General features: G+C 70.9%; 42 protein-coding genes (2 of these 42 cut by a window edge). 20 read left to right on the forward strand and 22 right to left on the reverse strand.

The features are described from left to right. A protein-coding gene (locus tag C8E97_RS06660; RefSeq protein ID WP_170211662.1) for an IS5 family transposase crosses the window boundary here: on the forward strand, positions 1 to 688 show its 3' portion. The gene continues 113 nt to the left of window position 1, outside the view; only the last 688 of its 801 coding nucleotides appear in the window; its start codon lies beyond the left edge, outside the window; its stop codon occupies positions 686 to 688. Positions 689 to 1218: 530 nt separating this feature from the next. Here C8E97_RS06660 and C8E97_RS06665 read toward each other — a convergent pair. The 4 genes from C8E97_RS06665 to C8E97_RS34325 form a co-directional block, all read right to left on the reverse strand. Further along, positions 1219 to 5907: an ATP-binding protein gene (locus C8E97_RS06665; protein WP_121002626.1), complete on the reverse strand. Its 4689-nt coding sequence runs from the start codon at positions 5905 to 5907 to the stop codon at positions 1219 to 1221. Then, entirely contained in the window at positions 5904 to 7409 is a 1506-nt protein-coding gene (locus C8E97_RS33985) for a hypothetical protein (RefSeq protein ID WP_147455011.1), read from the reverse strand. The genes C8E97_RS06665 and C8E97_RS33985 overlap by 4 nt, the downstream gene beginning before the upstream one ends. Then, on the reverse strand, positions 7406 to 9073 hold the full coding sequence (locus tag C8E97_RS33990; RefSeq protein ID WP_147455012.1) for a hypothetical protein: 1668 nt from the start codon (positions 9071 to 9073) through the stop codon (positions 7406 to 7408). The genes C8E97_RS33985 and C8E97_RS33990 overlap by 4 nt, the downstream gene beginning before the upstream one ends. Before the next feature lie 1304 nt (positions 9074 to 10377). Continuing rightward, positions 10378 to 10551 (reverse strand): hypothetical protein, encoded by a 174-nt coding sequence (locus C8E97_RS34325; RefSeq protein WP_170211664.1) that lies wholly within the window; start codon positions 10549 to 10551, stop codon positions 10378 to 10380. A 560-nt stretch (positions 10552 to 11111) separates the two neighbouring features. Here C8E97_RS34325 and C8E97_RS06675 point away from each other — a divergent pair. Genes C8E97_RS06675 through C8E97_RS06685 form a run of 3 tightly spaced genes read left to right on the forward strand, consistent with a single transcriptional unit; the run spans position 11112 to position 13014 of the window. Further along, complete coding sequence (locus C8E97_RS06675; protein WP_425470659.1) at positions 11112 to 11405, forward strand: type VII secretion target; 294 nt, start codon at positions 11112 to 11114, stop codon at positions 11403 to 11405. Next, positions 11402 to 12679 carry a WXG100 family type VII secretion target gene (locus tag C8E97_RS35175; protein WP_121002632.1) on the forward strand — a complete coding sequence of 426 codons (1278 nt, stop codon included), beginning with the start codon at positions 11402 to 11404 and terminating at the stop codon, positions 12677 to 12679. Before C8E97_RS06675 ends, C8E97_RS35175 begins: the two co-directional genes overlap by 4 nt. Further along, positions 12676 to 13014, forward strand: a complete 339-nt coding sequence (locus tag C8E97_RS06685) for a hypothetical protein (RefSeq protein ID WP_121002634.1) — start codon at positions 12676 to 12678, stop codon at positions 13012 to 13014. Before C8E97_RS35175 ends, C8E97_RS06685 begins: the two co-directional genes overlap by 4 nt. A gap of 21 nt (positions 13015 to 13035) precedes the next feature. On the opposite strand, the gene C8E97_RS06690 is transcribed toward C8E97_RS06685, so the two are convergent. Further along, positions 13036 to 14412 carry a serine hydrolase domain-containing protein gene (locus tag C8E97_RS06690; protein WP_121002636.1) on the reverse strand — a complete coding sequence of 459 codons (1377 nt, stop codon included), beginning with the start codon at positions 14410 to 14412 and terminating at the stop codon, positions 13036 to 13038. Continuing rightward, the gene (locus tag C8E97_RS06695; protein ID WP_121002638.1) at positions 14409 to 14666 is read right to left on the reverse strand and encodes a hypothetical protein; all 258 of its coding nucleotides are present in this window, start codon (positions 14664 to 14666) and stop codon (positions 14409 to 14411) included. The genes C8E97_RS06690 and C8E97_RS06695 overlap by 4 nt, the downstream gene beginning before the upstream one ends. A gap of 185 nt (positions 14667 to 14851) precedes the next feature. On the opposite strand from C8E97_RS06695, the gene C8E97_RS06700 reads away from it, so the two are divergent. Next, entirely contained in the window at positions 14852 to 15772 is a 921-nt protein-coding gene (locus C8E97_RS06700) for a GbsR/MarR family transcriptional regulator (protein WP_121002640.1), read from the forward strand. A 78-nt stretch (positions 15773 to 15850) separates the two neighbouring features. On the opposite strand, the gene C8E97_RS06705 is transcribed toward C8E97_RS06700, so the two are convergent. After that, positions 15851 to 16447, reverse strand: coding sequence for a TetR/AcrR family transcriptional regulator (locus tag C8E97_RS06705; RefSeq protein WP_121002642.1), 597 nt, complete (start codon positions 16445 to 16447; stop codon positions 15851 to 15853). A gap of 80 nt (positions 16448 to 16527) precedes the next feature. On the opposite strand from C8E97_RS06705, the gene C8E97_RS06710 reads away from it, so the two are divergent. Both C8E97_RS06710 and C8E97_RS06715 read left to right on the forward strand, forming a co-directional pair. Continuing rightward, positions 16528 to 16752, forward strand: coding sequence for a hypothetical protein (locus C8E97_RS06710; protein WP_121002644.1), 225 nt, complete (start codon positions 16528 to 16530; stop codon positions 16750 to 16752). Further along, a complete protein-coding gene (locus tag C8E97_RS06715; RefSeq protein ID WP_121002646.1) occupies positions 16745 to 17671 on the forward strand; it encodes an alpha/beta hydrolase in 927 nt (308 codons plus the stop codon). Before C8E97_RS06710 ends, C8E97_RS06715 begins: the two co-directional genes overlap by 8 nt. Positions 17672 to 17745: 74 nt before the next feature. Here the strand turns inward: C8E97_RS06715 and C8E97_RS06720 are convergent, their stop codons facing one another. The 7 genes from C8E97_RS06720 to C8E97_RS06750 form a co-directional block, all read right to left on the reverse strand. Next, entirely contained in the window at positions 17746 to 18714 is a 969-nt protein-coding gene (locus tag C8E97_RS06720) for a zinc-dependent alcohol dehydrogenase family protein (RefSeq protein ID WP_121002649.1), read from the reverse strand. 4 nt (positions 18715 to 18718) lie between these two features. Next, positions 18719 to 19492, reverse strand: coding sequence for a HisA/HisF-related TIM barrel protein (locus tag C8E97_RS06725; protein ID WP_121002651.1), 774 nt, complete (start codon positions 19490 to 19492; stop codon positions 18719 to 18721). Positions 19493 to 19509: 17 nt separating this feature from the next. After that, the gene (locus C8E97_RS06730) at positions 19510 to 20808 is read right to left on the reverse strand and encodes an FAD-dependent oxidoreductase (RefSeq protein ID WP_121002653.1); all 1299 of its coding nucleotides are present in this window, start codon (positions 20806 to 20808) and stop codon (positions 19510 to 19512) included. Continuing rightward, on the reverse strand, positions 20772 to 21476 hold the full coding sequence (locus C8E97_RS06735) for a hypothetical protein (RefSeq protein WP_121002656.1): 705 nt from the start codon (positions 21474 to 21476) through the stop codon (positions 20772 to 20774). The genes C8E97_RS06730 and C8E97_RS06735 overlap by 37 nt, the downstream gene beginning before the upstream one ends. 6 nt (positions 21477 to 21482) lie before the next feature. Further along, entirely contained in the window at positions 21483 to 25355 is a 3873-nt protein-coding gene (locus C8E97_RS06740; protein ID WP_147455013.1) for an amino acid adenylation domain-containing protein, read from the reverse strand. A gap of 334 nt (positions 25356 to 25689) precedes the next feature. Next, positions 25690 to 26358 carry a response regulator transcription factor gene (locus tag C8E97_RS06745; RefSeq protein WP_121002660.1) on the reverse strand — a complete coding sequence of 223 codons (669 nt, stop codon included), beginning with the start codon at positions 26356 to 26358 and terminating at the stop codon, positions 25690 to 25692. Continuing rightward, positions 26355 to 27602 carry a sensor histidine kinase gene (locus tag C8E97_RS06750; RefSeq protein WP_121002661.1) on the reverse strand — a complete coding sequence of 416 codons (1248 nt, stop codon included), beginning with the start codon at positions 27600 to 27602 and terminating at the stop codon, positions 26355 to 26357. The genes C8E97_RS06745 and C8E97_RS06750 overlap by 4 nt, the downstream gene beginning before the upstream one ends. A 172-nt stretch (positions 27603 to 27774) precedes the next feature. On the opposite strand from C8E97_RS06750, the gene C8E97_RS06755 reads away from it, so the two are divergent. From C8E97_RS06755 to C8E97_RS06775, 5 genes are all read left to right on the forward strand, one after another. Continuing rightward, on the forward strand, positions 27775 to 28911 hold the full coding sequence (locus tag C8E97_RS06755) for a UDP-N-acetylglucosamine 2-epimerase (RefSeq protein WP_121002663.1): 1137 nt from the start codon (positions 27775 to 27777) through the stop codon (positions 28909 to 28911). A gap of 136 nt (positions 28912 to 29047) precedes the next feature. Beyond that, positions 29048 to 29638, forward strand: coding sequence for a toll/interleukin-1 receptor domain-containing protein (locus C8E97_RS06760; RefSeq protein ID WP_121002665.1), 591 nt, complete (start codon positions 29048 to 29050; stop codon positions 29636 to 29638). Continuing rightward, the gene (locus C8E97_RS06765; protein ID WP_170211666.1) at positions 29638 to 31269 is read left to right on the forward strand and encodes a tyrosine-protein kinase family protein; all 1632 of its coding nucleotides are present in this window, start codon (positions 29638 to 29640) and stop codon (positions 31267 to 31269) included. Before C8E97_RS06760 ends, C8E97_RS06765 begins: the two co-directional genes overlap by 1 nt. A gap of 11 nt (positions 31270 to 31280) precedes the next feature. After that, entirely contained in the window at positions 31281 to 31889 is a 609-nt protein-coding gene (locus C8E97_RS06770) for a hypothetical protein (protein ID WP_121002667.1), read from the forward strand. Beyond that, positions 31886 to 34981 (forward strand): ATP-binding protein, encoded by a 3096-nt coding sequence (locus C8E97_RS06775; protein WP_121002669.1) that lies wholly within the window; start codon positions 31886 to 31888, stop codon positions 34979 to 34981. Before C8E97_RS06770 ends, C8E97_RS06775 begins: the two co-directional genes overlap by 4 nt. Before the next feature lie 63 nt (positions 34982 to 35044). On the opposite strand, the gene C8E97_RS06780 is transcribed toward C8E97_RS06775, so the two are convergent. Continuing rightward, on the reverse strand, positions 35045 to 35941 hold the full coding sequence (locus tag C8E97_RS06780) for a TIR domain-containing protein (protein ID WP_121010927.1): 897 nt from the start codon (positions 35939 to 35941) through the stop codon (positions 35045 to 35047). Between the two features lie 246 nt (positions 35942 to 36187). On the opposite strand from C8E97_RS06780, the gene C8E97_RS34335 reads away from it, so the two are divergent. Continuing rightward, positions 36188 to 36361 (forward strand): hypothetical protein, encoded by a 174-nt coding sequence (locus C8E97_RS34335; protein ID WP_170211667.1) that lies wholly within the window; start codon positions 36188 to 36190, stop codon positions 36359 to 36361. Between the two features lie 113 nt (positions 36362 to 36474). Then, complete coding sequence (locus C8E97_RS06785) at positions 36475 to 37686, forward strand: helix-turn-helix domain-containing protein (protein ID WP_121002671.1); 1212 nt, start codon at positions 36475 to 36477, stop codon at positions 37684 to 37686. 55 nt (positions 37687 to 37741) lie between these two features. Here the strand turns inward: C8E97_RS06785 and C8E97_RS06790 are convergent, their stop codons facing one another. Further along, on the reverse strand, positions 37742 to 40672 hold the full coding sequence (locus C8E97_RS06790; RefSeq protein ID WP_121002673.1) for an AfsR/SARP family transcriptional regulator: 2931 nt from the start codon (positions 40670 to 40672) through the stop codon (positions 37742 to 37744). Positions 40673 to 41097: 425 nt separating this feature from the next. Between C8E97_RS06790 and C8E97_RS06795 the strand changes: the two genes are divergently transcribed. After that, a complete protein-coding gene (locus C8E97_RS06795; protein WP_121002675.1) occupies positions 41098 to 42018 on the forward strand; it encodes a hypothetical protein in 921 nt (306 codons plus the stop codon). A gap of 31 nt (positions 42019 to 42049) precedes the next feature. Here the strand turns inward: C8E97_RS06795 and C8E97_RS06800 are convergent, their stop codons facing one another. After that, positions 42050 to 43198 (reverse strand): FAD-dependent oxidoreductase, encoded by a 1149-nt coding sequence (locus C8E97_RS06800; protein ID WP_121002677.1) that lies wholly within the window; start codon positions 43196 to 43198, stop codon positions 42050 to 42052. 169 nt (positions 43199 to 43367) lie between these two features. Here C8E97_RS06800 and C8E97_RS06805 point away from each other — a divergent pair, with 169 nt between their 5' ends. The 3 genes from C8E97_RS06805 to C8E97_RS06815 all read left to right on the forward strand — a co-directional run bounded on the left by C8E97_RS06805 (position 43368) and on the right by C8E97_RS06815 (position 49691). Continuing rightward, positions 43368 to 44009 (forward strand): TetR/AcrR family transcriptional regulator, encoded by a 642-nt coding sequence (locus C8E97_RS06805; protein ID WP_121002679.1) that lies wholly within the window; start codon positions 43368 to 43370, stop codon positions 44007 to 44009. A 589-nt stretch (positions 44010 to 44598) separates the two neighbouring features. Next, positions 44599 to 49191, forward strand: coding sequence for a hypothetical protein (locus tag C8E97_RS06810; RefSeq protein WP_147455014.1), 4593 nt, complete (start codon positions 44599 to 44601; stop codon positions 49189 to 49191). Then, positions 49188 to 49691: a FixH family protein gene (locus C8E97_RS06815; RefSeq protein WP_147455015.1), complete on the forward strand. Its 504-nt coding sequence runs from the start codon at positions 49188 to 49190 to the stop codon at positions 49689 to 49691. Before C8E97_RS06810 ends, C8E97_RS06815 begins: the two co-directional genes overlap by 4 nt. 202 nt (positions 49692 to 49893) lie before the next feature. Here the strand turns inward: C8E97_RS06815 and murJ are convergent, their stop codons facing one another. The 3 genes from murJ to C8E97_RS06830 all read right to left on the reverse strand — a co-directional run bounded on the left by murJ (position 49894) and on the right by C8E97_RS06830 (position 53602). Further along, complete coding sequence (gene murJ / locus C8E97_RS06820; RefSeq protein WP_281275315.1) at positions 49894 to 51525, reverse strand: murein biosynthesis integral membrane protein MurJ; 1632 nt, start codon at positions 51523 to 51525, stop codon at positions 49894 to 49896. A gap of 397 nt (positions 51526 to 51922) precedes the next feature. Beyond that, positions 51923 to 52513 (reverse strand): GNAT family N-acetyltransferase, encoded by a 591-nt coding sequence (locus C8E97_RS06825; protein WP_121010930.1) that lies wholly within the window; start codon positions 52511 to 52513, stop codon positions 51923 to 51925. Between the two features lie 123 nt (positions 52514 to 52636). Beyond that, on the reverse strand, positions 52637 to 53602 hold the full coding sequence (locus tag C8E97_RS06830) for a GlxA family transcriptional regulator (RefSeq protein WP_121010933.1): 966 nt from the start codon (positions 53600 to 53602) through the stop codon (positions 52637 to 52639). Positions 53603 to 53877: 275 nt separating this feature from the next. Between C8E97_RS06830 and C8E97_RS06835 the strand changes: the two genes are divergently transcribed. Together C8E97_RS06835 and C8E97_RS06840 are read left to right on the forward strand one after the other, a co-directional pair. Further along, positions 53878 to 54315 (forward strand): DUF6010 family protein, encoded by a 438-nt coding sequence (locus tag C8E97_RS06835; protein ID WP_121002688.1) that lies wholly within the window; start codon positions 53878 to 53880, stop codon positions 54313 to 54315. Between the two features lie 120 nt (positions 54316 to 54435). Beyond that, positions 54436 to 54921 (forward strand): nucleotide exchange factor GrpE, encoded by a 486-nt coding sequence (locus tag C8E97_RS06840; RefSeq protein ID WP_170211669.1) that lies wholly within the window; start codon positions 54436 to 54438, stop codon positions 54919 to 54921. 147 nt (positions 54922 to 55068) lie between these two features. Here C8E97_RS06840 and C8E97_RS06845 read toward each other — a convergent pair whose 3' ends face one another. Together C8E97_RS06845 and C8E97_RS06850 are read right to left on the reverse strand one after the other, a co-directional pair. Next, a complete protein-coding gene (locus C8E97_RS06845; RefSeq protein ID WP_121002692.1) occupies positions 55069 to 56679 on the reverse strand; it encodes a TRAFAC clade GTPase domain-containing protein in 1611 nt (536 codons plus the stop codon). 1 nt (position 56680) lies between these two features. After that, positions 56681 to 57671, reverse strand: the 3' end of a protein-coding gene (locus tag C8E97_RS06850) for a GTPase-associated protein 1-related protein (protein WP_121002694.1). Its footprint extends 1265 nt past the window's final position; only the last 991 of its 2256 coding nucleotides appear in the window; its start codon lies off the right edge, out of view; it ends in the stop codon at positions 56681 to 56683.

Consider the following 57671-nt stretch of genomic DNA (forward strand, 5'->3'; position numbering starts at 1 on the left):
CGACAACGGGATCAAGTGGCGGGCCCTGCCGGCGGACTTCCCGCCGTGGCTGGCGGTCTACAAGCGTTTCGCCTTGTGGGAGAAGGTCGGCGCGGCGCAGCGACTGCTCGACGCGTTGCGCGACCGTGTCCGCCTGGCGGAGGGGAGGGTGGCGGCGCCGTCGGCGGCGGTGATGGACTCGCAGTCGGTGCGCACCGCGGCCACCGTCGGCCGGGCCACCCGCAGCTGGGACGGCGGGACGAAGGTCGCGGGCCGCAAGCGCCACATCGTGGTGGACACCCCGGACCTGCTGGTGGCGGTGCTGGTGACGCCGGCCTCGACGCAGGACCGGGTCGCCGCTCGCAGCCTGCTGCGGCGTCTGCGCGACACCGCTGGGAAACGGGCGGCCGCGCTGGTGTGGGCCGACGGCGGCCACACCGGCCCGCTCCTGAACCGGGCCCGCACGACCCTTGGCCGGGTGGTGCGGATCGTCCAACGCCCACAGGTGCCGTACTTCACCGTGCTGCCCAGAAGGTGGGTGGTCGAACGAAGCCTTGCCCGGATCACCGGACACCGCCGCTGCGTCCGCGACCACGAACGCCACCACCACGAGGCGATGGTCCGCTGGTCCATGACCCCTGCCAGTGGCCAAGGTGCTCGAACGAGTGCAGGCCGACCGACCATGGCGGATAGGTCGGGCCCTCTGTGACCAGTCGCTCCGGGGCTGGCCGGTGCACCCGCATCACCAGCCGCCGACTCACCCAACCCCAGTAGCTCGGAAACGGCTAGTTACCAAACTGGTACCGCGCCCCATACCCGCTGCTCAGAGTCTTGACGGCACGAGGAGATGTGATGTTCGGCAACGCCGTCTCGCGTCGACATGGGCTCAGGTCTCGATGCGTCGACCGAACCGGCCGAGGTCCAGACCCCATGGCCCGGTACTGAGGGCCTTCGACCGGTCGCGAGTCCCCCGTCATGTTTCTACCACAACAGCGGGTCCAGCTCGGCCCACTGGCCGTCGGTGACCTCGGTCGGATACCGAGCCGTTCGCACGGTGGGCTGGTGAGAGGCGGCCAAGGCGGCAGCAGAGGGCACCCGCGGTGGACCCGCCCATGGGAATCGGGCACGATAACAACGGAACTCCTGGCAGAGCGGCGCTTCGACAACGTCCGATTTACCAGGAGTTCCCTCGTCTGCGCACCAAAGAGCGGTCACCGACCCAGGCTCGGAAACGGCCAATTAGAATAGTCGGCCATGATGTGAAGGATCGGTCTCGGTGGCACGTTCGTAGTAGGGGCGAATCGCGGTTCGAACGTATGGCGTTTGGTGAGCATTCTGCACCATGCAGGTGAGTGGAGGCATTGACCGAACCAGCGCTGCAACTTGCTCAGCATCAGCACCGCTGGTCTTTCCAACAAGCGCCTTTTGAACCGTACGGATCTGATCGGCCTGGGTCTGGCTGAAGAACAGCCTCGTCGCCGTGGCCCCGGATACTGAGTCGGGAAGGTCTTTAGGGTACTGAGTGGCAATTACAACACCGGCGCCGAATGCTCGCCCCTCCCGCATGAGAGGTTCCAGGAAAGGCGACTGGACGAGTCGCCATGCTTCGTCGAGCACGACAAGTCGCTTCAGCACCCGCGGCTGTGGTCGCCGTATGAGATGGTTGTATAGAGCCATCAGCAAAAACTCCGCCACGGCATTCTTGACTTCCTCGCCAGGTAGCTGGCTTAGGCGAACTACCGAGCGCCCGTCGAGCAATTCTTCGATAGTCGCCCCGTTATCGCCTTCGTAGGCGAAAAGGTCAAGATCAAAAATGGGGGAAAGTCGGCCAATCAATGGGCCGTGACTGTCGCGCTCGAGCACTTCGCGGATTGCGTCAAAGGGCAAGTATGTCTGGTCGGACGCTGGAGTGAAAGGCTTGCCGTCGACGCCCGAAATCGCGTAGGTCTCTTTCATTGCCTCGCGCAGGTTGTAGGCCTGCTGGTCACCGAGTCGGTAGATCCGCTTGATGATTCCGACGAGTTGGTGAACATGAGACATTGGGTTCGCACGTCCGGATGTCGGATCAATCGGCGGTACCAGCGGATTGAACGGCAGTCCGCCGATACTCGCGTCAAACATGGACAACTGCTCCCTACGCACGTACTCAGTTCCGGCGTAGTCGTCCTTGAAGTCGAGGATCAGCGCTGGCATTCCTCCTGGTGGTGCCATTAGTTCGTGCAAAATGGACTTGGTAGCTTGGGTCTTCCCGCTGCCAGTCTCGCCGGTGATCGCTATATGACCGTTGGCCAGCGGGCGATCGGGTCGCTGCGGGTCATACCAGATCTCAACCGGTTTGCCGTATTGTCCGGAGGCCTGACCAAGGTAGGCGCGCGGCCGGTCGGCTGGCGTTGGCGGTGGATTGTCAGGTATTGCCGTAGTCGCAATAGTATTAGCGGCTGACGGATGCATCGGCTCGGACGCACTTGCTGCGGCAGATGGAGGATACGTGGCATCGCACTTTTGCTCTGCTACCTCCTCTCTATTCACGGCAAAACTCAGTGGCTTGTCGCTCGCGGGGATGTTCTGCTGGAGCGCCTCGACGCCGGACTCATTCAACTGCGTCACGGTCAAAGGAAATACCTGACCGTCCGAAGCCTGGGCGCTAACCATTCTGGGTGGTCTCAGCGATTCTGAATCCACACCAATTGACACCTCGACCAGATGAAGTTCGATGGTGAAAGGAAGATTGCCTTCGAACAGTCGCTGTGCCGCTCCTGCCCACGTCTTGCGATCATCGGCGTCGTGACCACGCTTGGCGAGTTCGCGGTAGACATGCGCTCGAAGCACTTCCCGACGAGCTGGTGTGGTGATGAGTTCGTCGGCTCGGTCAGGGTTGAACACATCACGAAGCAGCATGCCTGTGGACAGCGTCTGGTCCACGGCAGGCCCCGAGGCCGTGTCTCCATCGATGCGGAACTCCGCAGACGTGTCCTGCATAGTCTTTACTTCGAAGACCGTAATAACGCATCGGTCCTCGCTGTACTCGATGCCAAGCAGATCAGCACGCCGAGCGTCTTCGCGCAGGTGTAGCCACCGACGGGCCATGTCATCATCGAGACTGATCAGCAAACGCTTGTGGTTGACGGGGCAACTCGTTTTGTACCAGCGAGCGGCGATCAGAGTACCGAGCAGACCTTTGGTGCGGCTCTGGTCGGCCTGCCGCTCCAAATCGGGCGTCAACGTTAGCGCCCCCACGTCTAGCAGATCCGTGAGCTCTCGCAGGAGATCGTCCAAATCGGCGTCGCTAACGGCGGTGTTGTACTGACGCACGACGTCGCGAAGAGCGTGTCGGAAAGGGCCTGTGGCATCAGCGAATGCGACGACTTCACGGGTTTCGTCGCGACCGCTAAAAACCTGAAGACTACCTAGAAGCAGGTCACGGTCGACATGCCGGTCGGCAAGCACAAACCATGGTGCGGTTGCCGCCGCAGCTTTGAGGCGTTCTCGGACGTCGCCGTCTTGTCTCACAGAAAGTCGGGATGCTGGCGCTTGCTTGGCGACCAATTGAGCGACATTGAAGTACGCTGCAAAGGGCCCTCCTGGCGCTGGCTCTAGATCTACGGTTTTAGCGAAGACACGGTACTTGAGTCGCTGCGGCATCGCCAAGGGCTGGATTGGTTGCTCAACGACACTGAGTGCATCCTGCCTGCCACCGGATTGGTCGAACGCTACTGTGATGTGGGCAAGCAAGTCACCTGGAAGATTAGAGATATCGGCGGGCAGAGACCGTACCTCGAAGCTAAAACGTCGATCCTCTGCAGTCGCCCGAAACAACTGTGCAACCCGTGCCTCACTATCGTCGTCGAGGCCGAGCGACTGGATTCCTGTGCTACGGCCTTTGTAGAGAACAGTGAGGTGTCCACCTTCGATCTTGCCGCTATAGGCTAGATCGGTGAGCAGCTTTAGATAGGGGCCATGGCCGGGTGGATCCAGCAACGCAAGACGCAGTCCGTATCGAGTTGGAGGGTGGGCCTCAAGAAACGCCTCGACGATACGGGCGACCGCCTTGAAGCCGTCGTGCCCAACACTACGCTCCTGCCTGACCGCGAAGTAAGGAAGGTTATCGACCGCGCTGACTTGAGGCAGAACTTGAGGAGTGTCGGGCGTTAGGTCGGGGAGGCACAGGCTTGTGAGGAAGTTTGGCAGCTGCTGTGCGGAGGAAACCACAAGCTTCACGTCACGTGGGCTGAGGCGGTGGCGCTGGGCCGCGACGATGCGAGCGAATTCCGAATATCGCCATAGGTATAGTGGATGCAGAGGGGTCAGCATTGCGATCGTCGCCATCCCGGAGCCGAACGTGATTGTGTCAAGCATCAAGATGTGCGATACGACTTGATTTACATCCTGGGTGTACTCCGCGAATAGTTCACCGTGGGTACGACTAATGCATTTGAGCAGATCATGGTAGCGCTCAACGTAGTTCCTCACGAGATCTCGCGACCCCGGAGTTGCAGCGACAAGGAGAGGCTCTGCTGCCAGCGAAGCGGTCTGCTCCACGATTCTGTTGCGAGCCTGATCAAACTCTGTGAATCTAGTGTTGAGTTCGCGTCCGCTGTCGCTATCGAGGCTGTCAAGGAACTCGATGATTTGACTACTGGTCCATTCCGCCTTGAGATCCTCTTCGCCGCGGTATCCTCGGATCCTTTCCCATATGTCACCTTCATTGCTGGCAATCCAACCGCCGTAGCGGCCTACAGCAACCAGTCGGGTCACGATGTCCCGAACTTCCCGGGACAACTGTCCGCCAACGATGACGCCTGAAGGCAGGTCTGTATCCCAGCGCTCGATGCCGACCTTGGATCCACCGCCGTCTGTCTCGCCGATCCTTGCGACGGTTTCCGCAGCGATGTTGAGGTCGTCCTGGCGGGACTTATCGTCCGACAGTAGGGCTTCGGCAGTGGTAGCTGAGACTGGAATGAGCGAATCTGGCGACTCGGCGCACTTGTCGTCGTCATAGTCGCCTTTAAACGGAAGTGGCTGGGGAGTGGGCGTGATCGGCCGCAATGAAACATCCCGTGGTTCCGGAACTTCGCTCGTCGTCAACAGGTTTGGCTGAGGCCGCCGAACCGAAAAAAGATCTTCGGCATCTGTAACGGTGAGCTGGCCAGTTGGCTCGCCGCGGCGCAGTAGGCGTAGAAGGCGAAGGCCTTGTCGCAGCGCCACTTGCCGATCGGGGTCAGTTTCCTTAGCAATGGTTTCCGCGATCGTTCGACGATCTTTCTCAGTTAAGGTCTGAAGTCGACTGACAAGATCACGGTTTCGGCGAATGCGGTCGCCGACCGCACGATCCTTGGGGTCATCGAACAGCTTGGGATCAGCGAGCAAGCCGAGGCGCGGGAGTTCTCGGCTCGACAGGGTCTTGAATTCCGTCTCTCGGTCGGGTTCGGTGGGCAATGACGCGTAATAGTCGACGAGTTGGCCCAGCGAGATGTTGCGGTCCGTGCCAAGCTTCTTCCACCAGTTGATGAGTACTTCATTCGTGGCGGCTGGGCCGGTCTGCGCGAGGTGCACGAGTAGGCGCTTGAGTTGTGTCGGCCCTACAGGCGCGAAATCCTGCATTGACGACAGTCTAGCCTGGTCATCGGTGGCAATGACGACAATGGTCGCATCAAGGTTTCGGTCGTTGCGCCACTGCTCGGCTTGCTGAATGCTGCTGGTGAACTTGTCCGCGGGTATACCGGCGGCCGGAGCCAACGTATCGACGTCACTTTTCAGGTACGCGATGCGCAAATCTGTGTGCTCGATAGTTTTAGCGAGTCCCTTCAGTACGACTGCTGTGTCAAGATAAGGCACGTCTTGGATTAGTATTCCTACGGATCCAGACAGCTGGATGATTTGCGTGCAGAGGAGGTCGCTAATCAACTGTTCGCGGAGTACGATCGTCATAGAACTGTCAGGCTTTCAGGATCGGTGGTTATGACGGTCTGGCCGTCGGCGTACGCCTTAGCGTATCCAGCTTCAAGTATCGCGCTCCGCAAGGCCTCCACGTTGAGTCGCAAGTCTTCTTCGTTGACGGATGTTGGCGTCCCGAACGGCTTCCCGGAAAGGTTGTTGTGCCGGACAATCTGATCGTCAGTACGTTGACCTGCAACGATTCCGTAGTTGATGCGTAGTTTATCGAGGAACTCCGGGAAGTCGAGAGGCTGATCTGGCTCGACTGTCGCGGCGACAAGAGTTTCCAAGAACTCGGTGGTGATTCCGTATCTCTTCTGCAGTCGTCCGCCACGCCCGCTGTTCGCCCATGGAGTAAGATAGCCAGCGCGGCGGCCTAGTTCGGTGAGAAAACCAACGGGATGGTTTTTCTCCTCAGTGGCCACCTGCCAAAACGCCTCGCTTATAGCCTCCAATTCAGAAGCTTGATCGTCGTGGCGATACGCGTCAAACCCATTGCGAATACGCTGTTGCGTTCTAGCGGGTAGATTTAGGATCATCTGATCGGCGCCTACTGTCTCAACTTGTTCTGATATCCGGTCTCGAATCCGGCGCAATATCAGTGTTTCTAGCACGTCACCAGCGGCCCGGAGTGACGCGCGGGAGGCGTTGCGCAAGGATGTACGGGAGCCGTCGAACATGTCGATCAAAATCGGTGGATGAGGGGCGCCATCCACAACTTCGGAGTATCGGCTTATGAGGTGTACGTGAATGACGAAACACGAGAACATGACCATGCGTCGAAGCGAGTTTAGTTTTGATCCGCTGTTCTGCTCAAAACGCGCAAGGCGGTCAAGAGATGCACGAAGCCTTCTTAAGGTTGGCGAAACGATGGTGCCAGTGGCGTCAATGGTGAGTGGTGAGTAAGTAGTCTGCCCATGATCAGAAGTAGCTACAGATTCCACCTTGCTCGGTTGAGCGAACTGCATCATGGGCATTGCCAATGTCGACCAGGGGTCGTCATCGATCAATAGGATATCGCGAATGTGTGTGGCAGCGTCCCCTTCCTGGCCTGCGGTCAGTAGCTCGGCAAGGAAGATCCCGCAGCGGTGATCGGAAGGGTCGCGAGTCAAGAGTTTTTCGTTGGACAGTGTGTACGATGACTGTGCCGCGTCGCTGAAAACGGCCTTATCTGCGGCGAGCACACCTTCGGCAAGGCTTCGCAGCGTACTAAGGGCGTCGGAATCTACAGTATCACTATCACGGCCTGTAAAGGCTCTTCCGTAGTCATTAAGGATTATGCCATTAGGGAAACGCTCCTCCTGGACGCGAGATTTCTGATTTAGGATTGACCTGCGCAGGAAGTGGGCGAGTGCGTCGGAATCGTATGTGCGTCCCACGAGCGCGCGTCCCAGTCCGTTTGCCACGTGCACAGGCTTGATGGATGTGCTCGTAGGCAGGAGGTTGAATACGTCGTTGTAGATGTCATTGAATAATGCTTTGAGATCGGTAATCACAGTCGATACCTCGCCGCAGGATGGCGTTGAATCTCGAACCTGTCCTCGATCTCCTTTTCTACGTTACGGATACGAACATCCACCACATCGGTCTTGCCAAGGCTCATACTGTTGTGCACCTTGTCGACAAATCGTGTAACTCGTCGGGTCGCGCTGCGCGACCAACTCGTCCGACCGAGTCCCCAGCGCGCTTCTACCAGCGTAAGGTACAGGGCGCGGTCGACCAGAAGGTGGGCAATCGCGTCGCCATGCTCATCCATGGCGGTAAGGGCAAATGCCCGGATTATCCGCTGCTCCTGGGGTAGCCATTCATCAACCCATGAAGCCAGTTTAGGTGGCCTTATGTCAAACCGCCCGTGGCGAACTTCATGCAACGCCAAAAAGGTGCTTGGTGCTTTGACGTCGAATCGGTGGCTTTGCCATAGGACTAGGCGTTCCCGATCTGTGTCGGGGCAGTCCGGCTGGTAAAAGCGATTAATCGCGAGCAGCAAGTCTCGCACGACGGTGGCGCTTCCCGCGCCCCCATCGTGTACTAGCTTGTCGAAGCTGCGCTCATCGCCTGGCATGAGTGTGACTAGCGACTGACCATCGTGGTGCTCGAAGAAAAATCGCCGCTTAAGCGCCTTGTATTCGACAATGCGATCGTCGAATGGCAGGCGCTGGATGGACGGCGGAGGTCGCCCATCTATCCAGTCCTCAGCAACCGTGGTGCCGCGCCATAGATCTATATCTCGCCGAGGATGTGTGACCGCGGCCGGGTCAAAGGACGCTCTAATGGCGTCGAACAGAGGGCCACTACCACCTTCGAAGGCAAGTTGCGCGTAGTGGTAGGTGTATGATTTCTGCGTTGCCAGCCGTGTATCATTATTAACGCCGCCAGTGATCAAAAAGGCGATGAAGCCCACAAGCTGTCGCATGGTGGCGTGGTGCCCACGGCGGGCGACCTCTTCGAGCAACATTGCGATTCGCTCGCGGACCTGTGGGTGCCTCATTATATTGCGATTCATTACGGCGGGGTCGGCGGGTGAGAGGCCAACGTAGAAACGGTCATTCGTCAGTCGCTCGATGACGTCGAAAACGATCGTCCGAGCTAGTACGTTACGTAGGCTCAGGTCGATGACTCGGACCAGCCCTTCGGGCCCCTGTACGGGCTCGAAGTTGTAAGAAATTGCGTGCTGGACTTGACGAAGAGCTTCCTTTAATGGTCTGAAATCAGTAGCGCGAGGGTGGCGTCGTAGGACGAAAAGTGGCCATTCATTGATTGCCAAAACCATTGCCCGACCGCTGCTGTTGCATTTTTGCCACTCGCTCAGGATGTAATCGTCCGTCAGCTCGTTTGCGTCAGTCAGTACGAGCGCGCCAACCTTTTCCAAAGCCGGTCGGAGTCGCTCGATGAGGTGAGTCTTTCCGTCACCCGGGTTCCCTGTCACAATCATCTGGTGACCGCTCTCCGCCAGGTTTATAACATGGTCGTTAAGGCCGAGATCGACGTCGACCCATCCAAGCTCTTCGGTGGTCAAGCGGTCCGCATAGCTGTTACTGCTGCGATAGAGCCGCTCGATGAACTCGCTCGCGCGAACAGGGCGAGGCTGGTTCTCAGGGCGTTCATCGTCAGCCATAGCGCCCTGAAGGGCGGCAACGACACTCGGCTCCTGCGTGGTCACTCGTTTACCGCCCATCTCCAAAGCGCCACGGGTATGTCCGCCATTGCCTACGAGACTCTGACGGCTCGAACACCCTAATCATCGAGGTCTCCCCATAGGTCTTCTCTGTTGTAGCGGGAGTGTTGACGAACAGGAGACTGCCCTGTCCGTTACACCGGCTAGCCTGCGTAGGGACAGAGTAGTGCTTCATACTGCGGGACGCGGGCGCTGACGTGATCGGCTGCCTGGGCCACTGCGTTGTCTCTGTCGGCCAGACGGTGGAGGACGGGTTCGGTGGCTGCGGTGGCCTGGTACCAGGGGCCCGACAGCCGCCGGTTCAGGGCTGATGGTGGCCGAAGCCTCGGCGGGTCCTGGGCAGGGACGCTGTATCAGGGATGAGCAGCCGCTTGTTCGCGGATCAGGTTTCACGCGCTGGCGTTTCACCCGACGAAGACGGGCAGCTCGTCGACGGACTGGAAGGGGAACGGGTGCTGTTGGCGGGTGCGTTCGCTGCTCGGCGGCGTGGTGGTCGAGTCCGCAGCACTGCGTGATGACGGTCGGTGGTGCGGTGTTGATGTCGACCAGGGCGCCGTCGTTGTACTGCCGTGGCAGGGCTGCTCGGCCGGATGTCCCGTGCGAGTGGCGGGTCGCGTGCGACGAGCATGTGTGGTTCCTCTCGTCCGGTGCGCAGGGCCAGTGCCGTGGCGACAGTGGAGTCCGCGGTCTTGGAGTGTGGTGGCTGCGAGGTCGGCCTGATGGGGTGAGGAACTCCTGGGCGTCGCCGGATGCCGCTGAGCTGGATGTAGGCCGCGATCATGATCGAGATGACGCCGATGTCGCCGATCGTGCTGCGCACGTCTGTGGTTGACGCCGCGGACCCGCCCTGCGGGGAGGGCATGATGAACAGCAACGCTCTACGCCCTGCACTGGACGAACGCGACCAGGCGATCACCGCGTCCTTCGAAAGACCGCTGGACGAAGCCTCCCGTCGGACGTGGGAGGCGCCGCCTGAACACGACTGGGTCCGTTTCCGCGTCAGATTCACTGCGGTCGACGACGTGGAGGTGCGCGGCTGGAGCCACCAACTGCCCACCAGGGTGGAACAGGCGCCGGTGGGGGAGCGGGTGTCGGTCATGGTGACGGGAGAGGGCGCCGACGTCCGGTTCACCTCCGCCCACGCCGTGCGGGTGGGGAGCCGAACGTCCAAAGTGTGCCGTGACCGAGGGTCTCGGATCGAATCAGTGACGCACCGTGTAGCAACTGCTCAGGGGAATGGGGCAAGGCGATGTGGAGTGTTCGACGACGTTGTCTCGTGCCGACCCGGCTCAGGTTTCGATGCGTTGCCCGAAGCGGCTGAGGTCCAGGCCCCACGGCTTGGTGCCGGCGGAGTCTTCCGGGCGGCCGTCGTGGTGGTGGGCGTACCAGTCGTCCTCGATCGGTGTCAGGATCAGGTCCTCGTCGTCCCAGTGGTCGCCGGGGGAGCGTCCGGGGCGCCACACCAGTCCTGCGGTGCGCGTGGTGGCGGGGGCGCGGGTTCCTGTCGTCGTGCATCCCCGCGATCGGCTGAAGGACTCGAACGAGTACGGCCCGGCCGACCACGGTGGGGAGGTCGGGAGGCTTGAGTGGCCAGTCGTTCCAGGGCCTCCCGGTGCAGCGTGAACGTCAGCCGTCCGACCGCGTCCCCCGACGCCACGGCCCAAGTGGCCGCGAAGAGGGTGGGCGCAGGTGAGGACGCTCGACATGCTCAGCGGTTCCTGAGGAATGCCTCTGATCTCGGCTGACGCCCTGGCCTTGGGGCGGATGCAACGATCCGCGCGATGCCCGGGGACGACGGCAAGCCCGAGATGATCGCTCCGGTGGTATGCGGGTGATGCTCTGGTAGCGGATCGGTGTTGTGGTGGTCGGTGTGGGACTTGGCGCAAAGCGCACGTGTTGCACGCGTGAACTCGGCTGATCGGGTTACGGGTGCCTCGATCCGCGGGTTGTCCGTCGAACTGTCGCGTACAAAGGCTGCTGTTCGCACCGCTGACGAGACGGGGAGGCTCGGGTGGCGTTCGAGGTGGTGCCGGCTGAGATTCGGGAGCACGCCGAGCAGGTCCAAGAGCAGGGGGACGTGTTGGCGCAGGCGCTGGATGCCGCGCGTCAGGTGTCGATGCCGTCGGATGCGTACGGGGTGCTGTGTCAGCCGTTCACGTTCTTGCTGGACCCGCTGGAGAAGTGGGGTGTGGATGCGTTGTCCCAAGCCGCCTCGGCACTCGACTCGATGGCGGAGTCGTTGAAGGCGACCGCCGAGGTCTACGAGCAGGTCGAGGGTGACAACGTCGACCGGCTGGACCGGTTGGGGCGCGGGTGAACAACCCGTTCGTCGCGAAACCGGAGGACGACACCACTGCGATCACCGGGATCGGCCTGTTGGAAGCCGGGCAGGCCGCCTTGGACGGGATCGACAAGGGGGACTGGGTCGAGGCGGGCCTGGGGGTCGTCGGCGCTGGGCTTGAGGCGCTCGGTGTCTTCATGGACCCGGTGGGCACCTTGGCCTCGTACGGCGTCGGGTGGTTGATCGAGCACGTCCAGCCGTTGCAGGACATGCTGAACGACCTGGCCGGGACACCTCCGGCCATCCGTGCCTACGCGCGGACCTGGCAGAACGTCAGCGAAGGCGTCGAGAGGGCCGCCGATGGGTTGGAGACCACGTCCCGTGATCGCACGGCCGGGTGGCGTGGTGCCGCGGGTGACGCGTACCGGGCGCGTGCCGGGGAAGTGGTCGACGCCCTGCGGGGTGCGTCGAGGGTGTGCAGCGGTGTGGGGGCCGTGGTCACGATCATGGGTGAGGTCGTGGCGGCGGTGCGGGAGTTCGTGCGGGACCTGATCGCGGACGCGGTGGGCAGGCTCGTGGTCTGGGGTCTGGAGTTGCTGGTGACGGGCGGTGCCGCGGCGCCGGTGGTGGCGATGCAGGCCACCAGCCTGGTCGCCAAGTACGCCGCCAAGATCGCGGACGTGGTGCGCAAGCTGCTCAAGACCATCTCCAACGTCGCCAAACGGCTCGACGGGCTCGCCGAGGTGCTGCGCATGGCCTGGCGCAAGCTCAAGGAACTGGCCGACAGGCTTCGCCGTAAGGACTCTGATCCGCAGCACAAGGACCCGCGGGATGTGGAGCGGCAGCGTCGCGAGAGGGAGAAGCAGGAACTCATCGCTGAGGCTCAGGCCAATGGCGTGAAGATATCTCCGGAGAAGGTCGTTGAGATCGGTAGGGATCCCAACGGGAAGATCGTCTTCCTGGAAGAGGGAGGGGTCAACCCCCGCACCAACAAGGAGTCGGGCCTCGCACACGTGATGAAGCACAAGGACGAGTTCACCGCCGCCGGGATCCCCGAGGGCGAGATCGCCGAGGTGGTGCACCGAGCCGCCACGGATGGCAAGTACACCGGATACTTCCAGGGCAAGCCGCCTGGACGACCGATCTTCGAGGTCGAGTACGGTGGCCGGACGCACTACATCACGGTGTCGGTGGGCGACAACGGGTTCATCGTCGGCGCCAACATCCGGAGTGCGACCGCACCGTTCAAGGACGCGCGTCGCGACCCGCGCGCGGAGGCGGATCCGAATTACCGGGGATGGGGAGAATGAGCCGACTGATCTCGGTCCGTGTGGCGCCGGAGTGGGAGTGCTTCCCGTTCTGGGTCCGTACCGCGGACCAGGTGATCGCCGACAACTGCTCCGCCGAGCGGCTCGTGGCCGAGTTCGGTGCGCCTGCGGACCTGGTCCAGGCGATCGATGTGTGGGACGACGAGTTCCAGGCCGTGTACAACCGCAGCGACCCGGAGAGCTCGGGCTTCCCCGACGAGGCCACGACGGCGGCGTGGCACGAGCGGGGGGAGGGGTTGGCTGAGCGGTTGGCTGTGGCGTTGCGGGTGCGGATCGAGTTTCACACCGCGCGCGGGGATCGGGTGTTCGGCGGTTGAGGTGCGCACGGTGGTCGCGGGTCACTCCACGCGTGGGTGCACTCGGCAGTTGGTGTGGAGGTAGCGGGCGGGGCCGTTGGTGAAGTCGTGGATCGCCACCGTTCGGGTGTCCTCCAGCGCATCCGTCGGCGGCATCAGGAAGTGGGTCTCGCTCACCGGTAGCAGTTGGTACCTGACGCGGTTCGGTCTCCGGAGGAACTCCGCCTGCACCGGGTCGAGGACCAGCGTCAGGTGCAGCTGCCCGCCTTCCGCCGACACCTCGTGGCGTGCGCCGGGGCGCTCGTACACGCCCTCGTACCTGGACAGGTCGAGGTCCAGGGTCGGGTCCGGCGCGGGGAGGTCCGGGATGGTGACCGCGCCGAGGTCGGACAGGATCTCGTTGAACACCTCGCGGTAGAAGGCTTCGCGCGGGCCGCCGTTGGTCAGCATCGTGATGGCGGTGTTCGAGTCGGGCAGCAGTCGCAGCCGGGCGTTCTGGCCGATCGTGCTGCCGTCGGTCGCGTAGACCGTCTTGCCGTGCCAGTCGCACACCATGAGGCCGAGTGCCCATTCCGGCCCGAACAGGTAGGGGTCGGGCACGGGCACCCGCGAGCGCTTCATCTCGCGGACGCTGTCGGCCGACACGATGCGGTTCCCGTTCGGCGCCACGCCCTCGTGCAGCAGGACGTGCGCCATCGCGAGCACCTCCCGGACGGTGGAGGTGATGTTGCCGCCGGGGCCGAAGGCGCGTGGCAGGTGGTCCACCGGTGTGACGATCGGGCCCTCCTCCGGGGACCTGAGCAGGTGCCCGGTCGCGGCGCGCGTTCCGTCCACCTGGTCGTGCCGGGTGTTCGTGCTCGTCAGGCCCATGCGGTCGAAGAGGCGGTCCCGCATGACGTCGTCCCAGCGCTTGCCGTCGCGCACCTCCAGGATGCGCCCGAGGATCGCGTACCCCAGCGCCGCGCTGTAGCCGTGGGTGCGGCCCGGCGGGAAGACTTGGGGCGCGTCGGCGATGTTCTCCACCATGCGCTCGTAGACGTCGTCGCCTTCGCCCGGATCGCCGTAGTCCTCTTCGACGCCGTTGGTGTGGTGCAGCAGGTGGCGCGGGGTGATTTCGGCCGTCGCGCCGGCATCCGCGACCGTGAATTCGGGCAGGTGGGCCCGCACGGGCTCGTCCAGGTCCGCTTTCCCTTCCTCGACGAGTTGCAGGAAGGCCAGCGCGGTCCAGGTCTTCGTCATGGACCCGCACTGGTAAACGGTGTCCGTGGTCGTGGGTGCGCCCGTTTCCACGTTCCGGACGCCGATCGCGAACTCGGTGATTTCCCCGTCGTGGAGCACGCCGATCGCGGCGCTGGGTATGTCGTATTCCGCCAGGAGCGCGGTGACCCCGGCTCGGAGCCGCTCCGCGTCGATCGTCATCGCGGCAGGCCGATCGCGTTCGCGGCGTCCGCCTCGAAGAACTCCGTGGTGGCGTGGGCGCCCGCCTGCGCCTCGAAGAAGTCCCGCACGACGTCGAGCGAGTCGTGCGCGATGATGTTGACCGCCTTGCCCCCGTCCGTGCTCGCGACCGCCACCTTCCACTCGGCCCCGTCGGGGAGCTTGGCGTACGCCTTCTTCAAAGAGCCCCAGAACTCGTCGGCGTCCGAGACCGTCGACACGGCCATCACGTGCATTTGTTCCGCCCTCTCTTTCCGGATAAGGCAGAAGTTACGTCGCGCACCGAGTCCCGTCAACGTGGTGGGGGCCGAAAAGGCGGATTTCCGGCCAATCGTTGCAACCGGAATGCGAATAAATGCAACCGGCCCCGCGGAGGGCGTGCGAAGTACTGTTGGCGTGCGCAAAACGAGGAGGTGCGTCGGTGCCGGGAGGCAGGCTGACCCATGACGACCGCAGGCGGATCGCGGCATGGCTGGCCGACGGGCTCGGGTACGCCGAGATCGGCCGCCGGCTCGGCCGGCCGACGTCCACGATCAGCCGCGAGGTGACCCGCAACGGCACCGCCGGGGACTACGTGCCCGACCGCGCCCAGCGGGCCGCCGGCGAGCGCGCCCGCCGACGCAGGCCCCGCCCGACCCCGCCGGCGGTCGAGGAGCGGCCGGCCGAGGCGGCACGGGGGTTCGTGGAGGAGCTGGCGACCCTGCTGGCCGCGACCGGGTTGCCCCGGACCACCGCCAGGGTGTTCGTCCGCCTGCTCACCGCGGACGCCGGCGGCCTGACGGCGGCGGACCTGGTGCGCCTGCTGGGGGTCAGCCCGGCGTCGGTGTCGATGTCCACCGGCCACCTGGAGGGCATGGGGCTGGTGGCGCGCCGACCGGACCCCGGTGGCCGCCGGGCGCGGTACGTCGTCGACGACGACGCCTGGGCGCGGGCGTGGCGGGCCGACACCGGCACGCACGACGAACTCGCGGCGGCAGCGCGGCGGGGCGTCGAGGTCCTGGGCGCCGACACCACCGCCGGCGCCCGGCTCGACCGGATGGGTCGGTTCTTCGCCCGGCTCAGCGAGCAGATGAGCGGCAGCGCCGTCGCCGAGACCGTCGTGCACGACGCGTTGACCGTGCTGGCGGCCCTCGTGCACGCCGGCCGTCCGCTCACCCCCGGCGCGCTGGCCGCCGCGCTCGGCTGGTCCGGGGACCGCGTCCTCGCCGCCCTGGAGGCGATCCGGCGTCGGCCGGTCATCGCGGACCCCTTCGCGGTGCGGGCCACCGAGGCCGGGGCGTACACCTTCACCACCAGGCCGGACCGCCTGAGCCCCGAGCAGCGCGCGGCCATCGGGGAGTGAGCCGCCCGACGTCGCCGAGCCCCACGAGCGGTTCGGGATGCCCATGGCCGGCCCGTGCGGCGTGCTGTCGCCGTCGCCTCAGGTCCACAGGTCGGCGGTGCGGCGCCGGAGGGCCGCGAGCGCCGACCGCGGGGTGTGCCTGCCGAGCAGCACCTGGACGGTCAGGCCGTCGGTCAGGGTGATGAGCGCGTCGGCTTCGCTCTCGGCGTCGACCTCGGGTCTGATCTGCCCGCCCTCCTGGCCCGCCCGGAGCAGGGCGACGAGCAGCTCGGCCAGCCCGGCGTAGTGGCCGCGCTGCACGGCGGCGAGGGCGGGGTCGACGGCGGCCTGCGCGGTGAAGGCGATCCACACGCGCGCGTCGGACAGGTCCTCGTCGTCGACGGCCAGCATGGCGACCAGGGTCTGCTCCAGCATCGTCGCGACCGATCCCGGTTCCGGCGCGCCGGCGATCCGCTCCCTGGCGCGCTCGGTGACCCTGCGGTTCACGTGTTCCTGCGCGAAGACCAGCATCTCCTCCTTGGTGCGGAAGCACCGCTGCACGGCGCCCATCGACACCCCCGCCTGCGCCGCGACCTCGCGCAGGGTCGCGCCTTCCAGCCCGCGCCGGTCGATCAGCTCGCGGACCGCCTGCGCGATGTGTCGGCGGCGGCTGTCGTGGTCCACCTGTCTCGGCATGGGGCACACCTTACCGATGCGACCGCATCGGATTCGTGCTAGCGTTCCGATGCAGTCGCATCAGAACGAAGGAGGCGCACATGGCGGAACGGCGTGGCGGAACGGCGATCTTCTGGGTGGGGGTGGTGCTGTTCGTCCAGGGCTTCGGGTCGGCGATCACCGAAGCCCTGTGGCGCACCAGCTTCGGTGTCTCGGCCCTGCTCCGCTCGGCGGGTGTGCCCGCGTGGTCGGATTTCGCGGTCGGCGCGCTCGGGGCCGCGCTGCTGGTCGGGGTGCTGGTCCGGCGCGGGGCCGCTCGTGGTTGAGCTGTCCCGCCGCGGCTTCCTGAGCACGGCCCTGGTCGGCGCGGGCGCGGCCGGGGCACGGGAGCCGGGTGGCCGCCGTGCGCCGACCTTCGTGCTCGTGCATGGCGCCAACGGCAACGCGGGCTCCTTCGCACCGCTGGTGGCGGGGCTGGCGACGGCGGGCCACCGCGCGCTGGCCGTCGACCTGCCGGGGCACGGGCCGGCGGGCCACTTCCCGCCCTCCTACCAGGCGCCGCAGGACCTGGCGGCCCTGGCCGCCGCGCCGTCGCCGCTGGCCGGCCTCCGCCTCGCCGACAACGTCGACCACGTCACGCGCGTCGTCCGCCGCGTCGCCGAGCACGGGCCGGTCGTCCTGGTGGGGCACAGCATGGGCGGCGCGACGATCACCCGGGTCGGCAACCGGGTACCGCACCTCATCGAGCGGTTGGTGTACTTCACGGCGTTCTGCTGCGTGCGGCTCCGCAGCGTCCTGGAGTGCTTCACGGCCACCCCGGAGGGGCCGACCTCGCTGCTGACCGCGATCCCCGGCATGACGGACCCCGCCCGGACGGGGGTGGCCCGGACCAACTGGCGCAGCGCGGACCGCGGGTTCATCGCCGCCGCGAAGGCCGCGCTCGCCGACGACTGGGACGACGCGGCCTTCCTGACCGCCCTCAACGGCATGGAGCCCGACGAGGCGTGGGCGGTGACCACCGACGACGCCCGCGGCGAGCCCGCGACCTGGGGCCGGATCCCGCGCACCTACGTCCGCTGCACGCGCGACCGGGCGATCCCCCCGGGGTTGCAGGACCGGATGATCGCCGAGGCGGACCGGGCGACCCCGCGCAACCGGTTCGACGTCCGCACGCTGCACGCGCCGCACCTCGGTCCGCAGGACCCCCGGTCCCTGGTCCGACTGCTCGCGGGCCTCGTGGGCTGAACCGGGGTCGTCGTGGGCTGGACCGGGGGTCGCCGTCGGGGGACGGGCGCGGACCGGCCCGGTGCACCGGGGGTTCACCCGGTCAGGATCACCTTGCCGGCACGGCCCGCCCGCCGCACGTGGTCCAGCGCCTCCCGGACGTCGGCCAGGTCGTAGGCGGCGGCGACGCGCGGCGCGAACGCGGGCACCCCGAGCAGCGCGACCGCACGCTCGACCAGCTCGGCGCGTACGGCCGCCGGCTGCCGCGCCAGGTGGCGGGGCAGCCAGAACCCGCGGACGGCGACCTCGTCGAACACCAGGCGGTGCGGCGTGACGTGGACGGGACCGCCGTCGAGCATCCCGAGCACGACCGCCTGCCCGCCGTCCCGGAGGCAGCGCAGGGCGGCGCTGCCCACCTCGCCGCCCACCGCGTCGAGCACGGCGTGGACGCCCGCGCCGCCGGTCGCCGCCCGGACCCGCTCCACGAGGTCGGCCGCGGCGGAGTCGACCACCACGTCCGCGCCCGCCAGGGTGAGGCGGTCGGCGTGCCGCCCGTCCCGGACGACGCAGGCGCACCGGACGCCGTCGCGGCGCGCCAGGTGCAGCACCATCCGCGACAGCGCGGCGCCGGCCGCCGTGATGAGCAGCCAGTCCCCGCCGCGCAGCGCCAGCTCGCGCACCAGCAGCAGCGCGGTGAGGGGGTTGACGGTGAGCTGGCACGCCACGGCGTCGGGCAGCCGGTCGGGCACCGGGACGACGTCGGCGGCCGGCACCGCGACGTACTCCTGCCACGTCCCGGCCGCGGCCACGGCCACGCGCTGCCCGACCGGGTGCTCGGCGGAGTCGCTCGCCGCGACGACGCCCGCGCCCTCGAACCCCGGCACGGCGGGCAGGGTGGGCCGCCGCCCGTAGCGGCCCTCGATGAACAGCTCGTCGGACGGGTTGACCGGACGGGCCCGCAGCCGCACCAGCACCTCGCCGGGACCGGGGCGCGGCCGGGGCCGCTCGGCGGGCGTGGCGACGTCCGCGGGGCGGCCGTGCCGGGTGATCACGACGCAGCGCACGGCGTCACCGCCCGCCGGGCAGCGGGGTGTCGCGGATGTCGCGCAGCGGGACCCGCCCCGAGTGCAGCATCCGGTTGGCGAGCACGAACGACGCGCCGCCCACCGTGAGGCCCGCGCGCAGGTCGTCGATGGTGCGGCTGCCGCCGGAGGCGATCACGGGCAGCCCGGTGGCGTCGACCAGGGCGCGGGTGAGGGCGTGGTCGAACCCGCGGCCGGTGCCCTCGCGGTCGGCGCAGTTGGCGATCACCGCCCCGCAGCCCAGCTCGGCCAGCGTGCGCCCGAACGCGACGACGTCGATCCCGGTGTCCTCGGTCCCGCCGTCGACGAAAGCCGTCCACCCCTCCCGCCCGCCGCCCCGGTACCGGGCGTTGGCCGTGCCCACCACCCGGTCCGCGCCGAACCGGTCCGCGGCGGCCGCGACGGCGCCGGGGTCGGTGATCACGCCCGTGCTGACCGCCACCGCGCCCGCGCCCGCGTCGAGCAGGGCGCCGCAGGACCCGACGCTCGGCAGCCGGCCGTGGTGCAGCGAGACCAGCAGCCGCACCAGGGAACCGGCGGCGGCCGTGATCCGCACCGCGTCGTCGAGCCGGTCCCACGTGTCCATCACGTCGAGCAGGACCTGCCGCACGCCCGCGTCGGCGTAGCGCTCGACCAGCTCCACGGGGTCGCGCGGGTCGCGCACGACGGCGATGCCCGTGGCGTCGGTGGAGCGCCCGTCCACCACGTCGACGCACGGGACCAGCACGTCGATGAGGCTGGGTGGGTCGGTGGCGGGCATGGTGTCCTCCCGGTGGTTCACGGTGTGGGCAGGTGCCGCAGCCGGGAGCTGCCGGGCGCGAGCCGCCGCGCCACCGCGGCGGCCGACGCGATGGCGCTCTCCTGGTCTCCCGACCCGGTGGTGTGGTGGCCGGCGAAGTGCAGGTTCTCCCGGCCCTGCAACCGGTCGAGCGCACGCCGGGCCCCGATCACGTCGGTGGTGACGGGCAGGGCGTCGAACGCGCTCGTGGCCACGACCCGGCGGGGTGGCGCGGAGCGGTGGGTGAGCTGGCTCTTGAACACGTCGACGCCGTGCGACGGCCCGTACCAGGTGGTGATCTCGGCCCGGCCGTCGTGGACCAGGACGTTCGTGGTCGACCACGACGAGCGGTCCGCCGGCAGGTACGCGGGGTCGAGGTGCAGGGCGTAGCGCAGCGGCCGGTAGGCGAACCGGCGCAGCACGCGCCACCCGCCGTCCGGCCCGGTCATCGACGCGGGCAGCAGCCGCAGCGCCACCGGCGGCGGCACGGCCAGCACGAGGTGGTCCACCGCGTCGCGCCGGCCGGCCGCGTCGGACAGCACGTACCCGTCGCCGGTCCGCTCGACGCGCTCGACCGGGCACCCCGTCCGCACCTCGGCCGCCGCCAACCGCCCGGCCAGCGCCCAGGCGAGGCCCTCCATGCCGCCGCGCAGCAGGCGCACCTCCGCCACCGGGTCGGCCGCGACACCGAGGACGTAGGTCAGGGCGACCCTGGCCGACAGCGCCGGCACGTCCGCGAGGGGGCACCCGAACAGCGCGGCGGGCAGCGCGCACAGCACGTCCCGCGCGTCCGGTGGCGGTGACAGCCCGTCCAGCAGCGACCCGAACGGCACGTCCCAGTCCCACCGCGACGGTTCGCCCGCGTCGTCCAGGAACGACCGCACCGCCGCCCACGCGGGACCGCGGTCGAGGTCGGCGGGCCGTCCGGGGTGGGGGCCGACCAACAGCGGGGTGGGTCGCCCGGCCACCGAGAACGTGTGGGACGACGGGACGTCGAGCCGGTGCCGCTCGTCGACGCCGAGCGCGGCCAGCAGGGCGGTGTGCGGTGAGGAGTCGTCCGCGGCGATCTCCTGGGCGCCCAGGTCGAACACGGCCGGCGCCCCGCCGGCGAACCCCGCCGCGGAACGCGCGTTCCCGCCGACGCGGCGGCGTGACTCGACCACGACCACGTCGCACGCCTCCTCGACCAGCCACGCCGTGACCAGTCCCGCCACACCCGCGCCCACGATGCCCACGCGCACGGCCGTCCCCTCCCGCTCGGTCAGGACCAGGAGTGCACCGCGGCGTGCCAGAACCACCCGATGCTCGCTTCCAGCAGGCGCGCGGCGAAGACCGCGTCGTCCGGGTCGTCGCCGCGCCGGAGGCCGTCGTCGACCACCTCCAGGGCGAGGTGCAGCAGGTCCTCCGACGCCGTTCCCTCGTAGTAGTCGAAGAACTCGTCCGGCACGTCGAACGCGGCGTCGCGCGCGGCGGCGGCGATCGCCACGCAGTCGGGGAAGTAGACGGTCATGTCGGCGTGCAGGGCCAGCGCCAGCGACGCCTGGTCGCCGGTGACCGCGATCCACGACAGGCAGCCGCTGAAGGCGTGGATCGCGGGGTCGGGCACGCGCCGCCGCAGGTCGGCGTCGGACAGCCCGAGCGCGCGGGCGCAGGCGGCGAGCTTGGGCGAGGCGTTGTCGACCAGTTCGGTGATGCGGGTGAAGAACTTCGTCGCCGGCTGGTGTGCGTAGCGCGCCAGCCCCACGCCGTAGGCCACCAGTTCCGCGTGGTGCGCCTGGAGTTCGGTCAGCACCATGCCGCGCAGGTGCTCCGGCGCGAGCGCCCCGTCCCGCGCCCGCGCCAGGACGGCGTTGGCGATCGGCTCGGCGTCGCGCCGGGCGCGGAGTCGTCCGGCGAGGTCGGCTGCGGTGGCGGGTGTCGTCACGGTGTCCTCCACGGTTCGGCGGTGCTGGTCGTCGGTGCGCACGCCTGCTCAGCCCGAGACGACGGACGCCCCGTACGCGCGCAGGAGGGCGTCGACCCGGTCCGCGGCCCCGATGACGTCCGCCGGGTCCTCGCCGTCCTCGACGGCTCGGGCGATGACCTCCGCGCACGCGTCGTGCCAGGGCGGGAACACCTGCTGGGCGTCCTCGACGCAGCGCAGCAGCGGGTCGGGGACCGGTGTGGCCGCGTGGCGCAGGGCGTGGCCCAGTTCCGCGCAGACCGCCGCGTGCGTCAGCAGCAGGCACCGCACGGCCGCCGCCGCGACGCCGGGACCGGAGTCGTCGGCCAAGGCGGTCAGGAACGCGGCGACGTCGGCGGCGCCGGCGGGCACCGCGTCCGGGTCGGTCCCGGCCTGCCGCTCGTCCGCCTGCCGCTCGTCCGCCGACCGCTCGTCCGCCGACCGCTCGTCGGCGGCCCGCGCGTGTACGGCGGTCGCGCGCACCGCCTCGGCGAGCCCGTCGAACAGCGCGCCGCCGGGCGTGCCGCGGAACCTGCGCGCCAGCCGGGTGAGCGCCTCGACCTCGACCGGCCGCCGGTGCGCCTCGCCCGCGGTGAAGCGGCGGAGCAGAGCGGGGTCCAGGTCGGCGCGGACGGCGGCCTCCGCCAGCGGGTTCGCGTCCAGGTGGGCCCTCAGGGCGGGCAGCGCGCGCTCGGCGAGCGCGGTTCCGGTCGGCGGCGGGTCGTCCGCGGGCGGTCGGCGCGTGGCCTCCCGGCGCGCGGGCGGCGTCGGCAGGAAACCCGTGCGGGCCAGGAAGTCGAGGTGGGTGTCGAGCAGGTCCGCGTCCACGGCGGGCAGGCGCGGCCCCGCGCCGTCCGTGGCCCGTCGCGTGTTGGTGCGGCTGCACTCCGGGAAGTTCCCGGCGAACTGCATCTCCTCGACCGTGGCCGCCGTGCCCGCCACGCGCTCGTGGAACAGCGGGAGGTAGGGGGTCATCGGGCGGTACGGGTCCGCCCGGCTCAGGTCCGTCACGTGCCGGACCCACTCGGCGTAGGGCACGTCGCGGACCGGGTACCCGCGGTGGCGCAAGCGGTCCACGAGCAGGGCGAGGCGCGCCGGGCGCGGGTTGACCAGGTGGTGCGTCCGGCCGTCGGGCCGCCGGCCGCGCACGATGTGGACGATCGCCTCGGCGGTGTAGTCCACCGGCACGAGGTCGAGCGGGAGGGCGACGTCCGGGGCCAGCCCGGTGTCGACGATCGTGCGGAGCCACGTGCACAGGAACGTGTCGGTGTTCCAGGTGCCGCGGTCGCGCGTGCCGGTGATCTCGGACGGGCGGTGGATCGTCACCGGCAGGCCGCGGCGGGCGGCCTCCCGCACCAGCGCCTCGGCCACCCACTTGGTCTCGAAGTAGCCCAGCGCGAGGCGTTCCGGGAAGTCGGGCAGCCGGTCCTCCAGGACGTAGCGGACGCCGGTGCCGGCGTACCCGGTCAGCACGGAGATGGTGGAGACGTGGTGGAACGCCTTGAGCCTCGGCGCGGCGGCGAGGTCGAGCAGCGCGCGGACGCCGTCGACGTTGCTGTCCCGCAACGACTCGTACGGGTAGGCGAAGTTCACCGCCGCGCCGGCGTGGACGACGGTGTCCACCGCCTCGGCGAGCAGGCCGTACCGCTCCTCGGCCAGCCCGAGGCGCGGCGCGGACAGGTCGCCCGGCAGCGGCACCACGTGGTCGGCGACCCGCTCGTGGTCCAGGCCGTAGCGGCGGGCGCGGCCGGCGAGCCTGCGGCGCGCGTGCGCCTCGTCGTCCGCCCGGACCAGGCACCACACCTCCCGCACGCCGGTGGCGACGAGGCGGTCGAGGAGGTGCACGCCGAGGAAGCCGGACGCGCCGGTGAGCAGCACCCGGCGGGGCGCGGTCGGGTCGCCGGCGGGCGGCGCGGTGAAGCGCACCCCCGCGGGCAGCCGGGCCTCCCGGCGGAGGTCCGCGGCGGTCGCCGCGCCGCTGCCGCCCGCGCCTCCCCGGTCCGCGCCCCCGCGGTCCGCGCCCCCGCGGTCGCCGGCTGCTCTCCCGGTGTCGTCGCGGACGGCCTCGACCCGCCGCGCGAACCGCTCCAGGCCCGGATCGGCCAGCAGGGCGCGGATCAGCGATCCGGCGCGGTCCGGCGGTATGCCCACCCGGTCGCCCACCGCGGCGACGACCTGCGCCACCTGCACGGACTGGCCGCCCAGCGCGAAGAAGTCGTCGTGCCGCCCGACCGAGGGCACGCCCAGCGCCCGTCGCCACACCGACGCCACGTCGCGCTCGACGGCGGTGCGCGGCCCGTCCCGCTCGTCCACCGCGACCGGCTCGGCCGCCGCGGCCCTCCGCAGGCGCTCCCGGTCCACCTTCCCGTTCGACGTCAGCGGCATGTCGTCCACGACCCTGATCTCGGTGGGGACCATGAACGCCGGCAGCCGGTCCCGCAGCCGCCGGCGCAGCGCCGAGGGCAGCGCCCGCCGGTCGGCGTCCCGCGCCACCGTCACCCACCCGCACAGGTGCTCGCCGCCGTCCGGCCCCTCGACCAGCGCCACCACCGCCTCCTCCACCCGGTGCAGGGAGGCCAGCACGAGCTCGATCTCGCGCAGCTCCACGCGCGAGCCGTCGATCTTGACCTGCCGGTCCCGGCGGCCGAGGAACTCCAGCACACCGTCCCGCCGCCACCGGGCCACGTCGCCGGTGCGGTACAGCACCCCGCCGTCGCGGTGCCCGAACGGGTCCGCCACGAACCGCTGCGCGGTGAGGCCCGGCATGCCGAGGTAGCCCAGGGCCACCCCGTCGCCGCCGACCCACAGCTCGCCCTCCTCGCCGACGTCGGCCGGCGAGCCGTCCTCGCGCACCACGTACGCCGTGGAGTCGCTGATCGGCCGCCCGATCGGCACCGCCTCCGCCTCCGGCGGCAACTCGTCCACCACGTGCGCGGTGCTCAGGCCGGTGTTCTCGGTGGGGCCGTAGCCGTCGACCAGCCGCTCGGGCCGCCCCTCCGCGAGCAGCTTCCGCACCACGTTCGGGTTCAGCGCGTCACCGCCCGCGACCAGCGTGCGCAGCCCGCGGAACATCCCCGGCCGCTGGGCCGCGAACTGGTGGAACAGCGCGGAGCCCAGCCACATCGCGGTCACCCGCTCCCGCCGCAGGAGCGCGTCCAGCCCGGCCGCCGACAGGACGGTCTCGCGCCTCGGCACCACCAGGCGCGCACCGTTGAGCAACGCGCCGAACAGCTCGAACACGGACATGTCGAAGGTCGGGTTGACGGTCGCGCACACCACGTCGTCACCGCGGAACGACACGGGTCCCGTGCTCCGCGCCAGCCGCACCACCGCGCGGTGCGGCACCACGACGCCCTTGGGCGTGCCGGTGGAGCCGGACGTGAACATGACGTAGGCGGGCGCGAGCGCGGTCAGCTCGGGCGTCGGCGGCGGCGCGGCGTCGGTGACCTCGCCGGCGTCCACCGCGACCACGTCCGGTGGCAGCCCGGCGTCCCCGCCGGCGGGCACGACCGCGACCGCGCACCCCGCCCGGCGGAGGACGGTCTCCACCCGCGACGACGGGCTGTCCGGGTCGACCGGCACCCACCGGCCACCCGCGCGCAGGACGGCGAGGATCGCCACGTACGCGTCCACCGACCGCTCCAGCGCCACCGCGACCGGGTCGCCTGCCCGGACGCCCCGGCCGCCCAGCACCGCCGCCAGGACGTCCGCGCGGCGGCGGAGTTCGCCGTAGGTGAGGTCCGCGCCGTCCTCCGGGGACAGCGCGACCGCGTCGGGGGCCGCCTCGACCTGGTCGAGGAACAACTGGTGCACGAGCGCGTCGCGCGGGTATCCCGTGCTGGTGCGATTCCACTCCCGCACGCGGTCCAGGTGTTCGGCCCGCTGCATTTCCCGCAATTCCACGGCAAACTCCTCATCGCGCCGCCGGACGGGGAGTGGGGCCGCGCGGTGGAATGCGCATCACGCCGGGCGTCGGCGGGCGAAGATATCTGTGGCGAACGTATTACCGCTGGTCGGAGAGGGCAAGAGGCCGATCGGGTAGCCGCGCTCACAACGTCGTTCGGCCTCCTGGGTGCATTTCCGGGGGTGACCTGCCGGAAGTCCGGGGACCGTTCCGGGAAATTCCGCGCACCCGGCTCGTCCGATTCGTGCCGGCGGGGTAGAGGGTGGTGGGCCATCCGGAAAAGGGCGGATCACCCACCCTCGAAAGGCGGTCGCGTGGTGGCGCTGTGCGGGTTCAGGGCGCGTCGTCGGGGGTCAGCCGCAGTTGGCTCGCCAGCAGCGCGGCCTGCACGCGGTTGTCCAGGCGCAGCTTGCCGAGGGTCCGGGAGACGTAGGTCTTGACCGTCGACACGCTCATGTGGAGGCGTTCGGCGATCTCGGCGTTGTTCAGGCCGAGCCCCACTTGGCCGAGCACCTCGCGTTCCCGCTCGCTGAGCAGGTCGAGCCGCTGGGCGGCGGCGGGGAAGGCGGTCGACGCCGTGGCGCGGCCCGAGATGCGCCGGATGATGCGCCTGCTCAGCTCGGTGTTCACCACCGACGCGCCGCCGTTCACCGCGCGGACGGCGTTGATCAGGTCCTTCGGCGAGAGCTGCTTGAGCAGGAACCCGTCCGCGCCCGCGGTCATCGCGTCGATCATGAGCTGGTCGTCGTTGAAGGTGGTCAGCGCCAGCACGAGCGGCGGCTCCGGGTCCTGCTTCAGCCGCGCGGTGGCGGTCACCCCGTCCACCCTGGGCATGCGCAGGTCCATCAGCACCACGTCGGGGCGGTGCTCCCGGCACAGCGCGACCGCCTCCGCGCCGTCGCCCGCCTCGCCGACCACCTCGATGTCCTCCGCGGACTCCAGGATCGCCCGCGTCCCGGCGCGGATCAGGGCCTGGTCGTCGACGACGAGCACCCTGATCACGACGCCGATCGTCCCACGTGGTCCGGGGTGCCGCGACCGGACGGCGGGCAGGGCAGGTCGGCGCGCAGCACGAACCGGGTCGCGTCGTCCGACGGCGCGGCGGTGAGGCCGCCGCCGGCCAGCGCCGCCTCCTCGGCGAGCAGCCGCAGGCCCCGGCCCGTGCCGGGCAGGGACGGCCGGTCGAGCGCGGGCAGCGGGCTGGTCACGATCAGCCGCACGCGGTCGTCCGCGCGGGTCAGCCCGATCTCGGCGCGCGGCTCGTCGGCGTGCCGCAGCACGTTGATCAGCGACTCGCGGACGATGCGGTAGCACAGGTCCCCGGCGGTCGCGTCGCAGCCGTCGACGGCGCCGACCGGGTGGTAGGACACCTCGACGCCGAGCGAGCGGTAGTCCCGCACCAGGTCGGCGATGTCGGCGAGGGAGAACCCGCCGGTGTCGTCGTCGGGTCCCGCCTCCGGCGCGGCGAGCACGTCGAGCACCTCGCCCAGCTCGCCGATGGCCTTCCGGCCGACCTCCATGATCAGGTCGCAGCGCTGCCGGACCGATTCGGTGGCCGTGGGGTCGACGCTGATCGCGCCCGCCGTCGTCACCATCACGCTGACGTGGTGGCCGACGCCGTCGTGCATCATCGACGCCAGCCGGGCCCGCTCGGTCAGGCTCCGCTCCCGCAGCGTGCTCTCCCGCAGCCGCTGCTGCCGCAGCGCCGACTGCGCGGCGTGCCGCTCGCGGTCGGCCGACGCCTCTTCGAGGCTGTTCTTCGCCAGGCCCATGACGAACGGCGCGATCGCGGCGAGCGACCAGTAGACCAGCCCGTTCACCCCGTTCGCGGGGAGGCTGGTCTCGAACTCGAACAGGCTGCCCGCGCCGGCGACCGGCTCGAAGAACGCCTGGTGGATCGGCCACGCGAGCAGCACGGCCATCGCGCCGAAGGCGGGCAGCCAGCGCCGCCGCCTGGTCAGCGAGTAGGTCATCACGTAGACCGGGTAGGGCAGGTCCGTCATGACGAACGTGACGCACGCGACCACCGTGGCGGGCCAGTCGTGCTCCCGCCGCCACAGCCCGAGCATGACCGCGCACAGCGCCGTGAGCGCGGCGAACAGCTGCGGCGACGGCGCGTGCGACGTGCGGTGCAGGTCGGTGAGCAGGCCCACCGCGGCGGGACCGGCGATCACCAGCACCACCATGACGTCGCGCGCGCGCCGCAGCCGGAACAGGTGCTGCCAGTGGTCCATCACCCACGCCATGCAAGCAGCCCGCCCACCGCGCGGCGACTCGCGTTGCCACGATCGGGTCGTGTGGACCGCGTCCGTCAACCGGGGTCCACAGACCCGTCCGAGCCGTCATCGCGGGACGACGCGGCCCGCGTCCCGGCCGGTGTTCCCTGGAAGCACCGAACGCCGAACGACGGAGAAGACGATGACCGCAGTCCTGCACCGCACGGAACAGCCCGCCGCCCCGGTCGCCCCGGTGCTCCCGCCCGCGCCCGCCCCGGCGCCGCGATCGGGTGGCGTCGCGGCGGTCCTCGGCGCGCGGACCGAGATCTTCACGCTCGCGCCGGTCCTCGGCGGGCTCGGCGACGCGGCCAGGGTGGTGCGCATGGGGCGGGCGACGCCCGGCGTGCCGGCCGACGTGCCGCCCGCCCGTGCCCGCGACTGCCGGATCGCGGTCGCGCTGGAGCAGATGAAGCGGGAGTTCGCCGCCGACCGGCCGGACGTCGTGCTCGTGCCGGGCGCGACCGACGTCGCGGTGGCCGGCGCGCTGGCCGCCAAGTCGAGCGGCATCCCGCTGGTGCGCGTGGACGCCGGCCTGCGCGGCGAGCTGCCCGAGGAGCGGAACCGGGTGCTGCTCGACCAGGTCTGCGACGTGCTGTGCGCGTCGACACCGGGCAACGTCGCGAACCTGGAGGCCGAGGGCCTCGGCGACCGGGAGGTGCGGCTGACCGGCAGCACCACGGTCGAGGCCGTGCGCCACCGGCTCATGCCGCGGGCCGACCGGCTGGCCCTGCTGCGGGAGTGGGGGCTGGAGGCGGACGGGTACGTGCTGGCCACCATCGGGCACCCGGAGCACACCGACGACGAGGAAGCGCTGTTCGCGATCACCAACCAGCTCGCCGGCGTGGTCGACGCCGGTCACCCGGTCGTGCTGCCCGTGGACCCGCGCACCAAGGCGGCGATGGCCCGCGCCGGCGTGCTGTCGTCCGGGATGGACCTGCGGGTGGTCGACCGGCTGTGGCACTCCGAGTTCCTGGCGCTGGCCGGGCACGCGGCGCTGCTGGTCTCCGACGGTGGCGTGGTGCAGGAGGAGGCGACCGTCCTCAAGCGACCGGTGCTGGTCGTGCGGCGGTCGACGGAGCGGCCGGAGGTGCTGCGGGACTTCGGCGGGCTCGTCGGGCCGCACGACGACCTCACCGGCGTCGCGCTGGAGTGGCTGGCGGAGGGCGACGAGCGCCGGTCGCGCCTGGCGGACGTCCCGTCGCCGTTCGGGGACGGGCACGGTGGCGAGCGCATCGCCGAGGCGGCCCGCGACCTGGCCCGGCAGACCGCCCGACCCTGACGGCGGCCCGCCCCTGACGGCGGCCCGCCCCGTCGGGAGCGCGCCCGCGGGAATGTCCAATTTTTGGCGCGTACGGCCCCGATTGCCCACTTTTCTGTCTGTTCCCCGCGCGTGCGTACTGCTTACTATTTGCCGCGTGTCCGGCTACCAGTTCGATTTGTTCATCAGTTACCCGCGTCGCGGTACTGTGCGGCAATGGTTGGTCAACCACTTCCAGCACAAACTCCGGGAATGCCTGGCCGATCAGATCGCGCCGACGCCGAAGATCTACGTCGACAAGGACATGCCGCGCGGGGTGCACTGGCCGTCGAGCCTGCGGCACGCCTTACGGCACAGCAAGATCATGATCCAGTTGCTCACCCCGCAGTACTTCTGGTCGGACTGGTGCAGGGCCGAGTGGTACCACATGCTGGCCAGGGAGAAGATGCTCGGGTTGGCCAGCCTGGAGAAGCCCCAGGGACTCGTCTACCCCATCCTGTACGCGGATTCGGACAACTTCCCGCCGGAAGGGAAGGAACGCGGCTGGTACGACTTCAAGGAATTCGCATACCCGGACCCCGGGTACCAGCAGACCCACGAGTTCATCCGCTTCCACCGGGAGGTCACCCGGCTCGCCGCCGACCTCGCGGCCCTGCTCCAGCAGGTGCCTCCCTGGCGGCCGGACTGGCCGGACGTCGACCCGCCCGACCCCGTGCTGCGGCCGACCCCGCCCCTGCCGAGGTTCTGATGCCCACCGGGACCGTCGTCACGTTCTACTCCTACAAGGGCGGGGTCGGGCGCAGCTTCACGCTGGCCAACGTCGCCGTGCTGCTGGCCCGCTGGGGCTACCGCGTGCTGGCCGTGGACTGGGACCTGGAAGCGCCCGGCCTGCACCACTACTTCCGGTCGGTGCTGACCGCGGAACCCGAGGGCGGCGTGATCGACCTCGCCCACGACTTCCTCGCGGGAGCGGAGCGCCCCCGCCCGCACGCCGTCCCGCTCGTCGTCGAAGGCAGCAGCACCCTCGCGCTGCTGGCCGCCGGCCGGGACGACGACTCCTACACGGAGCGGATGCAGCGCATCGACTGGGCGGACCTCTACCGGCGCGGGTTCGGCGACTTCCTGGAGTGTTGCCGGGAGGAGTGGACCGCGGACTACGACTTCGTGCTGATCGACAGCCGGACCGGGATCTCCGACATCGCGAGCATCTGCACGGCGCAGTTGCCCGATCGGCTGGCCGTCCTGTTCACCGCCAACGAGCAGAACCTCAAGGACGTCGTGAACGTCGTGCGGCGCGCCGACCTCGCGCGGGACCGGCTGCCCTACGACCGGCCCCGACACCTCGTGCTGCCGATCCTGTCCAGGCTGGACAACCGGGTGGAGTACGAGCGGGCCGAGCGGTGGCGGCGGAAGTGCACCGAGGTCGTCGAGCCGTTGTTCCGCAACTGGCTCGTAAAGAGCGTGCAGGTGGACCTGATGCTGCGGCACCTCACGCTGCCCTACGTCTCCTACTGGAGCTTCGGCGAGCAGTTGGCCGTGGTGGACGAGCGCATACCGTCGGCGGACCAGGTCTCGTTCGCGTTGGAGACGGTGGCGGCCGTGGTAGCGCACCAGTTCGACCGCACCGACCTGCTCGCCGACAACCGGGACGCCTACGTGGCCTCGGCCCGTGACCGCCACCACGACTTCTCCCTGGACCTGCTGGTGTCGAGTCCGCGTCCCGCGCTGCGCGTCGCGGACCAGTTGATCGAGGAACTGCGTGCCCTGGACCTGCGGGTCGAGCGGTCCTCGTCCGGCGACCCGGAGCTGCTCGACCGGGGCATCGAACTCGCCGAGCACCTCTGCCTGGTGGTGGACGGCAGCCTGAGCCGCTGGCAGCTCACCGAGGCGGAGCGGTTCCTGCGGCACACGATCGCCCCGGACGACGGTCAGCGGCGGCTGTTCTGCGTGCTGACCACCGGCACCGACCCGGCGAGCCTGCCCGGCTTCCTGCGCAACCTGCGCCACCTGGGTTTCGAACCGGGTGTGCGACCCGCCCGCGTGGCACGGGAACTGCACGACCTCATCACCGGAACGCCGATCGGTGAGGTGGACGCGGACCGGGAAGCCCTCCGCGACGCGGCCTCCGTGCTGCGCGCCGTGCCGGACCGGATGCCCTCCGCCGGGCGGCTCTCGCTCGTCGAGCAGACCGTGCGCGGCATGTCCGCCGTGCTGGACGACGGCGACCTCACCGCGTTGCGCGACCTGTCGGTGGACCTCGGCGTGCTGTCCAAGCCCCATGCGGACGGCGGCCGGTTCGCGGTTCCCCACGGGCTGCTCACCGACATCCAGACCCTCCTCGACCGGATCGACCGTCGAGTCGACGCGTCCACCGACTGAAAGGCGGCGGAATGCCCGAGAAGCTCACGAACGAGGAACGAGCGGCGCTCATCGTGCTGATGCTCGAAGACCGGGATGTGCCGAACGTGGAGTTGGGGAACGACCTCACGATCCGGCTCAGCAAGCCCGGCCGCGAGCGGTTGAACAAGCTCGGCCTGCTCCGGTCGTGGAAGGAGAAGGCCCGGATCGTGCACCGGATCACGGAGGAGGGGATCTCCTGGTGTGAGCGCGACTTGGCTGCGCTCGGTTCGCCGCCGAACTCGGCTCCGCTGTTACGTGCCTACCACGCGGTGCTGATGCACTTCGTGCAGCTCCACCAGCGGCTGGGCGACCTCGCCGAGGTGCTCCGCTCCGGCCGGGACCTGGAGTCGGTGATCCGGGCCGCCTACCTGGCGCTGTCGGTCAAGCCGCAGGACTGGGTGCGCCTGGCCAAGCTCCGGCCCAAGCTCAACGGCGCCGAGCGGGACGAGGTCGACGCGGTCCTGCTGGAGATGGTGCGGACCGGCACTGTGCACGTGGCGCCCGACTCCAACCGCAAGGTGCTGACCGAGGCCGACCACGCCGCGGCGCTCCGGATCGGCGGCGAGGACAACCACCTGGTGGCGATCGAGGAATCATGACAGAGCAACTGCGCAAGGCACTGGCCACGCTCCGCTTCAACTCCGCCGAGACGCCGGACGACGTCTGGCAGACCTCGCCCTCCCACGTGGACGGTCTGCACGCCAAGGCGGAGGACCGCATCCGGGCCGGTATCGCGGAAGCCAAGGCCAGCAGCGGCCCCAGCCCCCTCGGGCTGGTGCTCCAGGGCAGGAAAGGGATCGGCAAGACCCACCTGCTGGGCACGGTGCGCCGCATGGTGCAGCGGGAGGGCGGGTTCTTCTTCCTGGTCGAGCTGACCACGGGCCCGGAGTTCTGGACCGACGTCGCCGAGGCGATGCGCAGCGAGCTCCGCCGGACCACGGACGAGGGTGAGTTGCAGCTCACCGCGCTGCTCCGGCAGTTGTGCGACCTGGCGGGCGTGCCGGGGACGGTGGCGGGTGCGATCACGGGCGCGACGGCGCTGACGCCCCACGACCTCACGGTCTTCCACAACCACTTGCGCGCGGTGGACGGCCGGATAGCGGTCGAGTGCGGCGACACGATCCGCGCGCTGGTGCTCTACGCGTCCGAGCACGCCCAGATCGGCCTGGAACATCTCCAGGGCTCGGCCGGGCCGGGCGGCGCGCACCGCGAATGGGGGCTGCCGAGCAGGTCGAAGCCGCCGCAGACGCTGGTGCGGGACATCTCGCGGGTCCTCGCCATGACCGGGCCGTGCGTCATCGCCGTCGACCAGTTGGACACCCTCGTCAACGTGGGCCGGGACGAGATCGACGCGCGGGTGACGAGCGCGGAGTCGGGCGGGGAGCTCGCGCTCATCGCCGACGGGTTGATGAAGTTGCGGGAGAAGACCAGGCGGACGCTGTCGATCGTGGCCTGCCTGCCCAACACGTGGAAGATGCTGCACTCGATCGCGAGCGACACGGTCGCCGACCGGTTCACCGAAACCCCGATCCTGGGCTCGATCGTGGACCCGGCGATCGGCCGTGCGCTGGTGGAGCGGTGGCTCGGCGTGGTGTACCGGCGCAACGACATCACGCCACCGCACCCGACCTGGCCCGTGGCGTCGAGCGCGTTCGGCCCCGGCTGGACCTCGCGGACGCCGCGCCAGCTGCTCAGGAGCATCCACCAGCACGCCGAGTCCTGCCTGTACGGCGAGATCCGGGAGTTGCGCTCGTTCGACGAGGAACCCGTAGAGGCACCCGCGCCCGCGCCCGCGCCCGACGGGGCGGAGCCCGACTACTTCCGGGAGCTCGACAGCCGGTTCGAGCGGCTGCGCGAGAAGGCGGACATCTCGGCCGCGCAGCTGAAGCAGCACAACGAGGACGAGGTGATGCCGGCGCTGCTGCTGGCCGGGCTGAAGTCGTGGATCAACGAGGTCGGCAACGACGACCTGGCCTGGCAGGCCGAACAGCTCCACGGCGGGAGTGACCTGCACGCGCAGCTGCTCCACACCGTGAACGAGGACTTGGACACCGATGAGCGCTGGGGGTTCCGCCTCATCGCGAGCGCCCACGGCAACCGGGTGCTGCGCCGGTTGCGCCACGCCCGAGACGCGGCCCGCTTCGGCCTGCGCGACCGGCACCTGGTCCTGATCCGGAACGGCGGTCAGGGGTGGGACGGCCAGCGGACCAGGGCCGAGGTGGCGGAACTGGAGCGGGCGGGTGGCCGTCGGGTCGAGATCTCGGACGACGACCTGCGGACGTTCAGCGCGCTCAAGGAGATGCAGGCCGCGCAGACCCACCAGCTGCTGGCGTGGCTGGTGGCGCGGAAACCGGTCAGCCGGACGACGTTCCTGCGCGAGATCCTGCCCGAGCCGAAGCGGTCCGCGGCGAGCCACCAGGAGACCCGCCCGCCGCCGCACGAACCGCCGCCGCACGAACCGCCGTCACCGACCGGGATCGAGCTCGGCATGGACGGCGAGATCCGCATCGAGCTGGAGTCGCTGCGCAAGCACGCCATCGTCTTCGCGGGCTCCGGCAGCGGGAAGACCGTGCTGCTGCGGCGGATCGTCGAGGAGTGCGCCTTGCGGGGGGTTTCGGCGATCGTCCTGGACCCGAACAACGACCTGGCGCGGCTGGGTGACGCGTGGCCGGAGCCGCCCGCCGACTGGCGGCCGGGTGACGCCGGCCGCGCCGCCGAGTACCTCGCGAACACCGAGGTGGTGGTGTGGACGCCGGGCCGCGCCGGCGGGCGGCCGCTCAGCTTCCACCCGCTGCCCGACTTCGCGGAGGTGCGCGGGGACGCCGACGAGTTCACCGCTTCGGTGGAGGCTGCGGTGGCCCGCCTGGTGCCGCACGCCAGGGTCGGTGGCGGCTCCAAGACCGCAGTGCGCGGCCAAGCCGTGCTGCGGGAGGCCCTGACGCACTACGCGCGCACGGGCGAGCGCGACCTGTCGGCGTTCATCGACGTGCTGGCGGACCTCCCGGACGGGGTGAGCAGGCTCGGCACCGCCCGAGCGACGGCGGCGGACCTGGCCGAGACGCTGCGCGCCGCGACGGTCAACGACCCGCTGCTCGGCGGCGCGGGCGAACCTACGGACCCCGCCGTGCTGCTGACCCCGACGCCGGGCAAGCGCGCGCGGATCTCGGTGATCAGCTTCGTCGGGTTGCCGTCGGAGGAGCGCAAGCAGGGGTTCGTCGGCCAGCTCCAGCTGGAGGTGTTCGCCTGGATCAAACGCAATCCCGCGGTGGACCGGCCGCTCGGTGGCCTGGTCGTGATGGACGAGGCGCAGACCATCGCGCCGTCCGGCGGGTGGACGGCGAGCACGCAGAGCACGATCCTGCTGGCCTCGCAGGCCCGCAAGTACGGGCTGGGCCTGCTGCTCGCCACCCAGGCGCCGAAGGGCGTGCACAACCAGGTTGTCGGCAACGCGACGACGCAGTTCTTCGGCAGGCTGAACAGCCCGGCGCAGGTCGCCGCTGCGACCGAGATGGCCAGGGCCAAGGGCAGTTCGGTCGGCGACATCTCGCGCCTGGAACGCGGTCGGTTCTACGTCACGGGCGAGACCTTCGGGTTCCGCCGGATGCGGACGCCGCTGTGCCTGAGCCACCACCCGCCGAGCCCGCTGCGGCTGGAGGAAGTGCTCGACCGGGCTCGCGACGGTCGGCGCTGACCTCGGCACCGCGGGACGTGCTCCCCGCCCGGATCGGACGGGGAGCACGCCCCGGTCGCGTGCTCAGCCGACGGTCGAGGCCAGCACCTCGTCGATGCGCCGCCAGAGCGCGGTGAACAGCTCCTCCCGGCGGTAGGCGCGCGGTGCGCCACCGCTGCCGAGCACCGAGAAGTCGTGCACTTCGAGCACGGCCGCGCCCACTCGCGTGTCGTAGACCGGGCGTGCCCAGCCGTTGGTGAGCGCGCCGGTCCCGTCGTGCCTGCCGACCACGAAGTTCACCGTCTCGTCACCACCGATGCCGCCGCGTTGGACGTCGAGCGCGTAGACGGTGTCGCCCGCCCGCTCGACCCGCACGGCGATCCTCGTGTCGCCGACGTGCAAGGTGCCCACGAACCCGTGCCGCTGCAGCCCCGGCAGCGCAGCGGCGAACTGCTCACCCAGGTAGCGCAGCGTCGCATCCTGCTCGGTGTAGCGGCTGAAGTCGGCGGGCACGACCGGTTCCGCATCCTGCGCCGGAGCGGATCCCTTGACCGCGGCCACCACCTCGGTGACCCGCGCGCGGTCCCGCCCGATCGCCTCCGCAGCCTCGATCCGGGCGACCAGCGACTCGGTGAGCTGATCCGGCCGGTCCGCCCTGCCGCGCACGTAGGTCACGTGCGGGTGCAGCAGCGCGGGGGGCACGGTCACGTCGTCGAGCAGCACGGGCAGCACGTGCTCGTCCCCGGCCTTGACCGCGCGCAGCACGGCCGTGGTGAAGTCGTCCACCGCCGACACGAACGGGACGAAGAACCGCACCCGCGCGTCCGGGAGGTCTCCACCCTCCTTGTGGGACCACCACTCGTGGGTCTGCTCCGACCCGTGCAGCACGGTGAGACCGCGCTGCCTGAACGCTTCGACCACCTCCTCCACGGCGGAGCGCTGCTCCTCGCCGAAGGACACGGCCACGTCGTACTCGCTCACCACTGGACCTCCCTGTAACCGCCGGCCCGCCGGCCGGCTGTCCTGTTCTGCGGGGCACAGCATCGGGACCGCGTGTCGACCGGAAGTGGACGAGGAGTGGATGCGCCGCCGTCGCCCGTCGACCGTGCTGCCGGGAAACGGGCAACACCTGGTCGGCCACCGGACACCGGTGAATCATCGAGATCGCGGGCCGGACATCCGATAAAAGCCCGCAGCGCATTCATCGGTAGCCTGTGGAGGTTCCCCATGCCTGAGTTCGTGTCCGATTTCGCGGCCAAATGCGGTGTGGTGCTGGCCGGCTTGTGCGCCATCACCGCCGTGTTTGCACCCATCGGTGGCGCGACCGCCGCGTCCCTCGACGGTTGCCCGCCGCCCACGACGGTCACCGTCGGCCCCGACGGTAATCCGTGGCACGGCTGACCGCGGCTCGATTGCGCGCCCGGCCGCCCGTGGGAATTCCGCGGGGCGGCCGGGCGATTGCGCAGGGCGATGTGCAGTGGTGTACTCGGCAACAGCCGGAACAGGAGGCTCGCGTGGCTGGATCATTTGGTGAGTTATTGCGTGAATGCCGCATCGCTGCGGGCCTGTCGATAGGTCAGCTGGCCAAGCGCGTGCACTACAGCAAGGGTTATCTCAGCAAGATCGAGAACGACCTGAAGCCGCCGCACGAGACCGTGGCGCGGTTGTGCGACAGCGTGCTGGACGCGGGCGGCGGGCTCATCGAAGCGGCCCGGTCGGCACGTGACCAGGCTTCCGAGCGGGCCGCCGCCGTCGGGCTGACGCTCGGCCGCAGGCAGGTGCTGGTCGCGGGCACGGTGCTCGGCGTGGCGTTCGCCGGCGGGTGCCGGCCGGTGCCGGACGAGCGGGTCGTCACCGGGATGCGGACCTCGTTCGAGCACCTGCGCGCCCTCGGCATGCAGACGAGTCCCGTGGTGGTCCTGGAACCGCTGATCGCCTTGGCGCGCACGATGCACGCGCTCGCGCACGAGAATCCCGAGCCGATCAGGATGCGACTGCTCCTGCTCGCCGCGCGGACCGCCGAGTACACCGGGTGGATGCACCAGGAGGCGGGTGACGAGCAGGGCGCGCTGTCGTGGACCCGGCACGCCTCGGAGCTGGCACGGGCTGGCGGCGACCGGGAGATCGTGAGCTACGCGTTCGTCCGCGAAGCGGGCCTCGCGCTGTACCGGCAGGACGCGGTCGGCACCGTCGACCTCGCCCGGCGGGCCCAGCAGGTGGACCGGGCGAGCCCGCGGACCCTCGCCCTGGCATCCCGCAGGGAGGCCCAGGGGCACGCCCTGGCCGGTGACCGCGGGTCCTTCGACCGCGCACTGGACCGGGCCGTTCGCCTGCTCGACGCGTCCGCCCCGGACACCGGCTCGTACCCGGTGCTCGGCTCGACCGCGGCCGACCCGCTGGAACTGGCCAGGGGGTGGTCGTTGTGCGACCTCGGGCGGACGGACGAGTCGGCGGCCGTCCTGGACCGGGCGTGGGCCCGGCTGCCGGCCGGCTCCCGCCGTTCGCGGGCCCGGTTCGGCTCCCGCCGGTCGCTCGCCCACGCGCTCGCGGGCGAGATCGACCAGAGCTGCGCGACGCTGGTCGACACGCTCGACGACGCGGCCCACGTCGACTCGGCGACCGTGCGGACGGACCTGCGGGAACTGGCCAGGACACTCGGCCGGTGGCGCAACCACGGCGCGGTCCGGGAGGTCTACCCCGAGCTGCGGCGGGTGCTGCGCCACTGATCGCCGTGCCCGGCGGGCGCGGTCGCCCGCGACCCGCCGGGCACGGCGGTCGGTCTCAGCGGCACGCGCAGGTGAGGGTCGCGTGCTCGGCCCGGACCTCGTCCGCTTCGGGCTGGCCGAGCGCGACGAACCCGGCCTCGGCCGCGTGCCAGTGCTCGGCGGCGACGGCGTGCTTCCCCAGCGCGTGCAGCGTCCGCGCGACGCCGCGGTGGGCGTGGGCGCCGTGGCCGCGGTTCCCGGTACCGGTCGCCAGGTCCAGCGCGGCCCGGTACGCGTGCAACGCGCCCGCCCCGTCGTCCGCGGCCTGCGCGGTCGCGGCGCGGTCGAGGAACAGCCGCGTGCGCAGGTCGGCGTCGGAAACCTCGGCGGCCACCACGCCGGCCCGCTCCTGGCAGCGCACGGCTTCCGCCAGCCTGCCCTGCGACCGGTGCACGTTGCCGAGGTAGTTCAGGGCGTAGGCCATCAGGCAGTCGTCGCCCAGCCGGTCGGCCAGCTCGTACGCCTCCAGGTGGGCGACCAGCGCCTCGTCCGCCAACCCGAGCCGCTGCCGCACCGAGCCCAGGTTGTTCAGCGCGTGGGCCAGCCCCTGCACGTGGTCGACCTCGCGCAGCATCGACACCGCGGCCGACTGCCTGCGTAGCGCGACGTCCAACTCGCCGCGCTCCTCGTCGAGCACACCCAGCATGCTCAACGCGTGCGCTTGGCCGCGCAGGTCGCCGCAGTGCCCGTACTTCTCCAGCGCGGCGCCGAAGTGCCCGATCGCCTCGTCGTGCCGGCCGAGCTGCATCAGGGGGATGGCGATCGCGCACAGCGTGGCCGCTTCACCGGGCACGTCGCCGAGCCGCCGCCACGCCGCCAGCGCGCGGGTGGCCGACTCCAGCGCGTCCTCCAGCCGCCCGAGCCGGTCGTAGGCGGTGGCCAGGCGGAGCAGCACGTGCGCCCGTCCGTGCTCCTCGTCGGGATCGGCGCACACGGCCCGGTGCGCCAGTTCCATGCTCCCGACCCAGTCCTCGAACCGGCTCGTGGTGTGGAAGTGACGCCAGATCAGCACCGCGAGCCGCCACGCGTGGCCGGGCAGGTCGTGCTCGGCGGCGTAGCGGATGGCGGCCACCAGGTTGTCCCGCTCGGCGGCGATCCACGCCGTCGCGTCGTGCTTGGTCGCGAAGACGGGAACCACCCGGCTGGTGCGGTGCACCGCGGGCAGCTGCGCGCGGTCGAACGGGTAGGCCGTGCCCACCGCGTCGGCCAAGCCGACCAGGTAGAAGTCGAGCAGCCGCAGCAGGGCGTCCGCGCGCTCGGTCCGGGTGGTCGGCGGCGGCTCCGCCGCGGCGAACTCCTTGAGCGGGTCCAGCATCCGGTACCGCTCGGGCGTGACCTCCTCCAGCAGGCACACCTCGTGCAGGTCGTCGAGCACCACACGGGCCGCGGCGACGTCGCGGTCCGCCAGCGCCGCCGCCCCGACCACGTCGAGGTCCGGCCCCGGCAGGTGGCCGAACAGCCGGAACACCTCCCGCTGCGGCACGTCGAGCTGGAGGTAGGACACGCGCACCGCCGCGGCGCCCTGCTCGTCGTCGACGCCCGCGCGCCACGGCCCGCTCTCCCGCAGCAGCCGCAGCAGGTGCTCCAACGGCCACCTGTCGTGCCTGCGGAACAGCGCCGCAGCCACCCGGATCGGCATCGGCAGATGACCGCAACGGTCGACCACGCCCGCCACCTCGGCGGCCCGGCCGCGCAGGCGGAGGGGACCGACCAGCGTCCGGAACAGCGCTGCGGCGTGCTCGGGCGGCAGCGGGGAGAGCCTGATGTGCTCACCGGTGTCCGGCTCGCCCACCCGTCTGCTGGTCACGACGGCCAGGCAACCCGCCGCCTCCGGCAGCAGCGGCCGGACCTGCTCCGGCGAATGCGCGTTGTCCAGTACCACCAACGTCCTGGTGCCGTACAGCTCCGTCTGGTACAGCGTGAACTTCCGGCTCACCGAGGTGGGGATCTGCTCGGGCGGCACGCCCAGCTCGACGAGCAGCTGGGTGAGCGCGTCCGAGACGGTCGCCGCGGACAGGTTCGGCGTGTACCCGTTGAGCCGCACCAGCAGCTGCCCGTCCGGGAACCGGTCCCGCAGCCGGTGCGCCGCCTCGACGGCCAGCCCGGTCTTGCCGACGCCCGGCGCGCCGCTCACCCACACCGCGCGCCGCTCGCCCGGTGTCGAGGCGACCGCCTCGATCACGCCCAGCTCCGCGTCCCGCCCGGTGAACCCGCCGGGCCGGGACGGCAGGGAGCCGGCGGGCTCGCCGCGTTCCGCCCGCGCGGCGAGCTTGCGCAGCCGAGGCCCTGGCGCCAGCCGCAGCTCGGCGAGCGCGGCCTTGGTGCGTTGGAAGACCCGGATCGCCTCGACCTGGTCGCCGCTTGCGATCAACGCCCGCATGAGCAGTTCGGCGTGCCGCTCCCGAGCCGGGTCGCTGCGCACCACCGGGCGCAGCCGGTCCCGCGCGGACCGGTGGTCGCCGGCGGCCAGCTCGAGCGTGGCGAGGTCGCCCACCGCGTCGAAGTAGGCGGCCTCGGGCGAGATCACGTCCGGTCCGCCCACCCGGTCGATGTCGATGCCCTCCAGGAACGGGCCGCGCCACAGGTCGACGGCGGCGCGTAACGCCTCGATCGCCCGGCGCGGGTCCTCCGCGCGCACCGCCTCCTCGCACAACCGGGCGAACCGGGCGGTGTCGAGCCGGTCCTCGTCGACCCGCAGCAGGTAGCCGGTCGGTATCGTGTCGATCCACACGTCGTCCGAGTCCCGGAAGGCGTTGCGCAGCCGGTTGATGTAGGTGCGCACCAGGACGCGGCGCTCCGGGTTGCCGCCCCACACGATCTCCGTCAGCCGCTCGGTGGACACCGGTCTGTTGGCGTGCAGCAGGAGCACGACGAGGACGAAACGCTGCTGCTGGTCGCCCAGCGGCAACTGAGCGTTCCCGTGCCATACCTCCAGCGGACCCAGCATCCGAAATTCCACGCTGCCTCCCGGTTCGTGAGCTCGATGTCCACACCGGATGTCGCACGAGCGGCCGTCCGCGTGTCCGGACCCGCATCGCGTTCGCATTCGGTAGACAAACACCGGCCGGGCTTCGCCCTTCCGCAAAAGGGGTGGGAAGGAGGAGTCGGGCGCTCGCCGATGTGTTGCCGTGCTGCGTGGCGTGCGATGCGTCGCCCCCGAGGACCGACCAGATCGACGAGGCGAGCACCGGCCTACGCGAATTCCTCGACGCCGTTCACGCCGACTCGGCGATCGCCGCGCGGATCAGGGCCGCGTGGTCTGGGCCGCCGTGCTGCAACCGCGTCCGGGACATCCACCACGTGTCCACTCGCGGTCCACTGGCCGGCCGCAACCTGCGCGGCAGAACACCGTGAAGAGCACAGGGGTGGCCGATGAACGCGCACGCGGACCTGGTCCGGGAGTTGAAGTCGCTGCGCAAGGGCCGCGGCGTGCTGGCCGGCGGGATCGCGGACCGGGTGGGCCCGACCCTGCGCGCGGCCTGCGGGGTGACGGAGGACGACGAGCCCGGCGCGATCCGGCGGAAGGTGACCGACACGATCAGCGAACTGGCCGGCAGGCTGCCCGAGGACCTCCACCGGGCCACGCTCGTGGCGTTCGCCATCCACGAAGAGGCGCGGCTGCCGCTGTACCAGGACCGGGTGCAGTGGGTGGCGGTCCGGATGGACCGGGACCCGCGCACGGTCCGCCGCCGGGTCGACGAGGCCATCGACCACCTCGCGGAACTGGCCGCCGACGCGGTCGGCGAACAGTCGGACCGGCGGCCGGGCGGCTGGCACACCGCTGAACTGCACGCCGTCCTCACCCTGGACCGGCCGCGTCCCGAGGTGATCGAGCGGCACCGGGTCGTCGCCGACCGCGACGGCCTGCACGAGCTGGCCCTATCGCCCCCGCTCCCCTTGGACCCGCCCGACCTCGACCTCCGGGTGCTGTACGGCGGCACCCTGGTGGACCGCTCCACCCCGGCGCTCGCGCTGCCGACCGCCGTCCGCCGAGGCCGTTCCCACGACTTCGCGATCCGCTACCGGCCGGCCACCTCGCACGAGACGTGGTCCTACCTTGTCTACGTGCCACGGCACCCGTGCGACCTGCTGGACCTGAGGGGCCGCTTCGGCGACATTGCCGTCCCACCGCGCGTGTGGGCGCTGCAAGGCGCCGACCGGTCCGGCGGTTCCGTCCCGGCTCCCCGCGGTCACGAGCACCCGGTGGACCGGGCGGGCGAGATCCACCTGAGGTTCCACGACCTCACGCCCGGCCTGGCCTACGGGGTGCGGTGGGAGGCGACGAGCCGCTAGCCGTCGCGGGCTCCGGCCGGGCGTGCGGTGGTCAGCGGCGGGTGTGGGCGGGTTGCGGGTGTTCGGCCGGGTCCGGGGTGGACAGGAGGTGGCCGGTGGCGCCTTCCAGTCGTCGGGCCAGGTTCGTCGAGCGTGCGAGCATCGTCCGCTCGTAGTCGCGCACGGCCTCGTCGAGGGTGGTCGCGCGGGCCAGGGCCAGGGCCAGTTCGCACGCGTCGAGCATGGCGAGGTTGACGCCGACGCCGAGGGGCGGCATGAGGTGCGCGGCGTCGCCCAGCAGCGTCACGCCCGGCGTGTGCTCCCACGTGTGCGGCACCGGCAGGGCGAAGATCGGGCGGTCGACGTAGGGGCCGTCGTTGTCGGTGATCAGGCGGAGCAGTTCCGGTGACCAGGCCCCGTACTCGTCCAGCAGGCGGGCGCGGATGCCCTCGGTGTCGTCGGGGCGCAGGCCGCTCGCCGCCATCCAGTCCACCGGCACCCGCCGCACGAGGTAGACCCGCAGGCGGCCGCCGCTGCCGCGCTGCGCGAAGAGGCCGCGCTCGCCGTCGGCGACGTGCGCGCTGCCCCTCCCGACCAGTTCGGACAGCTCCGGGTGCGCGGTCTCCACGTCGTCGAACCAGGCTTCGAGGAAACCGATGCCGGTGTAGCGCGGTGTCGCGGGCGACACCGCCGCGCGCACGCGGGAGAAGGCGCCGTCCGCGCCGATCACCAGGTCCGCTCCGGCGGTCGTGCCGTCGGCGAACTCCAGTGTGCGCGGCCCGTCGGCCGGCCCGCTCACCGACCGGAGCGCGCGTCCCCAGTGGACGGTCCCCGCGTCGAGCGAGCGCAGCAGGAGGTCGCGCAGCTGCCCGCGGTCGATCTCGGGGCGTGCCGTGTCGCCCTCGTCCGGCAGGTGGTGGTCGAGCAGGCGTCCCGTCGCGTCCAGCAGGCGCGCCTCCTGCCCCTCGGGCCTGGCCAGCGCGAAGAACTCCGCCAGCAGGCCCGCCTCGCGGAGCGCGCGCTGGCCGTCCTCTTCGTGCAGGTCGAGCGAGCCACCCTGGTCGCGGGAGTGCGCGTCCGGGTCGCGGTCGTACACCGTCACCGGGATGCCGTGCCGCCGCAGGACGCGTGCGCACGTGAGACCTCCGGGTCCGGCTCCGATGACGGCGATCCGCGCTTCGCGGGGCGTCGGCGAGTGCATGCCGTGGTTCCTCTCGTCGGCAGGGTCCGGTGACGCCGCGACGCGGTGCCGACCGGCGCCGCGACCCCCACGGGGCGGCGACCCTGTGCGACCACCAAAGCAGAACTCAGTCCAAAAGTGCAACCAGTACAGTTTCTGTCTCGGTCCGGGTTCGGGGTACGGTGGGGCCATGCCCGACCCCGCGCGCACCGGCCGTCGCGAGCGCAAGAAGGCCGCGACGCGGCAGGCCATCGCCGACGCCGCCCTCGACCTGTTCCTGGAGCACGGCTTCGACCGGGTCAGCGTGCGCGACGTCGCCGACCGGGCCGACGTGTCCACCACGACCCTCTTCGCCCACTTCCCGAGCAAGGAGTCGCTGGTCTTCGACCGCGAGGAGGACGTCGAGGCGGCACTGACCGCCGCCGTCCGCGAGCGGCCCGCGGGCCAGGACGTGGTCGACGCGCTCCGCGCCCACGCGCTGGAGTGCTGGGCGCCGACCCTGTCCGACCCCCGCCTGGCCTCCTTCGCCGCCCTGGTCGACCGGACGCCCGCGCTCCGCGAGTACGCGGAACGCATGTGGGTGCGGCACGCGCGCGCCCTGGGCGTCGTGATCGCGGAGGAACTGGGCCGTGCGCCGGACGACCTCGCGTGCGCGGCGCTGGCCCGGTTCGCCCTGGAGGTGCCGGTGCTGGCCAAGGGGCGACCCGATCCCCGTGCGGCGGTGGAGGAGGTGTTCGACCTGCTGGTCGGCGGATGGCGGGCGCGGCACGACTCCGGGGGAGCGGTTCGCCGGGTGCGCTCGGAGGGCGGTTCCGCGAAGACGCGGGAGTGACCGGGCGGCCGTGCCGTTGCCGCGCTCGCGGAGCACGGCGGACTTCGGGTTCCCGAAAGCGTGATCCGCCGAATCGGATCAAGCGGCACCGCCGATGATCTCCGGTTTTCCGCGTCCACAGCGGACGAATCATTTCCGGGAACGACGACCACCGTCGACGTCGCGTCCACTGGAAAGTGATCACCGCGCACGCGCGCGATTTCCGCCGGTACCGCCGGAAGAGCGAGCCCGTCCGGTCGCCGCGCCGGGCAGCCGCGTGGACGCCGGGCGGCGGGACCGTTGTGGCGACTGGTGATCCGCCGGTCGCGGACCGTCACGTCGCGGCGCGATCGGTTGGGGCGCCACGGCTCCGCGCGACCCGTCGACCCCTCGAACCCGACGCGGGCCGCGCTGATCGGTCGCACCCGCCCGGTTCTTGACACACCCCTCACATTCTGGCCAGCATGGCTCCAGGGGAGTCAGCGTTCATTACTGGGGGATCGAGCCGAATCGTCCGGCGCGGCCAGGAATTACCCGTCACGCGGAATAGGCGGGTGGTCGCGCCGGCGATCCCCCGCGTCCCGCGCTGACGGACGAAGAGGGGGTTCCGATGAATGCTGCGTTCGCGGATCTCAGCCCGGTGATCGTCACACTGGCCGTCGCGCTGCTGCTGGTCGTCAGGGTCAGACGACGGCCACGCCCACTGCTGAAAGCGCTGCTGGGCGTGGCGGTCGGGCTGTGGATCGCCGCCGCAGGCGCATCCATGTGGCTGGTGAGCGAAGCGACGGCAGCGCGATTGCCCGCGGCTCCCGGAAATCCGTGCGCGACGGGGCAGACGCCGAGGACGTTCGCCGTGTCGCTGATCAACGTGCCGATCTTCCTCAACCGGTTCGGCGACGTGGTGCCCGAAGGGCGCATGTACGTCCTGGACGAGAACATCGCCAAGGTGCGTGCCACCTTCGCCCACGCCGCCGACCCGGCGCGGGTCCACGAGAACGACCTGATCGAGCCGCTCGCGGTGCGCGCCAACCAGGGCGACTGCGTCGAGATCCGGTTCACCAACCGGCTCCACGAACCCGCGCCCTCGTTCGACCGCGACGCCTCGATCTTCACCCTGCCCGGCGAGACGCTGCGCGCGCCCGGCGCGCTCACGCCCGGCCCGAGGGAGTTCGCGCCCGCCGCGACCAAGCCGGACAACGACTTCGACCCGGCCAAGGCGCCGCACGCGTCCATGCACTTCGACGGCCTCGACTACGACGTGACCGGGTCGGACGGCACGGCGGTGGGCAACAACCCCGACTCCACCGTCCCGCCCGGCCAGAGCACGACCTACCGGCTGTTCGCGCAGGCCGAGGGCGAGTTCCAGTTCAAGGACGGCGCGGACTTCTCGTCCCAGCAGACCCGACCCGTCGACACCGACGGCTCGGTGCGGTTCATCGGCTCGCACTCGTTCGGCGCGTTCGGCGCGATCGTGGTCGAGCCGCCGGGCGCGACCTGGGTGGACCAGCGCACCGGCGGACCGCTGCCCTCCGGCACGCGCGCGGTGGTCAAGCACCCCGACCAGCCCGACTTCCGCGAGCACGTGCTGTTCATGCACGACGAGGTGGAGGCCGAGCCGGGGATCCTGACCCGCCTGTGCCGCAACGAGAACCGGGACGAGGAAGGCGGCAACGAGTGCATCGCGCCCACCGCCGGGCAGCTCGCCAAGCTCACCGAGGGCACCCTGCCCGGCCTGGGCGGCGGTGACGCCGACGCCCTGGTCAACGACGAGGTGCCGGTGAAGCTGGAGTGGTTCGCGTTCAACTACCGCTCCGAACCGGGGTTCAACCGCGAAGAGGTCGACTGCCCCGTCGCCGTGCGCGCGGTGCAGGGCTTCGACGCGGCGGCCTGCATCGGCGAGGAGACCTCGCTGTCCTCGTGGGCCTACGGCGACCCCGGCGGCGGCGACCTGGTCTTCGCCAACTACCGGGGCGAGCCGATGCAGATCCGGTTGCTGCACCCCGCCGAGTTCGAGACCCACACCTTCCACTGGCACGTCAACCGCTGGCCGTTCGACCCGAAGGACGAGGGCGGCCTGCCCGCCATCAGCAACCCGTCCCACCGCACGACCACCACCAACCTGCTGGACGTGCAGGCGGTCTCGCCGGGCGCGCACTACGGGCTGGTGCCCCAGGGCGGCGCGGGTTCCGGGCACCTGAACAAGCCCGCCACCTTCGGCGACATCATCTTCCACTGCCACCTGTACCCGCACTTCGCCACCGGCATGTGGGGGCTCAACCGCACCCTGGACAAGCGGGAGACGGGCACCCGCACCAACCCCGACGGCACGCCCGTCCCGGCGCTGCTGCCGCTGGAGGACTACGACTACCAGCCGTCGGTGTCCGGCAGGCAGGACCCGCCGAGCCCCGTGTCGGCCACGCCGGGCTACCCGCACTTCGTGCCGGGCGCGTTCGGCTTCAAGGCGCCCAAGCCGCCGCTGGGCGTGTCCGCCCGCACCGACACCGGCACGTTCCCGCCCACCGCGCTGGAGAAGGCGGCGGCCGACCCGAACGCACGCGTCCCCGGCGGGTTCTTCCAGGACCCGTGCCCGGCCGGGCGGCCGACGAAGACCTTCGACGTCGCGGCCGTGGAGATCAGCCAGGCGTACCACCCGGACCTCGGCTGGCGAAATCCGCAGTCCAGGGTGTACGTGTTGCAGGAGGACAAACAGGCGGTGCTGAGCGGGAAGAAACCCGAGCCGTTCGCACCCATCCTCAACGTCGGCGACTGCGTCGTCTACAACCTCACCAACGAGCTGCCCGAGCAGTTCGGCGGCACGGTGTTCGACCGCGCGCAGGTGACCAACGAAGTCGGCCTGCACCAGCACATGGTCCAGTTCGACGTGCTGTCCTCCGACGGCGCGGCCAACGGGTGGAACTACGACCAGGGCGCGGACGCCGGCCAGACCATCACCTACCGGAACTTCGTCCACGAGAACACGTCGACGAACTCGTTCCACGACCACTTCTTCCCGAACGTGCACCAGGACAACGGCCTGTTCGGCGGGGCGAGCATCCACCCGCCCGGCTGCACGGCCGGCTACCCCAGGACGTCCGACCCGATCGGCGTGCCCAAGGTGGGCACCGTCTTCGACCTGCACTGCCAACCGACCACCGACTACCGGGGCAACCCGACCGACGGCCGCGACTACCGCAACTTCTCGCTGTTCGTCGAGGACCACGTGCCGATGTTCCGGCCGAACGACCCGAACTCGACCAACGACGACCAGTTCGTCACACCCGAGGGCGTGCCGATCTTCCCGGCGAAGTTCCCGTCCAGCACGGACGACCAGGGCGTGATGGGCGTCAACTACCGGCTGGAACCGTTCGAGCACCGGAGAAACGGCGACCCGGCCGACCTCTTCGACATCGGACCCAACCCGGTGCCCTACACACCGCAGCTGAAGGCGAACGCGGGCGACCTGGTGAAGTTCCGGCTCTTCCAACTGTCCCAGGAGGAGTCGCACGGGTTCACCCTCGACCGCTTCCGGTGGAAACACGAACCGCGTGACCCCGAGTCGAACATCGTGCAGGCGCAGCACATCGGGATGCTGGAGGCGTTCGAGGCGGAAGTCCCGCTCAACGACGTGCTCGCCGACTACCAGCACCCGTCGCTCTTCCGGAAGTACATGTACCACTACACGGGAGCGGACGACTGGTTCCTGGGCACGTGGGGCACGTTGGAGGCGTCGGGCTGCCGCAACCCGCCCAAGTCCGGGTGGGACCTGCGCGCGCTGGCGGACAACCAGAGCGGTGACTGCCCCCAGTTGCTCGACACCGGACAAGCCAGGGCCGCGCCCGCGGACTTCCCCGACCCCTGCCCGCCGTCGACGTCGGTGAAGCGGTTCACGGTGGCGGCGATCAACCACGACATCCCCTACAACAAGGCGGGCGACCACGACCCGAACGGCCTGATGTTCGCGCTGGAGGCGGACGTCCCGGCGATCCGGGCGGGCACGAAGGCGGCCGAGCCGCTGGTGATCCGCGCCAACTCGGGGGACTGCGTCGAGGTGACGCTGAAGAACCAGCTCGACCCGGCGAAGATGAAACCGCACTGCCACGAGTCGATCGAACCCGGCCAGCTCGGCTTCAAGGAGGGTGTGCTGACCTTCCCGGAGTGCCTGGACCAACCGCCGCGCGACGAGGCGAACGTGCCGGGCTTCCAACCGTTCCCGGTGGGCGCACGGGTCTCGCTGAGACCGCAGCTGGTGGACCACGCCGAGGCGTCGGCCGGCTCGAACGTCGGCGGCAACCCGGACAGCACGGTCGCGCCCGGCGGCCAGCACACCTACCGGTGGTTCCTGCCCGGGGACCTCACCGGGATGGCGCTGCTGGAGGACCGCGGTGACGTGCAGAACCACCTGCACCACGGGTTGTACGGGGCGCTGGTGATCGAGCCGCCCGGCTCGGAGTACCTCGACCCGGTCACCGGGCGTCCGCTGGCCAGCGGCACGCAGGCCGTGATCGCGCACCCGACCCAGCCGGACTTCCGGGAGAACATCGTGCTGCTCAACAGCGACCTGTCGCTGTTCCGGTCCGACGGGCAGCCGGTGCCGGACAACTTCGACCTCGTCACGTCGCCCAGCCGGGAGGCGGACGACCCGGAGGACCAGGGCGAGTTCTCCGTCAACTACCGCAACGAGCCGTGGTCGCACCGGTTCGCCACCAACCGGAACATCACCGACATCTTCGACTCCGGGGTGCACGGCGACCCGGCGACGCCGCTGTTCCAGGCGTACGCCGGCGACAAGACCGTGTTCCGGGTGGCGCAGGCCGTCGGCGACCCGAGGTCGACCAGCTTCGCCCTGCACGGCCACCTCTGGCGGCGTGCGCCCCTCGACCCGCAGTCGCAGCTGGCGGCCACCCAGGGCCAGTTCAACCCCGGCGTGGTCTACGACGTCGTCCTCGACCCGGCGGTGACCGGCGGCGCGGGCGGGCGGCGCGCGGTGCCGGGCGACTACCTCTACCGGTCCAGCACGCTGGCCAGGCACCTGACCGGCGGGCAGTGGGGCCTGTTCCGGGTGCACGGCGCGCGGCAGGCCGGCCTGCTCCCGCTGCCCGACCACCCGGTCGGGCCCGCGCAGGCGCCGGGCGGCGCGGCGAGGCTGCCGGACGCCCGGATGCCCGACCGGTCGTCCGTGGTCCAGCGGAGGTGGTCGCGGTGAACGGCGGCCGGGCCAGACGCCCGGCGGGCGCGGACCGGAGCCAGTTCTGGCAGGGCGCGGTGCTCGGGCTGTGCCTCGGCGTGACGCTGGCGCTGGTGCTGGGCCTCGTGGCGTTCGTCGCGACCCGTCCGACGGCGCCCGTGGCGGCGGCGGCCCCGACGCCGCAGCCGACCGGCGGCGCGACCCAGGCGGCCGTCGACATCACCGCCGAGCACCTGGGCAACCTCAAGGTGGCGGTCGAGGCGCAGGTCAGCGCGCCCGGCTCGTACGACCCGATCACCAAGGGGCAGGTGGTGGCCTACACGGACATGGTGGCGATGCCGATGACGCACCGGCAGGGCCCCATCGTGATGGCGGAGGTGGCCGGGCGTCCGGGCGTGTACCAGGCGACCACGACCGTGGACATGATCGGCGAGTACAACGTGACCGTGGAGGTGAAGCAGCCCATGGCGACCAAGGCGGACCGGCGGATCGACGTGCAGTCGGTCAGCCCCAAGTGAGTCCGGCCGCCTCCCGGCACCGGCGCCGGTGACGTGGCGCACGACGCCCCGCGACCGCTCGGTCGCGGGGCGTCGCGCCGTTCGGGATCGGCGACGAGCGGGCCGGGGCCTCGCCGAGCAGGGCCCTTGTCGGGCAGGGCTGCTGCCGAGCAGGGCCCTCGTCGGGCCGGGTCGTCGACGGCGGTGTCGTCGCCGGGCGGGATCAGCGCAGGCGGGCCAGCCGCAGCACCTTGTCCACCGCCGGCTTCACCTCCGGCACCCGGAACACCGCCAGCAGGCCGAACGCCAGCGGCAGCCCGATCACCGTCACCAGCACCACCTCGACCCACGCCGCGACGATCGGGCTCGACAGGTCGAGCAGGCCCTGGACCAGCGCGTTGACCCCCTTGGCCGCCGCGAACGCCAGCGACGACGCGACCACCGTCAGGCACACCGTCCACACGGTGAACCCGGTGCGCAGCCGGCCGAGCCGCACCCGCAGCCAGACCTGGCCGACCACCGCGCCGAACACGAAGCTGAGCGACATCGCCAGCGACACCCCGACCGCGAGCTGGTCGGTCGAGGACACCTCCAGGAAGTAGTACAGCAGCCCGATCCGCACCGCGACGATCAACGCCTGGATCAACGTGGGCGTGCGGGCGTCCTTCATGGCGTAGAAGCCGCGCAGCTGGAGCAGCGTGATCGCGTACGGCACCAGCCCGAACGCCGACAGCGCGAGCGCCGTGCCCACCCCCGTGCCGCCCGACACGCCCGCCTTGCCGAACCCGAACGCCGCCAAGCCGATCGCCACGCCGGAAACCGTCATCAGCGCGCTGAACGGCATCAGCAGGATCGTCGACATCCGGTTGCCGAACAGCAGGTCCCGCACCAACTGGTCGTTGTCGCCGTGCGCCGCCGCCCGGCTCATCCTCGGCATCAGCGCGGTGAGCAGCGAGACGCCCAGCACGCCGTAGGGCACCTGCGAGATCAGCCACTGGTAGTTGAACGAGACCAGCGCCGACTTCGAGTTGGTCGCCACGTTCGTCAGGATCATCATGCTGACGAACCCGAGCCCGACGTAGAGCAGCACCCAGAACGCGAGGCCGCCGAACTCCGCGAACCGCTTGTCCCAGCCGAACCGCCAGCGGAACCGGAACCCGGTCCGCCGGAGCGCCGGGACCAGCACGGACGCCTGCACCGCGACGCCGAGCACCGTGCCGATGCCCAGCACCAGCAGCTTCGCGTCGGTCAGGTGCACCGGGTCCAGCGAGATCTCGCCCGGCATCAGCGCGTACACGACCAGCACGACGATCACGACGAGGTTGTTCAGCACCGGGGCCCACGTCGGCAGGCCGAACACGTGCCGCGCGTTCAGCACCGCGCCGAGCAGCGCGGTCATCCCGTAGAACACGATGCCGGGCAGGACCAGGTAGGCGAACGCGGTGACCAGCGCCGGGTTGGCCTCCGGCGAGTCGGAGATGAACAGGTCGGTGAGCAGCGGCGCGCAGGCGACCACCACGACCGTGCCGACGCCGAGGATCGCCAGGCCCATGCTGATCAGCCACTGCGCGTACGACTCGCCGCCGTCGCCGTCCTCCTTCTCGGCGCGGACCAGCAGCGGGATCGCCACGGAGGTCAGCACGCCGCCGAGCAGCAGCTCGTTGATCATCGTCGGCAGGGTGGTCGCCGCCTGGTACGAGGTGTTGAGCTGCTCCGCGCCGAGCACCGCGATCAGCAGCACCTTCGACAGCAGCCCGGTGACGCGGCTGACGATCGTCGCGATGGCCATCGAGCCGCCGGCCCTGGCGATCGACGGGCCCGCGTTCCCGGTCGTGGTCGTACGTGTCTCGCTCAACTCGCGCTCAACTTCTCCGGTGTCCGTCCTCTGGGCACGTCGCCGTCCGTGCCGTTGCGGGCACGGGCACGCCGGTGGGTGTCGCCCGGACAGGTGGACGAGCACGTTCACGGCGTCCGCGATGACGACGACCGTGATGGTGCCGCACGCGAGGACGACCCCTCCAGCTTGGCAGCGTCGTCCGGGACGTCACCGTCCGGGGTGACGCGGGCGCGGACACCGCCCCCGGCAGACCGCTCCCGTGCGCCCGTACGGGTGATGTCGCTCACCGGACGGGGGAGCGTTGCAGGTCCTGCTGCCGCGGGCCGGCCCCGGCTCGACGGAGTCGCGCGGAACCGGGGCCCGGATCGGTCACCCGGCTGGCCGGGGGCGGTCGGCGTGGGGCGGTCGTTCCGGGTCAGCCGGCGTGGGGCGGTCGGCTCATGCACCAGGCCGACGGGCCGCCGTCGGGCAGTTCCACGCGGGCCGTCACCTCGAAGCCGAGCTTGCGGTACAGCCGCACGTTCCGCTCGCCCACGGTCTCCAGGTACGCCGTGACCCCGGCCTCGTCCGCGGCGTCGAGGCCCGGTCGGATCACCGCGCTGCCGAGGCCCTGCCCCTGCCGGTCCGGTCGCACGCCGACCGCGCCGAGGAACCACGTCGGCCCGGTCGGCCGGTGGGGGCCGAGCGCCTGCTCGACGCGGGCGGACGTCCCGGCGCGGTCGCCCGCCAGCTCCGCCGCCCGGTCCGCGATCGGCCCGAACGCCGCCGCGGCGTCGGTGTCCGGGGTGGTCCACACGGCGACGGCGCCGCGGTCGTCGGTCACCCACACCGCGCCGTGCGCGAGCCCGATCTCGACCAGGAACAGCCGCTGGAGCGCGCGCAGGCGGCGCTCGTGGTCGTCCGCGGCCACGACGTGCCGGATGAAGGGGTACCCCGTGAACGCCGCGGCCAGGGTGTCCGCGGCCGGCTCGATGTCCGCGCTGGTGGCACGCCGCACGTCAGTCATGATCACGACGGTACCTCGGGTGTCCACCGGGAATCGGCGTGCGGTCGCCCGCGGTGTCCAGGGCGGCCGTGACGCTGTTGTGTTCGTGGACAGGTCGGTTCGCGGTGATGTCCGTCACCGGCATCACTCGTGCCCGGCCGGTGACGGCGTCGAGCGGAAGGCCGCGCGGTAGGCGTTCGGGGTCGTGCCGACGACCTGCTTGAAGTGGTCGCGGAAGGTCGTGGTCGAGCCGAACCCGACTTCGCCTGCGATCCGGTCGACGGTGTGGCCGGTGGCTTCGAGCAGGTGCTGCGCGCGGCGCACGCGGGCGCGGATGAGCCAGCGCAGCGGGGTGGTCCCGGTCTGCTCGCGGAACCGGCGGCTGAGGGTGCGGGTGCTCAGGCCGGCGCGGGCGGCGATGTCGTCGATCGTCAGCTCCTCGGCCGCGTTGTCCCGCAACCAGTCCAGCAGCGGTTCGAGGAGCGAGCCGCGCGGCACGGGCGGCTGGTCGTGTACGACGAACTGCGCTTGGCCGCCCTCGCGCTCCAGCGGCACCACCGACAGCCGGGCGGCGTCGGCGGCGACCGCCGAGCCGTGGTCGCGGCGGATCAGGTGCAGGCACAGGTCCAGCCCGGCGGCGGCGCCCGCCGAGGTGAGGAACCGGCCGTTGTCCACGTAGAGCACGGTCGGGTCGACCTCGACCTCGGGGTGGCGGGCGGCGAGCGCCGCGGCGGCGCGCCAGTGGGTGGTCGCGCGCAGGCCGTCGAGCAGCCCGGTGGCGGCGAGGACGAACGCCCCGGAGCAGATCGACGCGATGCGGGCCCCGCCGGCCGCGGCGCGGCGCAGCGCGGTCAGGACGTCCTCGGGGATCGGCGCGGTCGGGTCGGCGCAGCCGGGCAGCACGATCGTGTCGGCGTCGGCCAGCGCGGCCAGCCCCCACGGCGGCCGCAGGGTGAACGCGCCCGCGTCGACGGTGGGCGTCGCGCCGCAGATCCGCACCTCGTAGGGGACGCGGCCGTCGGGCAGCCGGGTCCGGGTGAACACCTCGATCGGCGTGGAGAGGTCGAACGGGATGACCTTGTCCAGGGCGAGGACGGCCACGGTGTGCATGTCGCCACGGTAGGTGTTCCGGCGTCGGTGCCGGCGCGGGCCGGGTCGCCGGTCGCACCACCGGCGCACCGCGGTCGGAAAAGCGACCGGAACGGCGGTCGGACCGCCGGCCGGGACAGCGGTCGGACCGCCGGCCCGGACAGCGGTCGGACCGCGGGCCGCGCCCGCCGGCCGAATCCCGTTGGTCGTTGTCCTTCCGGCCGCTCCCGGCGCAGGCCCCCGCTTCCTACCGTCGGAGCCTGAGCCCTTCGTCCCGAGGAGATGTCGGAACAGTCATGATCGTTGTCACCGCAGTGCTGATCGGCGTCGCGTACGTCGTCGTCAACTCGTTGATCCGGGAACCGCACCGCCGCCGCTTCAACGCCGTCATGGTCGGCGGGGCCGGGGCCGCCTACCTCAGCGGTGGCGGGTTCGGCCCGGTGGAGTTCGCTTTCACGATCGTCCTGACCTATTGCGCCTTCCGGGGCCTGGAGTCGTGGCGGTTCATCGGCGTCGCCTGGCTCCTGCACACCGCGTGGGACGTGGCGCACCACCTGAAGGGCAACCCGATCATCCCGTTCGCCGACCACTCCTCGCTGGGCTGCGCGATCTGCGACCCCGTGATCGCGCTGTGGTGCTTCGCGGGCGGTCCGTCGATCACCGACCGGGTCCGGGCGCGCTTCACCCGCGGCGCCGACCGGTTGGTGGACGCGAACCGCGTGGACAATCGGTGAACCGGCAGTCGGGGAATCGTTTCGCGAATGCCGGAAGGAGGTGACGCGAAAGGTGCGCACCTCTTGCCCTGGGCATTCCGTTCACTTGTCCGGTGGGTGTCGGTTCCTTATCTTGAGCGCGTGGCAGAAAACGTCGAAGCGGTGCTGGCCGGGATCAACGCCGAACTCGCCGGCCTGCACGCGCAGAGCCGGTTCCTCAACGAGGTGATCGACCGCCTGCACGCGGAGAACGAGCGGCTGCGCGACGCCGAGGCGCAGCGGACCCTCCAGCCGGCGCTGCGCGACCTGGTCAAGCTCGCCGACGACTGGCGCAGCCGCCGCGCCGCGCTGGCCGACGAGGGCGACGGCGGCCTCGCCGGCCTGTGCGACGAGGTCGTGGAGGACGTCACGCTCGTCCTGGAACGCCAGGGCGTCGACGAGTTCCACCCCGAGGTCGGCGCCGGGTTCGACCGCCACGAGCAGCGCTCGGTCGGCACGCGGCCCACCGACGACGCCGACCTCGACGGCCGGGTCGCCGAGGTGCGCCGCCCCGGGTACCGGGTCGGGGCCAAGGTCGTCCGGTTCGCCGAGGTCGTCGTCTTCAAGGCCGCGCCGCCCGCGTCGTGACCCGCCGCACGGCTCGCGGCGACGCCGGCGGCCCGGCTCACCACACCAGCCACAGCACGGCCGACACGGTGAGGGCCAGTGCCGTCCCCAGCAGCGCCGTCGCGACCCGGCGGCCGGTCGCGACCGCCGCGGGCACCTCGTCGTCGGTCACCCCTCCTCCTTCCGGTCGAGCAGCCACCGCAGCGGGGCGGCCGGGTCGTCGTTGACGGTGTCGTGCTGCCCGCCCACCTCGACGGCGTCCCGGTAGCTGACCGCGAAGCACGACACCGCGGCGAAGTGGTTGTCCAAAGAGGACAGCACGTCGTGCTGGCCGTTCGCGGTCAGCCAGGAGCGGATCGCCCGGTCGCGCTCGGCGCGCGGCGCGGCGCCCAGGCCGGCGCACGGGTGGGCGGCGCCGGCCGGGTCGAGCAGCCCGTCGCACTTGGTCAGCACCAGCGCGACCGGGATGCCGATCCGGTTGTCGCGGCGGGCCGAGCCGCGTTCGACCAACGCCTCCACGAACCTCTCCAGCACCTCCTTGGGCGCGGTGTGCGACGCGCTCACCCTGCCCAGCACCGCGCGGTCGGTGTCGGCCCGCACCTGGCGCAGCGAGAACGGGTCCACGATGAACACGACGCCCTTGGTGAACGCCAGGAACTGCGCGTCGGCCAGGTGGTCGACGCTCGCCACGTGCTCGCCCGCCGGGTCGTAGAGGTAGAGCAGCCGACGCGCCCGGCCACGGCCCACGAACACGTTGTAGGCGCGGGGTTTGACGGTCGCCGTCTTGAGCGCGCGGCTCGGGTCGAGGTGCACGCCCAGCTCCACGTTGCGCTCGAAGGACTCCTTCGCGCGCGGGTCGGCGAACTCGAAACCCTCGTCGCGCAGCCTCAGCCGGGACACCGCGCTGTGCATGAAGACCGACTTGCCCGCCTTGGGCCCCGCGACCACCGTGATGTGCACCGTGGGCGCGGACAGGCCCTTCTCGGGCAACTCGTGGCGGCACGCGCCGCACTGGGCGCTCAGCCGGTTCTTGCCCAGCGCCAACAGAGTCGGCAGCACGCGGTGGCAGCGGCACGTGCGGCGCAGCACGCCCGCCGTGCCGGGCACCAGCTTCCGGTGCGCCGCGCCGCAGCCCGGCGCGTCGCACCGGTAGATCGGCCGCGTCACGCGCTCGTGGCACGCCGGGCACTCCAGCGTGATGCCGCGCAGGAACAGCACGCCGAACTCCAGCAGCCGCGCGCCGCCCGCGGTGAGCAGCGCGCCGGTCACGAGCACCACCAGCAGCGCCAGGAAGACCAGCGACGTGAACGCCACGAGTGCCGCCGCCGCCAGCGCGCCGCCGACCAGGCCCGCGACGGCGGCGACGGCGGCGGGCACCGCCAGCAGGCCCGGCAGCACCGTGTCCTCGCGCCAGTCCCACACCCGTTCCACCATCGGTGGCGCCGGTCGGACGACCGGGTCGTCCGCCTCGTCGCGCACGACCCTGGCCCACATCCGCCGGTAGGTCTGGGCGAGCACCTTGCGGTAGTCCAGCAGCACCGGGCCGGCGTAGTAGCTGCGGTAGGCCGGGTCCGGCCCGGTGTCGGACGGCTGCGGCGGCGCGATGCGCAGGTGCCCGATCGGGCCGTGCGGCGTGAAGCCCGCGAACGCGGCGGTGGCGAACTCGGCCATGCCCACGCAGAACGCCACGCACGCGCCGACCGCGGCGGTGAGGCCGAGGGCGTACGGCCCCACCGTGCACAGCAGGGCGAGCAGCAGCAGGACCACCACGGGGTGCACGTCAGGCCCTCCGCCGGCGGAACAGGGACAGCGGTCCGCGCCGTTCGTGCCGCATCCGCCAGCTCTGCCACCACTTGGGCCAGCCCGCCTTCGGCGCGGGCACGTCGAGCGCGTCCGCCATCGGCTTGAGCCCCGCGCCGACCCGGTCCAGGTGCTTCGCCCGGCGCTTGCGCAGCGCGGCGGGCAGCGTCCGGTCGACCAACTCCTCCCTGGTGGACGCGTCACCCAGGGAACGCCACGCGACGACCACCGCCGCGACCTGGTGCGGTGGCGCGGTGGCCAGCACCTCGGCCGCGGTCGCCCGGTAGGCGGGCAGGAACACGTCGCGGTGCTCGTCCAGCGCCCGCTGGAGCAGGTCGCGGTGCGCACGGGGGTCCGCGCGCAGCACGAACGCCGCGACGGCGGCGGGCAGCCGGTCGCCCACCCCGTCGCGCAGGGTCGCCGCCAGCGCGAGGCCGGCCAGCACGACCCGTTCGCCGCCGGGGCCGGGCACGGCGGAGCGGAGGTGCGTGATGCTCTCGGCCGCCTTGAGCCCGTCGCGGTCGCCCGGCCGCAGGTGCGCCGCGAACGGCGACCGCAGCAGCGCGTCGACCAGGCCGTCCTCCTCGCGGCTGACCCGGTCGCGGCGCGCGGCCTCCAGCGCCCGCGCCACGATCCGCGCGCCGACGCCGCTGTCCAGGAGCACCTGTCCGGGCACGCGGCGCAGCAGCCGCACGGCGTCCTCCGCGGACGGGTCCTCCGGCCACAGGACCGGGCCGAGCCGCCGCCAGTCCACCGGGTGCGGTCGCGTCGGGTCGGCCATCACCCGCACCCGGTCCAGTTCGCCGTGCCGGGCCAGCGCCACCTCCGCGAGCAGCTCGACCCGTTCCCCGCCCCGGCCCGCGAGCAGGCGCGCCACCGCGAGCGGCAGCGCCGCCGCCAGCCGCGCGACCTCCCGCGGGTCCACGAGCCGGTGGTCGAGCACCCGGACCAGCGCGTCGACCAGGTCGCGC

The sequence above is a fragment of the Saccharothrix australiensis genome (assembly GCF_003634935.1).
GTDB lineage: Bacteria > Actinomycetota > Actinomycetes > Mycobacteriales > Pseudonocardiaceae > Actinosynnema > Actinosynnema australiense.

What these genes read in the sequence shown, in the direction of transcription:
- C8E97_RS06665 (WP_121002626.1), bottom strand. Translation starts at nt 5,907, where the DNA reads ATGACGATCGTACTCCGCGAACAGTTGATTAGCGACCTCCTCTGCACG.
- C8E97_RS06685 (WP_121002634.1), top strand. Translation starts at nt 12,676, where the DNA reads ATGAGCCGACTGATCTCGGTCCGTGTGGCGCCGGAGTGGGAGTGCTTC.
- C8E97_RS06690 (WP_121002636.1), bottom strand. Translation starts at nt 14,412, where the DNA reads ATGACGATCGACGCGGAGCGGCTCCGAGCCGGGGTCACCGCGCTCCTG.
- C8E97_RS06695 (WP_121002638.1), bottom strand. Translation starts at nt 14,666, where the DNA reads ATGCACGTGATGGCCGTGTCGACGGTCTCGGACGCCGACGAGTTCTGG.
- C8E97_RS06705 (WP_121002642.1), bottom strand. Translation starts at nt 16,447, where the DNA reads ATGCCGAGACAGGTGGACCACGACAGCCGCCGCCGACACATCGCGCAG.
- C8E97_RS06710 (WP_121002644.1), top strand. Translation starts at nt 16,528, where the DNA reads ATGGCGGAACGGCGTGGCGGAACGGCGATCTTCTGGGTGGGGGTGGTG.
- C8E97_RS06725 (WP_121002651.1), bottom strand. Translation starts at nt 19,492, where the DNA reads ATGCCCGCCACCGACCCACCCAGCCTCATCGACGTGCTGGTCCCGTGC.
- C8E97_RS06750 (WP_121002661.1), bottom strand. Translation starts at nt 27,602, where the DNA reads ATGGCGTGGGTGATGGACCACTGGCAGCACCTGTTCCGGCTGCGGCGC.
- C8E97_RS06755 (WP_121002663.1), top strand. Translation starts at nt 27,775, where the DNA reads ATGACCGCAGTCCTGCACCGCACGGAACAGCCCGCCGCCCCGGTCGCC.
- C8E97_RS06765 (WP_170211666.1), top strand. Translation starts at nt 29,638, where the DNA reads ATGCCCACCGGGACCGTCGTCACGTTCTACTCCTACAAGGGCGGGGTC.
- C8E97_RS06770 (WP_121002667.1), top strand. Translation starts at nt 31,281, where the DNA reads ATGCCCGAGAAGCTCACGAACGAGGAACGAGCGGCGCTCATCGTGCTG.
- C8E97_RS06775 (WP_121002669.1), top strand. Translation starts at nt 31,886, where the DNA reads ATGACAGAGCAACTGCGCAAGGCACTGGCCACGCTCCGCTTCAACTCC.
- C8E97_RS34335 (WP_170211667.1), top strand. Translation starts at nt 36,188, where the DNA reads ATGCCTGAGTTCGTGTCCGATTTCGCGGCCAAATGCGGTGTGGTGCTG.
- C8E97_RS06790 (WP_121002673.1), bottom strand. Translation starts at nt 40,672, where the DNA reads ATGCTGGGTCCGCTGGAGGTATGGCACGGGAACGCTCAGTTGCCGCTG.
- C8E97_RS06795 (WP_121002675.1), top strand. Translation starts at nt 41,098, where the DNA reads ATGAACGCGCACGCGGACCTGGTCCGGGAGTTGAAGTCGCTGCGCAAG.
- C8E97_RS06800 (WP_121002677.1), bottom strand. Translation starts at nt 43,198, where the DNA reads ATGCACTCGCCGACGCCCCGCGAAGCGCGGATCGCCGTCATCGGAGCC.
- C8E97_RS06805 (WP_121002679.1), top strand. Translation starts at nt 43,368, where the DNA reads ATGCCCGACCCCGCGCGCACCGGCCGTCGCGAGCGCAAGAAGGCCGCG.
- C8E97_RS06810 (WP_147455014.1), top strand. Translation starts at nt 44,599, where the DNA reads ATGAATGCTGCGTTCGCGGATCTCAGCCCGGTGATCGTCACACTGGCC.
- C8E97_RS06825 (WP_121010930.1), bottom strand. Translation starts at nt 52,513, where the DNA reads ATGACTGACGTGCGGCGTGCCACCAGCGCGGACATCGAGCCGGCCGCG.
- C8E97_RS06830 (WP_121010933.1), bottom strand. Translation starts at nt 53,602, where the DNA reads ATGCACACCGTGGCCGTCCTCGCCCTGGACAAGGTCATCCCGTTCGAC.
- C8E97_RS06835 (WP_121002688.1), top strand. Translation starts at nt 53,878, where the DNA reads ATGATCGTTGTCACCGCAGTGCTGATCGGCGTCGCGTACGTCGTCGTC.